Genomic DNA, 53343 nt, shown 5'->3' on the forward strand with positions numbered 1-53343 from the left:
CAAAATCAATTGGATCAAATAGTTAAGCATTTAGAATTACAAAAAGAGATGTTAGAACAATTAAAAAAGAGTATCCAATCTCATAAAATATCTTTTTCAGATGATGTGGATAAGAAGATTATAGAAGAATATAAAGCATATGAGCAAGGTTATCAATCTTTGGATAATGAAAAAGAGAATGAGATAAAGGTTATAGCTGAAAGTAAGATATCAAATGAACAAGATGAGATTTTACAAGGATTAATTGCTGAAAAAGAAAATATTGAACGAGAAATAATATCTATAAAAAAACAAATAACAAAAGAGAATATTTTAGAAGAACAAAAACAATTGTTAGATGATAAAGTAGATTCTTTAGAATCTCAAAAGAATGGTGTTAAAAAACGAATACAACAACGAATAGAGTCTTTAGAAAGTAATAGAAAAAAGGTTGATAGCACTAAAAAAGGAAAACAAGAACAAAAGCAAGATTCTTTAAAGCAATATAAAGAAAATACTATTACTTTAGTTAATCAAAGAATTCAACCTTTAGAGCAAGAGATATTTGTGAAGAAACAAGAGCTAGATGGATTACGTAGTCAAAGTGAAACAACAACTATAAGAGCAAATAAGGATGGAATTGTACAGTTCCCTACTATTATACAGCCAGGTGATCTAATTGATTCTGGTCAAGAAATAGTTTCAATTATTCCAAAAGAAGATGAAAAAAAGGTTAAGGTTTTTTTATCAGCTGAAGAAATAAAGGGAGTTAAAAAAGGAGATAAGGTACAATATTCGTTTAAGTTAAAGAAAACGGATAAACAAACAGGAGAGATACTATATGTATCTGCAAATCCTATATTTAATAAAGAATCTAAAAGTTACATGTATGAATTAGAAGCAACAATTAATACAAAGGAATTAAATGAATTACATACAGGAATGTTAGGTACGGCTTCTGCGGTAACAGGAGAAGAATCTATATGGAAGTTTATATCTAGAAAATTCATGTCATAAAATGGTTAGAAATTATAAGATGTAGAGGAGATTTTAGTCAGTTATGAAGAGATATACATTTGTTGTATTGTTTTTTATCTTATTAGGGATATTTAATCCTTTTAGTAATAATACTTATGCTGAGGTAAATAATTTAGTTTCAAATCAAGATAGTAAGGTTTTTAGCATTTTTAAGGATGGAGACAATGTTGAAGAAATTATTTCTAATATAAAAAGAAAGAAATTGGTAGAATGGAATAATAAAGATTTAAATGAACTGTTAGATACAGTAGATAATATTGGTTTAAATATAATGGATAGAGCAACTTTAAAAAGAGAAATCATTAGGGAATCTGGATTTTTAAATTTTGATTTTAAAGGTACTAAATCTGATGTTTTAGCTTTTAAGGATTTAAGAATAGAAATTATAGAAATTGATGAGCCTATTATGTTATATAGAAGAAGTAAAGCTGGTGAAGTTGAATCTAAATATGGTCTTGGATATTGGTGGGGAGATAAGAAGAGGAGTATTGAAGAGACAAGAAATGAATTAGCCGTATTAGAAGCATGGGGAAATCCACTTAATACGGTATATAAAATTCAAGTGCCAAAGGGTATTAAAATGCTTAAAGGATTAACAGCCCCCCAAACTCAATATCTTTATGGGACAGATATAGTGCAAGAAGATAGAAAAGGTGGAGCAATTCAATATTGGATTAATAACGTAAATAACAATTGGCTACAATGAAATATTTCTAGGAGGTCGGCATGGAAAAAGATTATGAATTTATAAAGTTGACTCTAGATTGTGAGCATATTATTCAGCAAAACATCCCTAGTAATCCTGACGAAGCTAAAAGGTATCATTTAATGTTAGAGGAACTAAAAGGCTTAAGAATGACTATGAAATTGAAACAATTAAATACTAGGCTGTATTATTTATCAATAACACAAATGCTTGAAAAAGATGATCCAGAAGAAATACTATTTGCTGTATTAAAGTTAAATGAATTTTATTGTACTTACTATCAAAATGTATAACAAAGCTTAATTATTAGAAGTAAAATGGTTTATGGTAAAGGCACTTGAAAAGGTGTCTTTTCTTTTTTGTCCATGATCGATATTACTTAACAAGTAAAATAATATTTGGATGGGAGTCCAATACATATTATTAAAATTAAAGTGGTTCAAGTCGGAGGAAGGCACCTTTGGGTGTCTTTTTTTTATGCATAAAAAGCCTCATCTTCCTATAGAAAGGATAAGACCTTTACAACAAACAACAATTGCAATTACATTAATTTTACATTACATTAAGATTAAATAGTATTATACTAATAAAGCGCTAAATAGTAGGTGTAGAAAATGGAATTTAATGATTTGGGTATTACCATTAAAGAACTTCGAATGAAAAAAAATATATCTCAATCCGAATTATGTCATGGAATATGTTCACAAAGCCAAATTAGTAAGATCGAAAAAGGTGTGATTTATCCATCTAGCATATTGTTATATCAATTATCAGAAAGACTTGGTGTTAATCCAAATAATATATTTGCACTAACTCAAAACAAAAAAATTAAATATATAGAAAATGTAAAACATGTAATAAAAGATTGCCTAAAACAAAAACAATATAAAGAACTTTATGAAATAGTAAAAAAAGAGAAATACTTAAATAATTTTCAAACAAAAGAAGAGAAACAATTTCTAATATGGCATGAAGCAATTGCTATATTTGAGGTGAATAGATCAACAAAAACTGCTTTAACTCTTTTAAATAATGGATTAAAACTAACTGTAACGAATGTTGATTGTTTATCAGAAAGAGAAATAGATATTATGCAGACAATGGCTATATTTTATGCAGAAAACAAAGAATATGAAAAAAGCATTAATATATTAAGAAAATGTTTAACTAATTTTAATAAGTTAGATTTTCCTAGAGATAAAGAAATTAAATTAAAAATCATTTTCAATTTAGCAAAAACTTTGGCCTCCACATATCAACATGAAGAGGCAATAAAATACATTGATAAGGGCATCAAATTAGCAATTAATCTAAATACTTTATACCTATTAGGTGAACTATTTTACTTAAAAGGTCAGTGTTTATTAAAGATTACACAACACAATGTAGAAGATGTTGTGTATAACTGGAAAAAAGCATTATTTATATTTGAACTAACAGAAAAAGAATATTATACAAAAATGATACCAGATGAACTTATTGAAATACAAAATAAAAAACAATCATAATTTCGTAAAAACTACTTACAAATCCCACAGGAAAAATCTCTATAATTTTTAAACTTAGAACTATATTATTAAAATTAAAGTGGTTCAAGTCGGAGGAAGGCACCTTAGGGTGCCTTTTCTTTATGAATTAAAAGCCCACCTATTTCCGTAGGTGGGCTACTTGTGATTTTACACTCTTGCATGATGAAATTATAACAAAATCCTCAAGCTTCCAGATGGTTAAATTTATATTAGTCTAAAGTACGAGCAGCTGCATAAAATGATCCAGAACCACCATTTCTGTGAGTAACTTTAAGCTTATATTCACCTTCTGAAAGATTATAGTACGTATTTGTAAAAGCCTTTCCTGCTTCTAACGATCCATTTTCAATAGTATTATCTTGTGAGTCTTTTAAAGACCAGTCAAGCTTGCCTTTAGTATTGTTTGTCATATGAACTCTCATATCCCCATCTTTTACATGCACAAATGATACTTCTCTTTCTCCATTTATCAGACTGAAATTATCTTTAAGTATTTGAGTACGCTGAATAATTGGTGCTGAATTTTTAGTATTATCTATACCTTCCGTACTTGCTGATGCAGCTCCAATTCCTCCAGTTAATGCAATACCAGTTGCTAATACTCCAACTACTAATTTCTTGAACATAATAAATCCCCCTTAAATATTTTTTATTACTTACACTTTAAATGTATCACTTTTGTTGTTTTTGTAAATATTTTCAATTTGTAGAAATATTTATTTAAATTTTATTAATATTGGTAATGCATTTTATCAAATGGAAAATAGAGGGATTTATGATGGTATGTAATAATGCATGTTCATTCAGAAAAAAATCGTGATAAAATCTAAGCACCTGTTCTTTTTTCAATTATATTGGAAACCTTACTTCTTATTTACCACAACAAAAGAAGGTACCCTAGGGTGCCTTATCTTTTTTCTCAATATAAGAGTTCTAAATACATGCTATAATTTAAATAGAAATTCCCTTTTGTGCAATAAGATAGTAATACCCAATAAAAAAGCCCACCTATTTCCGTAGGTGGGCCTTATCTTTATTACACAATACCAAAGTATACTCTCTATTTCTCATAAACTTTATGTAATTATACATATATATATAAATACCACTAAATAAATATTAAATGTAGTAAAATATAAATTGTGGACACGTTCTATAAAGCAGATTCTTTGGGAAGACGTAACATATCGACCATTATAAAAGATATACCGTCACTCTAATACTGATCTCAAATCTCTTGTACTTTGTGAACTAACAATCTGGTGTATATAGACGATTCTGTTTTATAGGATGTGTTTACACGTATAACAAAGGGATAATACGGATAAGTTTATACAAAATGAATGTGGTTCAAGTCAGAGGAAGACACCTTAGGGTGTCTTTTTTCATTAAATTAACATGTAACCTGTAGCAAATCCTTTTATTTTTTATCATGTAAAACTCCATCTACAATTAAATCAGAACAAAAATGACTACCTGTCCAAATTAGTATTCAGGTAATTTTTTACAATAATTACTATTATATCAAATTAAAAACCATTAAAATAGTCTATTAAATGTAAATGTTATATTTTACAATTTTAACAAATACTATTATTTTTAGGAGGTATTTACCAAATGAATAATAAACAAACTAAAAAAATTATTAGTGCAGTCTTAGCTGGTACATTTATGTTTGGCGTTGCAGCCCCATTAACCTTTAATGTACAAGAAGTGAAAGCCTCAGGATTTGAAACAGTTGATGAAAGATTAAGCCAAGAAGAAATTTTAGATTTATTAAAATTAGAAAAAGAATTGAAAGAAAATAATATTTCAATTGAAGATATTATGACAGGGATTGAACAAGAATTAGCTAAAGAAGTTCCTGGAGAAGCATTAACATTATCAATCAAAAATGTTGATGGTCCACAATACGGTCCTAAGTCTCAAGCGGCAAAGATAGCAGCAAAACAAATGTTAAAAAATCTAAATAGAATTGGGAGAGTTGCTTGGGATAGAAGTGTAAGACAATATGTTGATAAATTACCAATTTCATGGGACAGTAAAAAAGCATTAAAAGGATATTTGAGTTATACTGTAGTTGTTAAAACTCTTAATGTAGTCATTGGTTTTAGCGGAACTATTACAACAGCTATATCAAACCAGCTTAAAAAGATGGGCTGCCCTGCATGGTTAGCAGATATGACAGCAAGAGCAATTGTAACATTGTTATTATAAATTTGAATTTCCAAAGAAGGTGGATATTCTATGAAAAAACTATTGCAAATAGCTATTACCTTTTTCGCAATATACACAATTTTACACATTATAGTAGGTTTTGATTTTAATCCAATTATTAGCTTAGTAACTAGAATTATTCAAGCCTTATTGGCACTTTGTTTATTAATTTATGTTATCAAATTTACAAGAAAAACAAATCGTTAAACTGAATCATATTGTTCAATTACGTACATTGTAACACTCGTAATTAGACATAGATATGTCGCACAACAAAGATACCCAAAAGTGCTCAATTCATTCTTTAAAACATAAAGTAAGGTGAACCCGTTAAAATCCATAGAATGAACCCTAATTTTACCCTCAGATCTTAAGGAAGCACTATTGTTATGGGATATGGTGATAATCGCGACGAAGGCTGCAGTTTTGCCGGAGAATTTGCTTTATTAGTTGTATTGTTTATTCTATTAATCATTATCGGATGCAGTTGTTTCTGCAAAAAACTATTGGAAAAGGCACCTTAGGGTGTCTTTTCTTTATGACATAATACCAAATTATACTCTCATTTTTTCAAAGTTTTATGCAATTATACATAGTTGCATAAAATACACCAAATAAATATTACATGTAGTAAAATATAAAATGTGGATACATTCTATAAAGCAGATTCTTTTGAAAGGTGTAACATATCGATCATTACCGAAGGTGTGGCGTCACTCTAATACTGATCTCAAATCTCTTGTATTTTGTAAACTAACAATCTGATGTATATAGACGATTCTGTTTTATAGGATGTATTTACACGTATAACAAAGGGATAATACGGATAAATTTATACAAAATGAATGTGGTTCAAGTCGGAGAAAGGCACCTTAGGGTGTCTTTTTTTATTTATTTTCGACAGAATATGACAAAAAAGTTATAACTGGATTTGTTATGATTTGGTAGTAATCTTACCTAACACAAATGAATGATGATACAAAGTATAAAGAGGTTATGGAGAAAATAATTAGATAGTATTTAATTCGATGAAAGCTGGTGAAATTATTGACGGTTTCTTTCTTTTGTTATGAATGTGGTGAAATAATTGAAAAATATAATTTTGATACAGTGCAAGAAAAAATAGTTGATGGTGTTGAATGTACATTCTGTGGGGCTCAAAAGAGGCTAAAATATTGCTATTATCCCCATTTTTCAGTAAATGATTTCATAAAAACTATTCAAGAACTATACAATCAAAATAAGAATGATTTAACTAAAAAATTAACATCCACCTATAAAATTTTTAATGAAATTGAAGGTACTCATGAAAATTTATCTCTAGAAGATTACACCACAATCTATCACATATTAGATAGTTTACTTGAAGATGAAGTAGAATATAGTATTGATGTTAAATCAAGGGTGATTGATAATTTAGAAGACAAATTAGTACAATTTTATCCAACTGATTTAGCGATAAGTATAGTTTCTTCACTCCCTTTGATAAACACACCTTATAGAAAGCCTATAGTAATATTAATAGCCTCTACTATTGAATTACTATTTAATGTTTACTATAAAGATGCAATTAAAATCGGAAAAATAAAAGAACATAGCGATGAATTTTTATCGCTCCATAGGAAAATTAGATATTTAGATGCTAATAGAGCTAGAAGTCTAGAACAATATATAGGACAGTATGACAAAGATTTTTACGCTTTATGGGATGACTTACGAAAAATTAGGAATAAAGTTATTCATAGTAATTCATTATATATTTCGAACAAAATGATAGAAGATTATATGGTCCTATTAAAAACATCTGTTACCGTTTTTTTAAATTTAACATCCGAACTATATAGAGAACACTACACAAGTAATCACTCAAATGTAATTAAAAATTAAAACACTTTTTATAATGATTGAGAAATATAGATTTGAATCATATTTCTCAATGGCCAATATTCCTTAACATATTATTAAAATTAAGATAGTTCAGGTCGGAGGAAGACACCCTAGGGTGTCTTTTCTTTATGGTTTAGCGCCTACAATATCTAGTATTCCTGCCTATACCGTTTTAATGTGTTAAGATAAATTGTTAACACATTAAAACAATTATTACATAATTAATCTATAAAAATGTATTAGGTAAGGAAGCAATGGCATTCTAATCGGTGCTTTTATTATTTTAATAGAAGGAGCATATAGCATTTATGAATTCATACTTAGAAGTATTAAGTAAAAGCATCCAGTTCGGAGAAGAGACTCTAAAAAAAATAGAAAGAAAAAACGGTTTGGAAATAGAGAATAAAATAATTCTCTCTCTTTACAGAAAATTATTGGAGCAAGTTGACGGCATTTATATTTTGGCTGATCACAATCTTGAAGGACCAGGTAGAATTTTAATAAGATCTGCAATGGAAACAGTCTTAGCGCTAAAGTACATTCTTCAAGAAAAAAAATGGATTCAAGATAGGGCATTCTCTTATTATGTTTGTTTTTTAAAATCAGAATTACAGATTGCTAAAGATTCTCTAGAGTTAAATTTTAATGATGAACCTATAAATAAAAAAGAATTAGAAATTGATATTAAAGAATCTGAATCAATAATAAACCAGGGACGGTTTATTAAAGTGCTAAATGAATGGGAACGAACTAATAAAAAATCCAAATATGAACCTAAATGGCATTCCCTATTTAATGGACCAACATCAATAAAAAAGCTTGTTGATAAAGTAGCAGATGATGAAATTTCCCTTCTTTATGGCCTGTTATCAATGGAAGCTCACGGTTATCACTCATTGAGTGCATCTAACCATAAAGATTTAACGAAAGATGACTTTGCACTCAAACCTCTAAGAAACGGAATATCTGATGAAATGGTTAAATACACAAGAACACTACTAACGGGAATAACCATGAAAATGATTAAACTTATTGCCCCTGAGTGTAATCCTGATTTGATCATATTCGCAAAAGAAATAGGAATAATACCGAAGAATTATCCTTTTTCTATCCCTAAAATTTAAAATGACATAATATCATTCGAGTTAAATCTAGACACCTTAAGGTATCTTCTTTTATTCATAGTACTAAAAAAACACGTTAAATTAACTTTTAAACGTGTTTTTCCCTAAGACAATATTTAAGATAATCTATTCCTAGACTAACAAACGGAATAATTACCGCAAAACTTAATGCATAAACCATTGTATTTATACCTTTGTAATCTAAAAATTTATCCGCTATAAATAGGACTAAAACAAATAATATTGTTGATTTTATAAATATTTTAAGAAAATCGAATTTCATAGCAATTCCTCCCCCACATTCTATAAAAAGTGCAAAATTCTTTAAATGAATGTATAATATAAATTAGACAGAGATAAAATAGCAAAGAAACAGAGTGGTAGAGACACCCTGTTTCCTATGTAATGCTCACTTATCAGTGAGTAAACGGAACATAGCTAAAAGCCACTATTTTTAGTACCCTTAGCCACTCTACAGCTACGTCAATAGCTTGAGTGGTTTTTACATATGTAAAAATAGATAAACTCAAACTTACTTGTTCTATATACTCAACGAAAGGTTCAAGGATGTACCTTTCAACGAATAACAACAATAAAGTCACTATCAATTCTTTCACATGTATCACCTCCTTCCAATAAGAACTAAAAATCAACAAGCTCTATATGTTGCTTGATTTTAGTTAACTTACCAGAGGTAGGTTGACAATCACACTCATTTAACTAACATTACTGGTATAATATAGCACAATAACTAGAATTTGTACATTATAGAGTTATTAAATTGGGATACTCATCTTATTAAATAGACTCACATCTTTAATTATTTGATCCAATGTAGCTCTAATATCCATTGCCTCTCTTCTTGTGATATAAGGTAAATTATATGTATTACTATGAACTAAGTTTCGTAACTCTCTTATTCTATCCATGATAGCAAATTGACTCACAGTTATAATCCCTTTTTCTTTAGCCACTTTTAACATTTTAAAAAACGTATGATTATTTGTAGATGGCTGTAATAATCCATATAACATACCCTCAAAAACGCTACCACACATTAAAGCTAAAGAAAGCCATGATTCAGTTTCAAAGCTTTTATCAGCTTCCTCATAAAATAATCCAATACGATTACGTAAAGACTTATCCTGTATCCAAGGAAATAATAAACTATAATCTCTTATACCATGATAATTCAATACTACAATAACATCTTCATTTTCACTCAAAGACCTAGGATGCATTTCTGATTCCACTATTAAATAATGCCCATGTATTCGATCATTTCTAGTTGAAAAACTTACACTTATATTAGCTTGTATTGAAAAGTGTGTAATTGAAAAAGCGGGCAACAAGGGTATATAAATATGCCACTCATAAGGGTATTTACTACCAGGTTTAGTTGAAATATTTTTTATATGTTTTTTAGGTATTTCGAATAAAATAGATTTCAAAATTCAAGTCACATCCTTTTTTTCAGTGTACAATCAATAAAAAATTTCACGTACTATATCTGTTGTGTAAAACCAAATTCAGCAGTAAAGCCTATTCTACCATCCGTCCCCTTATCCTCTAACCAAGTAAGTAGAAATTCTCTTATATATTCCTCTATCTTAGTAAGTCATTCCCCCAGAACTTAAACAATCTCATGTTTTTTATCTTTTCTTCGCAATTACGCTTGACTGAAGGTTTTGAGGGTTTTTATCATGTGGGAATGATTAAGGAAAACGGCTGGTAGGCAGATTTATCCCCTACTTTGAAAGATTACAAAAAAAGTAATCGATCAAAATAGATGGATAAGCGTCTTGTTTTCGCCATGCGGTCACTTATAAGGTATCCGTATGTATAGACCCTGTTCACTCAGCGATCTTCATCGCATACATCCTTTTTCTATGGCTTGTCCTTGTAATATCGTCCCTACACGACAAGCTGAATGTACTCCCTAGCACCGTAATGCTAACGATAACCACCCGAACCTTTTAGGGAGTCGTCCCTGGGCAAGTTCTCGCCCTCCCTCACCAGAAGAACAGGATTCCAATGAGGGGTGCTGTTTTTGTAGGCGTATACTTTGTACCCCCTGCACGACCAACAGCTAGCCACGCCGTAACACGTTCCCTCTATATAGAAGCACGGAATCACGGCTTATCAGTTTTTATTTACGTGGTATCAGGCAATTCCACGCGAACAAAAAACAAAAAGGACATCTCCAATACCTAAACGACCTGTACATTCACAAGACTTCTAGGTTTAGAAATGCCCGTTATATATCTTTTGGACTATAAAATAATCAAAACTAGTATTTACTAGTTGATATTTATCCAAACAATAGATAAAATGGGTATATCAAAGAAGCCTCGTGAAAAGGCATAGTTGTTTAAGGTTAGTGTTGGTGCACTACTTAAACGTTAACACTGTGGTTGAATACAGTTCATTTCTAGACAAGTGGTGGTACACTTGCTAGAGCAAGTCATTCCCGCTAAAGGTTGGTAGCCGTTAGCATATGGGAGTGGCTTTTTGTTTTGTGTTCATATTCAATTGTTCTATCGATCTTCGTTTATGTAAAATATCAAATTATGTTTTGTTTTGTAGAATGTTGCTTGTTGTGTACTACGTTACAACAAGCATTAGCCTTTGTAAACAGCGAATTCGTGTACTTTTTTAACAATATCCCTATTTCCCTATTTCCCTATTTCTATTTATAGATATAGGGATATTTCCCCTTTTCCCTATATCTATATTTCCCTATTTTCTTTGTTTTTTCGTCTACTAACTTCTCTATGAAATTACATATTTATTTCTTAGCTCTCTCTATTTCAGACATCAAAAGAATCTTTTGATACCAACGTTTATTGTTATTAATTACTAACTCTATGATTCTATTGCATAACCCAAATATCATTGTTATAATTTCTTTAAAGATATAGAAATATCCCTATTTCTATAGTTAGAAATATCCCTATTTCCCTATTTCTATTTTTCCCTATTTCCATAAAGGGATATAGGGAAATTTCAAAAACTATAACTGGAGTGTTAAAAATGGCTATTACAATTACGGTAGGTAATTACAAAGGTGGAGTCGGTAAAACCACAAATGCTGTATTGAACTCTTATGAATTTGCTAAAAAGGGCAAGCGTACATTACTTGTTGACCTTGATCCACAAAGTAACGCAACAAAATCTCTGATGCTAACAAAATCCATTCTTAATCCTGATGAAATTGTTACTGTTGAAAAAACATTAATGAAAGGAATACAAGAGGGAAACCTAGACGGCTTAGAAGTGGAAATTATGGAGAATTTACATTTACTACCTTCTTATGTTGATTTTCAGGACTTCGCAAAATTCCTTTATAAAAATTGTTCTTCGGAAGCTGAAGAAGATCATTACTTTAAGGGATTACTTGAAAAGATAAAGCATAAATACGACTACATATTTATCGACGTACCTCCTATGTCGCTAGAAGTTACAAAAAATGCAGTTGTAGCTTCTGATTATGTTCTAATTGCTCTGCAAACACAAGAACGTTCTCTTACTGGTGCCGAGAATTATATTAATGAGCTTATCAAGTTAAAAGAACAATATGATCTTGATATTGAAGTAGTTGGCGTTCTTCCTGTCCTATTAAAAAATAACGGTAAAGTTGACGAATATATCATGGAAAATGCTCGTGAAATTTTCGGCGAAGAAAATCTATTCAAAAACATCGTCCCTCAAATGGAACGTATTAAACGATTTGATGTGAATGGTATTACTGAAAAAGATAGACATGATATGAATGTAATTGAACTATACGAAACGATTAGTGATGAATTGTTGTCTCGTATTGATATGTTCGAAAAAATGAAGGTTGGTGTGTAACATGGCGAGAACTCCTGGTTTGTTAGGTAGAAAGAAAAGTAACTTTGAACCTACTGAACCCTATGTACCAGAGCAAGGACAAACTGTAGTTGAAAATAACGAAGTACCAGCTACTCCTTCTCAACCTAAGACCGAAGAAAAACAAGTAACTCGAAAAGAAAAAAGAAACGAAAAAACTGAACCGAAAAAGAAATTTAAAAATCAGCAAGGTAGTATTAAAATTTCTAATCAATCAAAAGAAGAACTTGAAGTATTAATGAAGCTTACGAACACAAAATTCACGTATGAGATCATCGATCTACTTATAGATCGTTATGTAGAAAACGAGCTAACACCTGATCAGAAAAGGAAATTCAAGCTCTTAACAGAGTCTTAAAAATATAGAAATATCCCTATTTAGAAATAGGGATATTTCTATATTTCCACTTTTCTCTCTACATACGATACGCAAAGTAGTTTTTATAGTTTGAGATACAATACTAAATAGGAGTGGTCAATTTGGATAAAAAATACTTAGTGACTGTGACACCTGATTGTACAACTGCTAATACTCCCTTTTTTATTAAACCATTCATAACACTAGAATTAGTAAGTAAAAAATTATACCTTTTTTACTTACTAATTCTAGTGTTTGAGAGTTTAACCTCCAAAATCCCTACTGTAATTTTACATTTATAACCAAATGTAGTATTTAAATATGATATACTCTTGGTAACAATATTCCATAGGAGGATGATTATCATTAACATACTTTTAGGTATTATTGGAGCAATTGTTATACTCGTTTTTGTTGTCCATCCAGGTGTCCCAGACAAACGTGTCCCTCTAAAAAATAAATTTGCAGTACTCCTTCCATTAATCGTTATAGCCGGTTTAATTTCCTTATATATATAATTAAAACAAGTACTTATCAAGTAACATTAAGAAAGGTAGAAAAGTATACATTTCTACTTTTCTACCTATGCGTAGTTTATATAATACCTTACCAGAACCACCACTAGCTCATTTACATAATTATCGTTAGCGGAAGACATTTTAAAATTCTATGTGTCGATTTTTTCTTTGCCCTTGCAGATAAACCACCATATCAAAGCTACAAGCAGTATGAGGAGCGGTATTGCCTGAATAAAGAGAAATCCTCCCCAAAAATCAAGTTCAGTACTATATGGAGAGTCTGTTGCCATCACACCTATAAATAAAGCCACTGGAATTGTGCATAGATTTACCCCTAAACTGACCATTATGAACGTTAGATTTTTCTCCTTAGTTTTGGGTGAATCAGAATTGAAGAATGAGAATACTGCAATGCCGATTATAAAATACAGTATTACATAAAGTTGATTAAGATATTCCATAACATTCCTCCGTTGTACTAATTGTACCATTAGCAAGAAAAAAGCGGATCCCAACTCTCACAAGGAATCCACTTTCTATTTTTATACGTTCCTACCCTAGCTGGCGGTATCTCTTCTTACTCTTACCAGAACCTCCACCACGGCTTTTTCTTCTCTTTCGATGCAGCAACCTCGTCCCGAAATTCCTGCATCATTCTCTTCGTTTCCTGCATCTCACGCAGCGTCTTCATAAGCGTCTCATCCCGCGCTTCCAATCGTTTTTCCACTCGTTCATTATGCGCTTCTACGCTCGCTTTGATTTCTTCGTTGCTCTGCTTTGTCTGCTCACTCAATCGCTTCTCCATTGCCAACATACTCTGTTTCATCTTTTGCGCCATAACGCCATACTGCTGCTGGAGTTGTTCTTGAATGTGGAATGGTATTAAACTCTTATCTTCAGGTTCTTCTTTAATCAAATCCGGATTCACTTTTTCTATTTGCTGCGCAATCATCTTCGCTGCCTTCTCTAGCGTCATACCGTCATGCTTACTAAGCTCAATTAACTTCTCAATCACCATAATATCGCCTTCTGAATATTCCCGTCGGCCGCGCTTGTCCTTCTTTACAGTAAATCCCTCTCGTTGTAACACTTCCATATACTTTCTGAGCGTACTATCGGATATTCCTAGTCGTTTGTATACTTCACTAGCGGAATAAACAATCTCGTCCGTCATAGCGTCACAACACCTCCTAGTGAGAGTATTCCATGATGATTAGGAAATTCCTGCAAAGAAAAAAAAGCCCTAATCAGGGCTTTTACAAGACGATTGTCATGTAATTGTCAATTGAAGAAGGATGTAATTAGATTGATGCGTCTTTTTGGGATGTCTCCTTTGTGAAATCATACAAAGCGACTGCACCTAAAAGAACCAGTATACCTTGAGGAACATCTATCAAAATAGTTTTCCAAATTTCTGGAACTACCCATTTAATACCTGCTGCCGATTCAAGATAAGTTTGAAAATAACCGATTGTAAAATTAATTATACATAAAAATACAAATAACGTTAGGCCAATTCGAATTAATTTCTTATTTGTAAACATATAACACCTCTCAAAATTCATTAGATATTTCTGATTTCATTCCTTACATACAAAAATCTATATATTTAATTTTACCATAAAAAACCAAATAAATACAATATAGATATTTGCATATTGTATTGATGGTATTCCATGACATTTTATAAATCCCTGCACGACTTATTAGCGAGAATCCTCGTTCCTGGCTACCTACCATAATAAACAGCCCGCCGCATAACGCCATAACGAATATGATAGAACCAGCAGTTAAAAAAAGCCTGCAAAGAAAAAAACCGACTCATAAGAGTCAGTCTTTTAATTATTTTTACTTAGCGTTATCTCGTAGATCTTTGATAGACATTGGAATAGCTCTATATAGAAATACCGCTAATTGTTCACGCGTTACTGTACCATCTGGATTAAAGTTATTGTTACCTACACCACCAGTAATACCATTACTATATAAAATTTCTACGGCTTCATTGGCCCAGTGTCCTTGTGTATCGTTAAATTGATGATCAAACTTCTTGTTTAATCCAAAAGCGTTTTTGAAAGTTTGAGCAAGTTCTGCTCGGGTTACGATTCCTTTTGGGTTAAAACGACCATCAGACGCGGAAGAGAAAATTCCACTTTTATATCCTGCTGCAATCTCTTTTTTAAACATTGAATCATTTATATCATTGAAAGGAAGCGGTTGTGACATATCACGATCGGGAATTTTCACCGTTCTATATAAGAATGCCGCTAATTCTTCACGCGTTATTTTTTCTACAGCTCCAAAATAACCATTGTGGTATCCCAACATTATTTTGTGGTCAACCATGTAGTTAATTTCATCATATGCCCAATGCCAATCGGGTACATCTATAAATTTACTAGTTTGAGTGCTCGCTGCTTGTATTCCCTGATTTGTGGTATTCCCTGATGTCTCAGCCATAGAGTTATTTGCAAAAAAAGTTGTACCAAATACTGCTACACATACACCAGAAATTATTAATTTTTTCATTACTATTCTCTCCCCTTAATTTTAAACGTCAATAATACCATTCCAAGAATCATTATATAACTATTTTTAAATTAGAAAAAGAAGGAATTTATATTTTTTTACAATTATTCACAAATATAACCATATAGCTTTAGCAATTTCAAAAAGTAATCGCATATTGAATCACTATATAACCAATCCTTGCCCTTGATATAAGGGGAAATCCCCGTTCCTGGCTACCAATCATTATAAACAAACCACCGCATAGCGCCACAGCGGATGCAATTGGATAGGGCACTGATTTGATTAGAAAAATAACTGACTCAAAACCGACCATATTGATTCGATTTTATTTTTTTGAAAAAACCTCTTCATAAAAGAACATACATTCGTATATAATAAGAACTAACGTTCTGTTATTTAGGGGGAATAACGGTGTATGACTATTCAATATTGCCAAATCGAATTGTTTTATGTGTAGATCTTCGTAGCTTTTATGCTTCAGTCAGTTGTATCAAAATGGGCTTAGATCCACTGCACACAAAGTTAGCTGTAGTTGGTGATGTGAACAGGAGTGGTTCAATTGTATTGGCTGCAACTCCACCATTAAAAGCATTAGGCGTTAAGAAAATGGCAAGATTGTATGAAATACCACGTCGTAAAGATATCCTTGTGGTAAATCCAATTATGAGCACTTATATAAAATGCTCTAATTTCATTACTAAGTTGGCTCTACAATACGTGCCTGTCGAGGATTTCCACCAATATTCTATCGATGAGTTCTTTATGGACATTACGGATAGTATTCATTTGTTTGCTAACGATCCATATGAATTCGCATTGAAATTCAAGCGTGAAATATATGCAAAGACAAGAATTGAATGCACGATAGGGATTGGTCCTAATCCTTTAATGAGCAAGGTTGCCTTAGATGTGGAAGCAAAGAAAACAAAAGATTGCATAGCATACTGGAAGTACGAAGATGTACCCATAAAATTATGGCCAATTCAACCACTTAGTAAGTTTTGGGGGATTTCGGGTAAGACAGAAGCGAAGTTAAACCGAAAAGGAATTCATTCAATCGGAGACTTGGCACAATATCCACTCAAATATTTAAAACAGAGCTTTGGAGTCATTGGTGAAGAATTACACTTACATAGCAACGGCATTGATTTTAGCCGAATATCAAAAAAATACGTTCCAGCAACAACTTCTATTGGTAAAAGCCAAATACTTATGCGTGATTACACAATAGAGGAATTCCCAATCATTCTTCTGGAACATATCGAGGAAGTTTGTTATCGAATGCGAAGGCAAAACAAACTAGCTCAAACTATTCATTTTTCAATTGGTTACAGTAAAAATTACGCTGGTGGTTTCAGAAAAACTCACACTATGAACCGACCAACCAATTTAACAATGGATATTTATAAGATTTGTACATACTTTTTACATGAGTTTTATACTGGGGAACCCATTAGAACCATCAATGTTTCTTTAACTAACTTAATCAATGAAGGCGAAGAACAAATCTCACTATTCGATAATGTAATACAACGAGAAAAAGAAATGAAACTAACTAAAGTAATGGACGAAATACGCACTAAATTCGGAAAGAACAGTATATTAAGAGGGATTTCGTATACAAATAGTGCAACAGCAAGATACAGAAACACATTGTTAGGGGGACATAAAGCATGAGCAACGCTAATATGCCAAAAGGAAGAGGAATGGTCAAATGGACTCCATTCGCAGCGATGCCAGAGCAATTCGCTGGTATCCGTGAAATTGTTAAAGAAAAGACGAAAGTAGAACGGCCTACATTAACTCAAGATGAACAAGAACTGATTGAGAACATGCTATTATGTTCATTACTTTCTGAAGAAGAGATATTAATTACATATTACGAAGGCGGTTTTTTACTTACTAACTATATGACTGTCGTGGATATTGATCCGCTGAATAAATCTATAATTTGTACGGATGCATTTTATAATAATATGACGTTGAAATTTATCGATATTATTGATGCAAAATAAAAAGATAACCTAATAGGGCGGATTTTCTTTATTTCACATAAATATTATTATACTAATCTAAAGTTTCCGTATTTACATTTTTTTCTTTTTATCTCATAATTTTAATTGGGGAAAGGGAGGAAAAAAATGGTTCAAATCAAAGTGACACCTGAAATGCTAGAAGAAGTTGCTAAACGTGCAAATAATACCAGGATCGCATTAGAATCTATACATAATAATTTATGTAATGAAATAGATTATTTGTGTTCCCAATGGATTGGTGCATCTAATCAACAATTCGTTCAAATGTTCAATGATGCGAGACCAAAAGCTTTTACATCTATCAATTCAATTATACAAGTGGAAGAAGATTTGAAACGAATTGCCGAAAAATTCCGTAATGCGGATGATCAAGATGTTACAATGGAAGAAGGGGCAATGTGTGGTAAACTATCAACAGAGGAAAAAGATAAGTTTGACGGAGTAAAGTTTGCAAAAGATACAGTTGGTGAATTATCAGGTGTGTATGATATAGAAAGAGCGGTAGATGGTATTGATCCATCTACCGGAGAAGAACTTTCTACTACACAACGTTTTATTGCTGCAGGAACATTTATTCTTGGCTTAACACCTGTAGGGAAAATTGGAAAAGCAGCCAAAGTAGCTAAAATGGCTGATAAAGCACACGATGTATCTAAAGAAGTAAAAATGGCTGAAGATGCAAAATTACTTCAATCCGGAGGAAGAGATTATCTAACTCAATATGATGATGGTGTTCATCATGTAGAAAAAATGTATGATGAAATTAGGGCTTCAAGTAATGATGTTGCAGCAATCACTAAAAACACTGGTTGGAAAGAAGAAAGAATCAATCGTATTAAAGAACATGTTTTTATGAAAGAACATACGCTTAGTCGAGGAATAGATAGATTCGACCCTGATTATGGTATTGCAAGAGCTTGGCAGCGTTTAGAAAAAGGAATTCATCATGAAAATGATATAAAATTACTTAAACATGAATACTTTGAATCTCGATTTGAAGGAATTTTTAAAACCGATTATGTAACAGCACATCGTAAGACAGTTGATTCAGGACGACCATGGGATCCACCTGAAACTGAGCCAATGATACCTTTTGATGAGCATTTAAAAGTTCCTCTTGATAAAGTTTTTGATTAAGGAGTGTTGAGAACAATGGGGAGATATCCACTAATAGCAATTCAAAAAGAAAATGAGGATAAAGAAAATGTGATTTACAGTTTTGGTCCAGATACTGAATCTTGTATGTTAAATCCAGAGCTTTATAGTAGATGGAATTTTAAAGTTGCAAAGAATGCAACTAACCGTGTGGAAGCATTTATTTTACTAGATGATATGCCTGAGAAACATATTTCCTTGTTATATAAATGCATTCACAAAATATATGCTCACATAGAAGAAAATGGCGGTATAGAAAATATGAATAACATTGATTTCCCGGAATATTTCGAGTTTATTGTTTAATAGATATCCGCATTAAACATTAACATAATAATTATAAGAAACCGATTCTTTTGTAGGAATCGGTTTCTTTGTCATGCTGTTACTAAATTAATAGACGTTTACATAGGTCTCATTAACTGCTACATAGTATATATTTTACTTAACTTCATACCACCAACCTTTACGGTCAAGGTATTCTTTCATTGCTTTTAATTGGGTATCTGACGTTGGATCTGCTACTACGAAAGTTAATCCATCTTCTTGAAGAAGAAACGTACCTGTCATCTTCAAGGAAGAAAGTGCTCCTGCTACGTCTGGCACCTCATAAGGTGAGAACGCTCCTGTTTGGATGATATTCTGTTTATTTGGCTGAGTAGGTGCAACACTTGAGCTTGTTCCTCCACATTCTTGTCCAAAGTAAGCAAAGATTACCGCTGAAGTAATTGCGTCCACGTTCCACTTGGCCATATCTGTATCATTATCTATGAATCCAGCTTCTACAAGGAAGAATGGGCAGTTACTTGAACGAATTACTCCGATGTCTGGACGGATTTTAGCTCCACGGTCTTTCCATCCAGTACGCTTAGCGATTTCTGCTGAAATACGAGCTGCCATAGGTGCTTCTTTTGCAGAGTAGCAAAGCACTTCTACTCCGTGACCTTCTCCGTTAGATGCATTAAGATGCCAAGCGAATCCTACATCATTAGGTCTATCATTGATATTCCTAACTTGGTTACCTACGATAACATTAGCTGTGCGACCCACATCATCAGTATCATCCTCTACAGAATGACCTAGGGCGCGCAACTTGTTAATGAAATCCTTATTACACTCACGATCCATTAGATGTTCTTTACGGTCACCCCAGTTAGCTCCTGGTACAATAGCATTGTGTCCTCCATGGCTTGATACTCTCATTATTCAACCTCTCCTTTTTTCTCTACTTGTTTTTGTTTACCGCCTAGAATTTCAACTGCATTCGTTAATGCTGAAGGTAAAGGGATTCCCATACGCCCTGCATTTTCTAAAAGAGATAACAATTCATTACCAATAAAGAAAAAGATTGTAGCTTCACGAATAGCGCTATTGCTTCCGAACGCTGAATCTAACTGTGCTGCAACTCCAACCAAAAGAAAAAGCACCACCTTTTTGGCGATGCCTTTGAATCCTACTTTACTTTTTAACTCTCCGTTATATCCCGCTGCGAATACTCCTGTGATATAGTCGATAGCTGCCATGATAACTAGAACTTTCAATGTTGTATCCCATCCTCCCAAAAAGTACCCGCAAAAAGCTCCGAAGGTAGCTATAAATGTTTTCATTAATACATCAATACGATCCATCTTTTCACTCCTTTTCTAAAAATAAAAAAGCTTGCAATACGCATGCTTCGTTTTGTTATACAAGCCGTATTTTGTTCAAAATAAAAAGACCAGTTAATTAAACCTGCTCTTTGTTCTCTAAATCAGCTATTCGACTATGCAAATCAACAATTTGCTCTCCTAAATTCGGAATGACTTGCTTTATTTTATTAATTTCGTGTTCATAATCTGGTGTATCTTGTGTAGGTGCTGCAAATGCTATTGGAACTTCTGTTTCATCAAGGATTGGTGGTTTCTGATTTTTGATATCCTCGAGTTCTTTCTGAATATCAGCTAATTGCTGTTTGATTTTTTCTAACTCTGAAGGTTCTTCAGGCTTGGGTTCTTCGGGTTTCGGTTCAGTCGTTTTAACCCATTTACCATCTTTAAATAATGGGTAGTAAATCCCATCAGGACAAACCTCTAAAGTACAATTTTCAGGAATGTCAGGCCCATAACCTATAACAACATCTTCCTCGTATGGCACTTTAATAGTTTCAGACTCTACATGTTCCATTACACAATTAGGGCAGTCGTATTTACTAATTGATTCCCCATCTTCTTGAGATGGTATATAAGTACCATCCTGAATGGATTGATGTAGCTGACAAAGTTTCTCTTCAGTGACAATCTCTCTCGTTTCTTCTCGGTATAAGATTTGTTTCTCATAAATCGGTTTCTCTTCCAAGGGAATCATTTCGATGAATCGCCCTTCAGAGTTATAGCAGTATCCATAGTATTGAGTCATTTAACTTCCTCCTCTTTACGGAGTCACAAAAGTCTGAAGTATTCTGTAACGTTTTCCTTTAGTATCCAAATGGATTTCTCCGTTGAATCTAATTAATAATCTCGACATAGTTCCATCTGGTGATGCTATATCTGTAGTGAGTGAACCTATAGGACGTACTCCTTCAGGAAGTGTTGTCACTATAGGATTCGTTGAGTCGGCATTTCGAGTTACGTCCAACATTAAAGTGACAATGTTTCCTCTTCTAACGATATTCTGAACTGTCCCACTTGTAGGAGTGAAATCACTCGTGATAACTAAGTCAATTGTGGCGTCTTTGGGGGTTGAGACACTTCCGTCAGGTTTTATTCTGAATGCTTTATTCCACTCCCAATCAGCTCCACCTACTGTAGCACTAGGCACGAAAGATAACTCCCCATTACCTGACTGGTATATTCTCCAGCGAATAGCTGTAGAGCCTCCCCCTTGAATTAGCCCTGAACCGTTTGTCTCTACAAAGTTAATCCCTGAAAACTTAAGAGGGCCATCCATAGTATCCCCTGTTTTCTGAACAGTTTTATCCTTATCAGCTAACTCTTTCCATACAGACCAGTTACCAGTGTTAACCTTTGTACGGTAATACTGTTGAGGGGCACTCCATCTAGTGGCATGTTGTACCCAACTAGAAGCGTTAGCCACTTGGAAGGTCTCTATTAAGTAGTACGCTGTAGTCCCGTCTGGTGAGTTTTTCAGTTCGTTGCCAAAGTATTTACCTACAGTAGTTAAGTCGTTACAGTCTAATTTGTGACAAGGGTGAGCTTGCCCGTCATCGTTTGTTAGTTTTACATTCTGAGTAATAGAGTCATCAGAGTGTTTTACCCATCCAATCCAATTTCCATTATCAATATAATTAGTGAAGAAACCACCTTTAAAGTCTTTAGCGAGAACAAGCCCGTATCCATCTGCATTTAAAAATGAAATACCTCTCCATGAAGCCTTTGAAGGAACTGAATTGAGTACTGAACCATGGCAGTAGATAGTGTTCATCCCTGCGCCTGCATTTTTAATAATCAACAAGATGTCAGATGCTGGATCAGACGTACTTATCGTCTGAGTACCATTATCCTTGGTAATTTTCTTCATCTGAGCTGTATCTGATAATGCTACAGGGATATCGCTATAAGAAAGAGTCCCATCATCTTTTAGTTGTACATATTTCCCAGTAGTCATATTACCTAAATACGCATCTGAAGCACCGACTCCAACGACTGCTTGCTTAAGAGAATTTCCTGCATACAGTCTAGGAACTGTCAGGTTCCCAGTCATGGTATCTCCTGTTCTTTTTACTGCTCCATCCGCTTTTGCACCAGCTGCAATAATCCCATCAATATCGACACCTTCAAACTTCTTTCCTGCTTCAATTGCTTTTTGGATTACTGGAAATTCATTTGTAGATTTCATCGCCTCATCGGACATTATTGATTCATCTACTGTAAATGCGAATTTACAAGTTTCAATTACTTTGTTATTCGGAAAAGTAAATCTCAATTGTGCAATGACATTACCATAGGCAATCAGAGTTTGTGTACTTAAAACAACATAGTACTTACCTTGCATTTGATTCACATTCTGTACATCTTGAAATACTCGCTTACAATCAGGCTTTAAAAATGCAATTTGCACGCTTGTCGCTGATGAAAAATCTGTTACTACCTTATCATGAGTAACATTGATTAATAGTTTGGCAGAGTTTAAATCATTCTGGTAAAACCGGATGAGCTTTAGTTCCTCTTCTTTTACATTGAAATCCTTGTGCTGCATAGTATCAATTGTTATTTCTCTTATTTTAAGTATTTCTGCCAATTGATTTCACCTCTTTTATTATTGCGATACTTGCGTTGCTTGTTGCTGTAAATTAGTTAAACAATCAGAGCACACATTTAATGTGCCTAACTTATGCAAATGAGCATTCTTTTTGCACAACTCACAAAATGTATCTGTTTTACGCAAATAAACCTGGTCATGATCTGAGAAAACCTCAACTACATCACCAGGTTTAACACCAATATCGGCTAATTTATCTAACGGTACTTTTACTGTACCGTCTTCAGAAATCGTTACTGTTACTCCTAAATATTGATATGTCATAAATACCTCCTATAATGAAATGTTAATAAATGCCCATCCTTGTGAACCTATGTGAAGATAAGCACCCCATCCTTTACTTCCGTTCATATATTTGATAGTCCCTAAAGCGTCCGGACCATTACCAGCAATATTTACTCCTTGTGTACTTACTTGAGAATTAAATTCCACGAAGCTACTAGTATTGAATGTTATTCCGTTTGTTCCCCTTATAAATAAACGATTTCCGGATAAAATGTCCGCACTACCAGAAGCTTCTAAACGGATAAGACTTGCAAAAGTACTTACCTGTCGGAATGAACGAAAATCTATTCCCATTTCACCCGTAATTGTTGTCTTATTGTCTCCAAATAGATGAGTATTTCCATTTGAATTGAGGTAAAGCGTACTTGGATAATACGTATCGCCGGGAGCTGTTTCCCCTTTTGCAATTCCTATACTTCCCGTATAATAACTTCCAAGATTTTGTTGTGAGATTGTTAATGTTCCATCAGAAAATCTACTAGTATCAATATTCTCATGAAGTAAAATTGTAGGTTGCATTCTTCCATTTTTATTCCAGTAATAACCAAAATACATTCGTGTTAAATTTGATTCCATTAAGCGTATAAATTGTTTTTCGATTTGAACGTAGTTAGATCCACTATCAGTACGCAGTGTAGAACCTTTAATTTCTCCTGCTAAAATCCGTTCTGCAACAATACCTCTGCCTGTAATCGCGTTCCTAAAGGTCATTCCTCCATCAGTGCTTACACCTAATCCAGCACTATTCAAAACTACAACATAATTGGGATTGTTCTTATCCTTCGCAATTAACCCTTGTGGCGTGATATCCAATTCACTTGTTACGCCTAAAATCATACTCGTGATATTTGCAACCTCTTCTGCCATCGCATTGATTGGGAGCTTTTCTCGCCCCTCTATCAAATCATTAATTGTTTTAGCGGCATGATCTAAATTAGACTGATACCTTTTGGTAATGTCTTGATTCCCAAAGGTTAATTGAATATCCAGTATATTACCACGCCAATCACGTAATACACTCCGATTTACAACACGTACTTCTGCATCCAACCCAATTCTTTCATCAATAAGAAATACCCGATCACCAAGTCCACTCTGAGCAATCGGGTATTTCTGTTTCGTTAAATCGTGTATATCAGCAGTTACGCTAATTTTTAAACTTTCATTCACAATCTTTTTTAAACTGCTTTCCATTGTTGCATTTAATTTTATACGACCGTCTTTTAAAGGTGGAGCGTGACGCACTCCGATTCCAGGGATACTTGCAAGTGGTGATATATACTCACGAATCAATTTAGCACCTTGCCATCCATCTTCTTCTGTAAAATCACCATAACCTTTAGCGTATGTCCAAAACCCTGATGCATCAACTTCTTGAACTATATTAGAAGCATTCAATCTATGGCGGTACATGACGTTTAAGTCAAATCCTATTTGAGGTTCAATTGTTACAACCTTTCCGAGCACCTTAAATTCTGCCCCATAACGATTCAATGCATCTTTAAACATTTCAAGTCGGGTAGACCCACCACCAAATCCTTCCCATTGTAATGAGTTGTAACTTCCATTCAATTGATAAACATAGCCAATTCCACTAAAAATAGTTGCAAAACAAGCATTCGCAGTAAAAGATTGATTATATTCTTCATACACACGGCCACTGTCGAAGTCATCATAAAATTTCGGTACCGCTTTAATCTCAGCAGTTAACGTTTGCCCTTCACCCTGCTTCTTTAGGTAAACAACTTTGTATTCCGTTTCATTATCATCGACTAAAGTCCACATTTCTGAGAGTCTATTAAGAAATGTTAAATTCACTTTATTGGGTGGTATCTTTGCAGAAAACACACAATTCCCATTTAATTCTTCTTCAATTAAATAAGTTGTTTGTGTGATATACTCTATATTTTCTAGATCACGTACGTACATATCAAATCACCTCACTTGTAGTAAAACCTAAAATCAAATTCTATTGTTGCTGAGGTGCAATTAAACACTTCTAAGGCATTCCACCCTGGTACAAGCTCAATGAAATCTTTTTTTGTATTCCTTAAAAAAGATAACCCGTTTCTACCTATATTCGGGCCTGAGTAAATAATGGTGTCTGTAATATATAAAGCTGACGTTATTGTTGCTGTGCTAAAATTTGTATGATTCTTAAGCATAAATCCCGCTGTACTACCTGCTACGTCACTAATTGTTATTTTTAATTCTTGTTCAAAAGGATGAACTGGAATGTTACCAGGATTGAAAATTTGAAATCGCTGCCCTGATATGGCTTTATGTTTATATATCCTTGACGCAGGATTACTGATAATGCCCATACCTGCTCCCCATAATCCACTCCCTGGGCTAATTCCATCTCGTTGAATATCTGATGACTTACCAATCGATTCAGCAAATGGCAAGTCTGCTGTTTCAAATTCCAATTCACCAAATCCATATTTGAGTTGCTGATCTATATCGAATGTAGAGGAGATATTTACTTTATATCGTTTGCCACTAACAATTAGATTATCTCCATTTTGATACTCTAATCGTCGTAATTCGCGAATATAGAAAGGTTCTGTACTGAGTATCATTTCAAATAGTTTATCTCGCGTTATTGCTACATCTAGTAAATCCTGCGCTTTAAAATAAAAGGGTACGGTTATAGTCCTTACCCCATAAGTAGATCCTGTGCTAATTCTTCCGTTCGCTCCCTCTACATCTATATAGGTAGGACGCATTTCAATCGATCCCACACGGAAGTCCTGCGCCTGAACGTTTATGTCAGATAGTTTCATAGTTTGTCCATTTATTCTTGTGATTTGTACGTCCATTAGAAATACCTCCTTACTGTGTTTTCGACTGCATTCCCTTCATTTACATGAGGCCGTACAATACGCCCTACTGTTTCACCTTCCATAACAACTTGTAGATTATCTAATTTGTCACCTAGATTTTTAACTGCAGATGCCACTAATCTAGTATCATTTTGACTTGCGACATTAGCTGATTGGGAGTTAATCATTGCTTGTTGCCCGAAATCTGACGATGAACTAACACCAGTTACATACGACGGGGCATTGTAACTTCCTGAAATTGAAGGAATCACAGGAGCTACTACATTACCAGGAAGAATATCACCCATCTGAATTGAATTTGTCAAACTTGAAAATCCATCTTTAACAGCAGATGCCATATCTAACGCAGTACGTACTAGAGGGTTTATCATACTATCCATTCCCTGATCTAAACCTTGACCTACGTATACCCCTATATCTCTCATCACACGTGAAGGAGAGTGGATACGGAAGAATCCGGTAATAGTATCTTTTATGGAACGACCAATATTAAAAACCTGGTCTATAAGTTTATTAGCATAACTGTAAATACCATTAATAAGACCAGAAATCATTTGTTGGCCAATCGTGAAAAAGTAACTTACAAAACGCTGGACTGTATTTACTGCTTGCCCTAGTACCCACCCAATAGCCGAAACCACGTTATTCATTTTATTTTGTATTCCGCCTATAATAGCGTCCCAAATTCCAACAAAGAAATTTTTGAACATACCGCCCCAACTTTGCGCTAGACGGGTTATAGTTTCTAATTTTGAACCGAAGAATACATATAAATCTGCAAGGGCATCATTCCAAATTTTCTTTATATCTCCCCAAAATTTACCGAATAACCGACCTATGTCATTTCCAAATTTACCAAGCCACTTTAGGACTCTCCCAGCACCCCATAATTGCAGGTAACCCCAAATCGCTTCTAGTGCTCCGAACCAAATTTCCTTAACCCCTTCCCACACTCCAGCCCAATCGCCGGTAAAAAGGGATGAAAAAACTTTCACAATTCCAAGTATAACTTTTAGAATTCCTTGTATAAAATCACGTATCGCTTCTAGCGTTCCAATCACAATCTCTTTAATAATCGGCCACGCAAATTGGAAAACTGCGACTATAATCGGCATTACCGATTTTATTATTTCACTCGCTACAGACCAACAATCGGAAAAGGCTTGTTTTATCTGACTTCCGTTTTCTAGCCAAAACTGGGCTATTTGGGTTCCAATTGCAGTCATGAAGGACCAGATTTCGCTTATTGCCTGCTTGATAGACGATACAGTATTAACAACCGTTGTAATTGTTTCCTGATTCATCCCTAACGATTTTAATAATGCTGTTCCGTTTTCTTCATCACCTGCGAACAACGTAAAAATGCCTTGCATGAATACTGCAAAGCCTGAAAAAACTTGTTTAATTGTTTCAATTACCCCTCGAACTGTTTCACCAAATGATATGATCGCTCTAGTATTCTCTGGTGACATTCCTAGTGAAGTGAGCATACTAGCTGCACCATCACTATTTCCTTGTAAAACTTGCCAAAACGCTTTAAAAACGGTTATCACGTTATTTACTGCGTTCCTAAATGGTTCTATATTTTTATAAGCATAAGTAAACCCTAAAGCTAAGCCTGTTATCGCAGCTGCTAGCGCCCATGCTACAGGACTCGCCATGGCTAACACCATTACTGCCGGTTTAATAATCATCCATAAAGCAGCAAACGCTGCTCTATACCCTTTTAATAATCCCATTCCTGCACCTAATGGCAGCAATAGGAGTGTTAAGGCTGGAACTAGCATCATTGTCCCTTGGATGAATTTCGCTAAAGTAGGATGCGCTTCATTAAATGCGATGACCATTTTCGCCATTGTATTAACAAAATTATAAATAGGTATCATTAAAGCAGCAAACGCATCCCTCATTGGCTGTAACGCTTCAGTAAGTGACTCCATCATGTCTTTATATGCTTTTGCGTATTTAGGGTTCATCTCCATATTAGCTTTATGCAATTTGCCATAAAACATAACTGCTCCAGCACCAACGACTAAAAACGCTTGTCCCATTCCCATAACAGATTGGTTAATAATACGAATTTGATCATTTAACTGCTTCATATTCGCAGTAGGTCCAAGAAATTCTAAAGCTAACTGAGCAGCACTACTTCTATTCGCCAATCGTTCCATTGCATTCGTTGCTGCTAAAGCACCTCTAGAAACGTTGTATAATGGATTACCCATACGTTGTAAGTTACCTTGTAGTTTACTTGATGTTGTAGACATATTGTTCAACATACCGATGGTTTGCAAAATACTAGCTTGTTTCATTCTGTCTAGTTTCATAATTTCATCATTCGCGGCTTTTTCTGCTTTACCAATTCTGTTAACTTGAGCAATTAAATCCTGGGCACTACCAGAGTATGTTGCCATGCTCATAGCAGCATCTAAATAAGCGAGTTTAGTTCGTTTTAACTCTTCAATATGAGGCTGCATAGCTTCTCGTTGTTCGTATTTCATTTGCCTTAATCGACGACTATATTCACTGTTAGCATTACCCATATTTTCAATACTACGTCGATATTCTCTAGAGCTTCGACTGGTTGATGTGACAAAATCATTCATTTCACGACGCATCTGTTGAATCTCGCGACGCATTTGATTAGTTTCAGCCCTAAACTGAACAACTAATTCTTCTTGTGTGGCCAAATTTCTCCCTCCTTTCTAATTGAAGTTGAGAGTTTGTAAGAACTGCATATGCTCTTGCGCTTTCTTCATTTTTTCTTCTATCGTTAAATCTTGATTATTTTCTCCATTCAACTTATTTCGGTCAAATAGATCAGATGGTTTTAATTTCTTTTTAGGGTCATGATGATAGGCTACACGCATCATAAGTGCAAACACGCTATTTGTTTGCAACTCATCAAGGTGTTGCTCATTCCGACCTATCATCAAATTTTCGAATTCACGAGGAGTAAGCTCCATAACCTCGCTAGGCAATAATTTTAAATATCTAAACCCATCTTGTTGAACTTTGTCTAGGTCCTCGCGAGTAAATTCTCTTATTCTTCGACCTTCCCGAACATTTCCTCTACCATTTCCATCATCTCTGGGTTCTCCGCTGCTTCTGGATTCTTGGCTAGATACTGCTTCTTCATTTGTTGTCTCAACTTTTTTGTTGTCTTTTGGTAGAAAGTACTTTCTGCTACCACCTCATTTAAAAGTGCTTCAATGAATTCTTGAGAGATTTTCCCCTCTTCAAATTGTTTTTCGATGTTCTCCATGACTTTATCGCGTGTAAATCCTTCTTTTGTATGCATTAATCCAAAGTAGATAGCATCGACAAACAACTCTAAATCTCCTTGCATACAAGCCATTACAACTTCATTTGAACCGCCCTCATATTTTTTATTTAATTCATAGATGTTCCCAAAAGTAAGTTTTAATTCGTATTCCTTTTTATCGATTTCAAAACGCATTTATATCAATCTCCTTTTAATTGGATGTTGTTTTCAAATTTAAAGAGGACGGTAAAAACCGCCCTTTACTGACCTGCACCTTTAGGAATTTCTGTGAGTGTTTCTGTTCTTACAGATCCGGATAATTTTACTTCCACTGAATAAGAAACAAATTCACCGTTAGATGAAGAACGTTCAAAAGAAGTAATCATATAGTTACCAGCTTCTGCTTCTTTCGTTCTCATATTAATTTCATAAATCTCCATATATTCACCATTTCTAATGGCAGCCTTAACAGCAGGATAATACGGGTCGCCTTCCGCTAACGTACAAGAGAACGAACGAGTTTCTTTTCTTTTTCCATAATCGGAATATGATCTATCTTTAGACTCTGCTTCAATTTCATCAGCTTCAATATTATGAGAGTCTTCAGTTTGGTCAAATGGCCTTACTAATACAGATTGATTAGTCTGATCCTTTATTTTGGCAGCGATAATAAACTCATCACCACGGTACATTTTGTTCTTAACTGTTCCAGGTGTTTCAGCCATATATTTCACACTCCTTCATTTACATAGGCTTGTTGATATTCAAAAATCATTGTTAGTTGCGCAGAGCCAACTCCACTTGGAGCAGTTGTTACTCTCCGAAAATATATCGTTTCAATCGATTCACTACCATCTTCATTTCGCAGATGTACTGTGTAACCGTTACTTCTGATTTTATTAGCAACCTTTTCTGCTTCTAGCATTGCCTTATCTATCGCTGCATTAAAAAACCTTACTACCATTGTGTATAGTAAGGTGTAATGATCTTTTGAAGTTTTATCATCATTTATAGATAAAATCGGATAATATACCGATGGAATAACTAGTTCTTCTGGAACTTGATCATGATAAGCGAATGTATTGGCAGGTAAACTGTCGTATACAAAAGCTTTCATGGAGCCATGTATTTGCTCATACATAATTATCTCGCTCCATTCTGTACCCATTGCTTAAATTGGCGGTCAAATGAACGTTGAAACATGCGTTCATAAATAGCAACTGCATTATCCCAGTAGGGACGGCCTTCTATGAATTTAGCAGTTAGCATCATTCCTGTTGGTGCATGTGGGTCATATTCAAAATTATGTCCTTCCCATCTACCAGGAACGAACCTTCTCACCTGCTGCCACCCATCATTTTGGAGCCTTGCGTAGCTCAAATTACTGCCAATCTCTAATGTTAATCCACCATCGGAGGAACGCCATACATTTCCGTCTGCACCTTTATCAAAGCTATTTAATAGACGGCGAGTATCGACTACTGCTAATGAAATGATTTGATTTTGAACCTCTTCTAGAAATTGAAATCCGCTAGCTTCAAGCCATAAAGCAACGTTCCGATCTAATCCGCTTGCCATACGATTCAACTTTGCACTGAACTCACGAAATCCCCTAGTTGTTATTTGGCTAGCCATGGCTCACTCTTCCTCTCCGCAGTGGCCTTTATATGTGAAACCTCACCAGTAAGTGGATGTACTACTGGAAATGGATTGCGTATATAGTAAACGACACTAGTATTCTTCTTGATTACCTTGTCATTATGTTTTATATCTGTACCAGGCATAAATAACACTCGTGTATGCTGTTCATTTAACTGGTTCGGCGCAGATTGTATTGCAGTAGGTCTAGCAACTGCCATATTCTCTGCAAAGTAGCAGCTTTGTTCTGCTATATCAGGAGTATCATGATATAAATAAACCTCTTCTCCTGGTTGCCCATACTTCCCGGGCTTTGTTTCCTTCTGTAAATGGTAAATAGCACATTCATGGACCATCATCCCTTGCAGTGACATTATATAGCCCTCATTTTGAATGTGATTTTATTTTTACCTTTATGATCCATAAATTTTTGCAAAAGGTATAATACAAAAGGTTTTGTGATACTGGAACTATCCTTTGTATAGGAGTAATCACCGCTACCAATACTTTCAGACTTAATACCTTTCATCGCAGTTGTATCGGCGTTTGTATAAGCATAATACTGAGCTAATTTCTTGCATGCTAACTTCACTTCTGCCGGAACTTCAGGATATTTCGTTTTATCACTAAAATCTATTTTAGAGAGATTATAAATCTCTGTATCTGCTTCAAGTATGTCCTGCTCCAATAGAGGAACAGGACGTTTCTTGACTTCAGGTAGTACAGTATAATCTATTAATTCTTGAGCAGTAATAAGTGCCATACTTATCACTCCTCTCCTTTAGATTTACTACTGTCTTTTCGAACTTCAAATTGTTCATTACCATTTAGATAATCATAGGTTTTCTTTGTAACCTTCTCTTCTTGGTCCAATAAAAAAAGACGTTCATGGACGTCATATGTTTTACCAACAATTAATTTAACGTAATAATTCAAAAGTCATCACTCCTTAACTTTGATAACTTTTGCAACTGCATCTTCCTCTTCAAACTTCACATCAACCTTCGCAGTTAAAACAATAATGAATTTACGAGCGCGGATATCCTTATCTACCTCAATTCGAATATTACGGCTCATACCTGTCACAATATTTTTAGGCGGCGTTAATAAAATATCAGATACAGTATTTTCTCCCTCATTATATGGTTGTAACATAGCAATTCCCTCTACTGGAACCCCATAAGCAGAAGCTAAACCACCTTGAAGTGAAACATCCCCTAAGTTAGTTTGTCGCATCGCTACTTGGTCTTTCCATTCAATTTCTAAACCATGCGATGTGTAAAACTTCCAGTCTTTAGGGTTACGTAAGTACTTAGCAGGAACAGCTTTATAGGCTTTCTTAAATACATCTTTAGTAAATGCACCTGCAGCACAATCTACAACATGCGAAGTTGCTTGTTTGCGAAGCCCATCTAATAAAGCTAAATATGAATCTGTCGACGCTATATCACCATTCAAAATTAGCTCTTCGATATCTAATGCAGCACGATCTGCTATCATCTGCATGATAGTATTTTGAAGATTACCGCCCTCAATATTGTTTTCCAATGTATCATAGGTAATATGCACTTCCGCAATTACTTCTTTAGCATTTAACGTAATTGTGCTAGTTGATGGAGCAGAGCGATCAGAGTCTTTTAAAGGTACACCTTCAATACCAGGGCGGAGAATACGGGAACCAAATCCGATTTTTTCAATTTTAAGTGTGTCTGAGGCCATTTGAACAAAACGCGAGTCCTTTAGAATAGTAGGAGAATTTTGCACCATACGTAAGAATGTATCAGCTTGTTCAGGATTCATTAAACCACCACTAGCTAATGTGGCAAGAGTAACGTCCGCTTTTTCAATAATTGTTTTGTTATTAAGTGTCATATATATTTTCCTCCTTCAGGCTTACAGTAAGCCATTCCATACAGACTTTTTTACTTCTGCTTTCTCGACAACATCAGTATCTTGCTGATTACTAATACCTTGAGATTTCTTTAATGCTTCAATCTCTTCACGTAAAGGAGCGGTAGCGGCTTCAACAGCTTTTTCCACCTTAATATCTTCTTCTGTTTTTTCCTCGTCGAGATTAAGGTGTTTCTTAACAGTAGCTAACTCTTCCTTGATTGGGCCAACAGCCTTTTCTACTGCTGAAGTTAATGTTTTTTCTAATTGTTCTTGGTTAAACTCCATATTGTTTCCCTCACTCTCTGCGCCTTCCGTTGAAGGTGTGACGCGTGTTTTTAGATTTGTTAATGACTCAATAGCAGCGTCGATATCTCCCATGTTTGGAACACTGATTTTCTTACCTGCTTTCTCTACTTCTTCAGCAAGAGATACAACAGGTTTTTCCTCCCATACCTTTACAACTGCTTCTGTGTCCTTCAATTCATTGATAATCTCAACAAATTCAAGTGCGGCTGCTTCAATACGATCTAAGTCGATAGCATCAGCAGTAGGAGCATTCCATAACGATTGATAGAAAGTATCTTCTAGTGCAGAGAAAGAGGCGTTAACATCACGGCGATGTTTATTCTGGTTAAATTTATCTCTAACCTCGCCTTTTTCAACTTTCTCTCCACTAAAAAAGCCCTTCATCAATTGGAAGAAGGACTTAAATTGCTTCTCTTCAGTTTTAGTTACTTCTTCTTCAACCACTTCTGTTTCTGCGACTCCTGCAAGGGAATATCCTTTATAGTCTCCCTTTTGGATAGATTCCCACACTTCCTCAGTTGCCTTAGTAACAAGCACCCATGTTCCTTTTGTTATTACCTCACCGTTCACTTCCATATCAGCAGGAGCGATATATGATTCAACTACTTCACCAACTCCTGCTTGGAAATCATGGTCCTTATCAATCTGTCGATATTTGAGCATGAACTCATGAGCAGCTTTCTCGATAGTCACTTCGTCAGCGAAATCGTTATGACTATCAAGAACACCCGGTTCATAAACAATTCCATATACTAAGCGTTTTTCTTCATCATTTGATTTAATAATACGCACTTCTTTTTCAAAGTTCGGTTCTTTATCTGATTTAGTCAAAAAGAATTCTCGTTTATTTGCACCTGCATTTACATAAGAAACGTGTGAGACTTGTAGATTCTTCAATTTCCGCTTTGTCATCTGTTCTATTCACCTCCTTTCAAATATGAATCAGCATAGTTTTAGACATCTTCATTTCCTACTCAACTCCTTCAAAGTTTCTTCCCTAATCTTCTGCTTCTCTTCTTCAGATAGCCCTAATATGTTGTTATCTACTGAAGGAGACATAACACATTTGCAGTTAACTCTTTCTTTAGCAGATAGAGAACTATCTCGAGGAAACATACATCTCTCACCAGATCCAGGCAGTTCAAATTCTTCCTCTACCGGAACCGTTGTACCGTCATACGCCACATGATTGTCACGCGATTGGTTATTCTTTGCACCGCTATGGCGCCACTTCTTACCCGTAACCGCAGGGGATTGGCAATATGATTCAAATTGAGAAGCGGAACATGCTGCAAGGACTTCGGTCTGCGCTGTCCTCTTCGCTCTTTTACGGTCGAATTCCGGAAGCTTTGCAAGCTCTCTTGCTATTTCACTAATACCTTTCCCATTCTCTAATCCTTCGTTTAAAATCCGCTCTACTGCTTTGTGGGAGTTAACCTTCATAATCTTTCCTAATTCATCCGCCCAACTGTCAATCCACTTTGTAGTACGTTTTGAGAAGATATTAAATTGAATATCTGGGTCAATCGCATCCATAAAAGCTGTTGTCATGTCCTTCATTGTATAATCAAGAAACTTCCTTGCTGCTTTGCTCAGGCTTTTAGCAAAGGTATCCGCCCCAAATAGGCTACTAGTGACAAAGTCAATAATGTCCTTTATCTTGATCCCCTTCTCCACAGCATCTTTTTTCGTATAGTTCTTAATTCCATCGACAAGGTACTTCTTCTGTTTCCAAAGCAGTTTAGCAATTTCTTTTTCAAATTCCTCAACGTATCCTGGTAACATGTCAAATACTGCTAGATCAGTAGGCAATGAAGCTACGAAATCATCCGTATCAGCCTTTGCAATCCATTCATTAAGAGAAACTAATAGCTTATCAATCTTCTGCATTTTGCATCGACTCCAGTAAGTCACGTAGATCTTTCATTACATTGACTAGTTCCTCATTTGAATTGCTATCAGCTGACTTCTGTAGAGTTTCTCCTAATCCTTTTTGCCAACCACTTACTTTACGATGTCTTTCTAAAACTAAAGCAACTGGTTGATCTGCTTCAGGAATATCATAATCAGAGAACTCTTTGTTTAGCATATTACCAGCGATATTACGTATATCTCGGAATGTTAAACCGCCCTTATCAGCCAGTACCTCAACGGTTTTAACCATATCTTCCGTGTTACTAATTTCTGACTTACGTAGGTTCACATATACGTGTTTTAATCCATATGGAAGCAAAAGAACGTTATTAATGATGAACTCTAAGCTGTTACGCTCAGGTTCAAACACCTGCTCTTCTGTAATCTCACGCACAGATTCAGCAGTTGCTCTGTTAAAGTCTCTAATGTAACCAACATATACATCTGGCAAACGGAATGCTGATTGTACCTTTTGGCGTGATTTCTCATCGTATTCAAGGAATAAGGCATCATTTTGCAATACATCCGCTAGTGATTTCAACTCTATATCAATGTTTGGCTGTGTATCACCAACTACACCTTCATCTGCATTTTCAACTTGCAATAAGAGATATTTATGTTGATTATCTTCACCTTCGACATTTGAAACATAATCGGTAAGAGCAGCTTCGCTTTCTTCTGATAAAATGCCATTCTTCAGCAATATAGCCATTGGAATATGCCTACCTTGTTTGAAATAGCGAAGGTTTAATTCTTCTGCCTTTCTAGCCCCTACCATGTGTACAACATGCGATACCCAACGCGGAATGCCATATGGTCCATTACCAATCTTCAAATGAATGACTTCGGTAGCGTTTTTCTCTCCTAACGAAACATCGGAAAACTCACCAGTCTTTTTATTTAAGAAACGCGGATCGCCAAACTCTTTGAAATAAGTATCTACTGATCCTACTCGTTGTACATAGCGACGGAACCTTTTCTTTCTTTTGACTTCTTTTCCGTTAATTAAGTATGTAACTTCTTGGGGGTTATCATCTTTACGAGTCACTCGCATGTACTGCGGTAACATATTTATTAATTCAGCAGGCTTTCCTTCTAAATTACGAATCGCTTCAATATAACCATTGCCAGTCGTCTCTTTATCATCAATGCCCGTTTCAAGAATCTCCTTGAATGGCTTTTCGAAGCTAAATAACGGAATAATTTCAGTATCAACTAACGTCCACTCCGCCCTCATTTCAGGAGTTTCTTTGTTATCATCTTGCTTATACTTCATTTCATGACCAAACCCAGCTATATTACGCTTGTACGCATCAATACATTGCCCAAGAATCGTACTATTTTCTCTAATCTGCTGTAGGTCTTCTATTCTATAAGGTGGTTCAATGATTTCATTTACAGCATACTTCTCATTTTCACTCTCTTGCTGGCGGGATAGTACCTGAGCACTTGTTCCCGCCGCCTTAATTACTTTGGCACTAACTTTCCTTTTATTCATCATTAAGCTGCTTCACCTCTTTTCTTTTTCTTCTTTTTACGCAGTCCGTAAATAATTGTATTAACAAAGTATCTTGTTTCGTCCATATGGTGATCATTCTCTTTCAGTGGCTTATCTTCACCACGTTCAACTGATTTCTCATCCCATATATAAGAAGCGAATTCTTTAAATGTTTCGTTACAGCAATCGTTAAAATAAATAATGCCCGTGTTAAGCGCAACACCGACATTACCAATACCCTCTTTAACATTATTTCGGGCCTTATATACTTTTTGTTTGTTCCTAACTAGCAAAGCTATAAATGAAGCAGCGGACGGGTCAACTACTGTACCACGGATTGGCAAATCCCCTACAAATCCCTCAAAGTCTTCGTAGTATTCCTGATCTGTTTTCTGCTTTTCTGTTTCTCTACCGCTATAACGGTACTCTTTCACCTTGTACCATACTTCTTCACCTTTTTCGATGCACTTACCCCACAATCCATATACCATGGCGTTCTGCGTACCATAGTCACAAGAGACAAAGTATTCAACGTACTCCCTTTGAATCGTAGGAACTTTATGCTTATTTTCATCAAACATATCGAATATAAGTCCAGAAGCAGCTGCCCATTCACCTTTGATATATCTACGATAGAATACGCCACTATACATGCGATGATATCTTCTTTTCGTCTTCTCATCTAATGACAAATTATCATCCATGGAGAATTTAAGGTGCAGTAGATTCTTTTCTTTCTTTTGATCCAACCACTTCTCTTTAAACCAGTGATACGGGCCTGCCGGATTACAGTTGAACCACATTTTTGAACCAGTTACAGACAAACGGCCTGTTGCTTGGTTAACGAAACTTTGTACCATAAGTGCCACTTCATCAAAAAACATGCCAGCGGCAGTGATTCCTTGGATCAAATCCTGGGAACTTTCATCTTTACCACCAAAAATATAAAAGAAGTTTGTTACGCTATCTTTAGTAATGGTAAGCATATTCTCACTTCTATGATCTTTAACCCTATACCCGCGTGACTTCAGCATCTTTTTAAGTGGCGTTATAACGTTACGACGGTGTGATCCAATCGTTTTACCACACATACCAAAGTTCTCGCCTTCAAATGATTCCATTGCCCACATAACATAGGAAAGAGCCATTGATACAGTTTTACCTGCACGGATAGAACCATCACAAATAATCCCGTCATAATTTTTAACGGGACTGTTAGGTTTCCACCAGGTCAATACCTTCAGTTGCTTCTTGGAGAATGGTTTAAATTTGAATGGAGCAGGTTTCTTTTTACGCTTCGGAATCGTCGTCATGGTCATCCCACACTTCCTCTACCTTGCCTTCTAGCGCCTCTTTGAAACCATCATCTTCGTATTCTTCACCATCTTCGCCTTTAATACGAGCGGTATCAGCTTTTGTTTTCTCTATGTCAGCTTTCAGTTTATCTAACTCTAATCTTCTCTTATCATCAACACTCGCTAACCTATCGAATCTTTCTATCAGCTGCGATAATGTAGTCATTGCCCGCGATTGTGCATTTAAGAAGGTAGCATGTTTATCCCAAGCGAATTGAATTTCCCATTCTTCTTCGAATCCACTTTCAGTAACCTTATTCTTTCGTAGTTCTTTCGTTGTATCTTCTTGATATTTAACAAACATCAATCTTTGCGCTCTAATAATAGCCGTATACTGAATCGTTATGTTTTCCCATAACATATCAATCGGATTCTTCTCCATGATCTCAGCAGCTAAGTCAGCCACATCTTCTGGAAAGTGTTTTCGAAAGAATCCATGCGTCATAGCGTTATGGTTCCCTTTTGGCGGACCATGACCTACTGCATTCTTGTTCCCATACTTAGGGTTCCTGTTACCCAAATTACCCACTGCATTCTTATTCCCAATGGGTGCACCTGTTTTCTTCGTTTGGGTGCATCCTTTTTCATCTTTTGGGTGCACCCCTTTTCGATTCCAACCATGCCTTTTTCTCCAGGACTTAATTGTATTAATACTGACTTCGTATTTCTCAGCAAGTTCCTTATACTTCATACCTTGCATGTAATCTTCTTGAGCTAACTCGTGTTTTTGTTTCACTTCATATCACCCACCACCTTCTATATTAATAGGAAGAAACTCGTTATAACTCCTCCTCATGGTAATCCCTAATTTAGTCTTGAAATTCTCTAAAACACGATGTATTATATTTTTGTGTTTTTCTCAGTTCCCAAGCCGAGAATACATCATCACTTATGAAAGGACCCGAACTCCAGCGGGTTCTTTCTTTTATTCCTCCCCTTGTAAATCTATTTATTTAAATGTAAAATTATAAATAAGTTCTAAAAATTCGAATCGAGGTGAAAATCATGAGAAGTTTTGGCTCATTAATGATTTCTACTGTCTGCTCAGTACTTCTTGTAATTTGGAATGCCTATGAATTCTATAACGGATTCACAACAGGGCGCACATACTACTGGATTAATGGCATCGGAGCTGTTATCTTCCTTCTATTCTTTATCCTCAACATGCGAGATTTCAAAAAGAAAAACTACAGAACCTCATAACAATAGGAGTTGATACATATGTGGAAAAAAATTAATAATTATAAGTTTCATCTAAAAGATTTGAAATTTATGACTTGGCTATTTCCAATTGTCGGTTTGTTATATGCCTATGAATTCTTCTCTGGGCTAATGTACCACCAAGAGGTTCGTTGGCTTAAGTTAATATGCATGGCAATAATAATTATAGGATTTATGGATATTAGAAAAAAGCTTAAAAACAAAGATTATAGAGTGGCTTAAATCACCAAACACTCTTGAACTCATTTTCGAATCATTGTATTATATTTTCGGGTCTTACTTCATAAATCATTATCAAGAGAATCTGCAGGTTTGCAGGTTCTTTTTGCAAAATAAAAAGCATCCACTACGTGAAAACTTCATGTTATTATGATTCAGTTGTTTAAAATCAGATTGATATGTAGGTGAAACGAATGGAAAATAAAGAACCAGAACAAAAATACGATTTAAGCAAAATATACACATACGAAGAACATCCTGATAAAATCAGCGGTCGCTGTGATAATTGCGGCAATTCCGCATTCAAAAGTTCCATTAAAAATTTCATCTTCTTAAGAGAATGCCGTCATTGTGGTATGAAGAAAATCATCTAGCCCCTAGGTAGGGAGTTTTCCTTTATAAAATAAAAAGCAGCTATTAGGCTACTTAAGGTTTGTCTTATCACCAAATAAAATGATATATATATTCTCCCGTTATACTTTCATCAACTCCTGCAACTCTAGCAAATCTCATCAAGTCAGCCCCCTGAAGGAAATACATTGTTAGCATAATTGGCACCCGTGACCACATAAACCGATAAAGCTCATCCACCCTTTGCTTAGTCGTAACGATTAAATCATTCGCAGGTCCATTAATCCATGCAGTTGTCCTAACTGAAGTAAACGGAAGATCTTTCCCATTAACCACTATCCTCGCCATAATATGTGTTATATCCACATCGATCCCTCATTCCAAGAACCAAATCTGTTTTCCATATTTACATAAGTATTCAACGCTATAAGAAATGTTTAAAATGCTTCTTTATAAAATAATAAAGCAGCGGATTCGCTACTTTATTATTTACATAACTCCCTTTTCTTTCGCTCTTTCATAAAGAACCGTGCGACTTACACCAGTAACTTCACATATCTTTTTTACTGTAAACTTATTCGTCTCTCGGTTCGCAAGCAAATCTAAAGCATGTTCCATATTAGGATTATCATCGTCATATTTCTTAGGGCGCCCTTTATAAACACCACGTTCTTTGGCTAGTTCAATACCCTCTCTTTGTCGCATTCGAATTAAGTCACGCTCTAACTGATTAACACCAGCCATGACAGTAAGTAGGAAAGTGCTGTATGGATTTTCACTTGTTGTATCTAACCAAGTATCTTTTATCGATTTAATCGATGCACCTTTTCCTTTAATTGTTTCTATAAGCTTGAATAAATCTTGAGTACTCCTACTAATTCGAGTTAAATCAGTAACAACGACTACATCACTTTCACGTAAATTATCCAACATGCGTAGTAATTCTGGTCTATCAGTTGTTGCCCCACTTGTTTTCTCCTCAAATACATAATCACACCCATAATCATTTAACTGTTTGAGTTGTCTTGCTAAGTTTTGTTCCTGTGTAGATACACGAGCATACCCAAGAATCATCTAATGTCTCCCCTTCGTCCGTATAAGTGTCCGGAAATTAACTATAAGCCAATAATACCATTACTTTTCCGTACATGTAAACAGGACAATAAAGCACTTGTAAAACAAGGATTTAAATTATGTCTAAAATGTGAACAAAACAAATCCTAAAAGAGTAGACCTAATTAGGACATCATTTTATTCCTTGTGTTCGTTTGTTTTGTTAGATGTTCAATCAAATTGAAACGGTATCCTTCGAGTTAATAAGTACTAATAAAAACATAATAAAAAAGAGTGCGATTAAGATATGCACTCTTTCAAAAGATTTTACCAATCTCGATGTTCACCATGATCATGATCACGATCGCGGTCATGATCACGTCTACGACGACACTCATCACAATCGCAATCGCGTCTACAATGACAGTCATTAAAATCGTTTCTTCTGCGTCTACGACCGCATCCGCAAAATACTAAATCATCCCAAAATCTATTACAATCTCGAGAATGTCCAAAATTATTATTCCATCCCATAGATATGATTCCCTCCTCTAAAAATAGAATTCATCATATTCTATGAATAAAAGGTGAAAACAGCTTGTTTACTAGTCTATGTTTTAGAGTAATTATATTTCAATTTGAAAGTCTATCTCATCTCTCAATTTCCAACCGTTATGTTCATTTGTTTTTTTAAATAGGCTAATCTATCAATTATATTAAATCCGTTAATCAAACTATTACATATTAACGATTCACACATATACTATAGTAGATTACTAGAAAGGAGGCGTAACCATGGATAGTTGCGTTGTGTTTGTAAATGGACAACCTTTTTTAGTTCTCTCAGTAGCTGGTATTGAAATTGCTAGATTAGAGATTTCTCTTCAAGTAGCATTGGCTCTAAGAGTGCTTGGAATACCAATCTGCGATTAATTACCACATCAAAAAAAGAGGGCATTAGCTCTCTTTTTTATTTTCCTCTTATCTTTTCTTAACAACGAAGAAGACACCACCAGATCACGGCAGCGCCTACGATAATTGCTATTGGTTTAATCATCCATAATTCCATCCAATTCATGGTTACTATTCTAAATAGACCAACGATATATTATAATCCTTTATATACCCAAGGAGGTTTATCATGCTCGGCTTTCATAAAAAACTACCCATCTTAGGATTCTTTTTGTTTTTATACGGTTTCATCGGTATTATCTTTTTATTACTATTCCTTAATGTGTAGGAACAAAACGTATAAATATATGTTTAATATGTAATTTTTATATAACAAAGAAAAAAGCATCCATAATGGATGCTTAATGTATACTAATATTAATATTGAATAGCTTCATTGATAGACTTTCTAGAACAATAAATATACTAGCTGAAACTGATCTATATCCGATATTCTTTCCTGTAACATTAATAGTAATCTCCGTTAAATGGGTTGGCACATCATCTTTTTCAAAAATTTTATCTTCAACCTTTTCAACTATTGCTACATTATCCACTTCTTTAAAAGTTTTTAGCAATTTTGTTTCTAATAAAGTAAAATCAAAATTTTCATCTTTAACCACAGCAAATTTAATCTTCATTTTTCTTTCCCCATTTTTAACTAATTAATATTAAAACATCAATATAATTATATATACTTTTATTAAATAATACAAAAAATATTTTATCAATTTGCCCCTAGTTAACCAATCTAATAGAGAGAAATAAAAACAAAAGGATGAAGTTCCTCTTCCAAGGTCAAGATCACTCTCAACCTTCTCCAAACCACCGCATCATATAATTTTCTAGCCCTTATTAGCTACGCACTTTATGTTCGGTGGTTAGGAGAAGACCAAGAATCTTCTCGTTTATACTCCGTAGAGCTGGCTTAATACTTCGGCTAATTAATATCATTTTCGCCTTCGCTGACCAATATCGAATTATAACGGATTTATATCAAGACGTATGTGTTTCTTCCGACGCCTTGTTTGAACCGATACACTAGAGGGACGGAAGGGAAATGTTTCCGTTGTATTGGCTCAAACAAAGAGTGGAACTCTTTGCTCCCGTTTTGGTCATTAATAAGAATCGTGAGTAATGACTAATGTACGAGGTCACGTATACTTTTTAGCTTTTTAGAATGCAAGCGTCACTCAATCATGAGCAACCACCCCCATTCCATTTTCAAGAACCGACATACTAGAGAGAAATAGACTTATATTTATTATCAACCCAGAGGACGCATCTGAGCTGAATGATAAATATAATAAACAGCATGACGAATGCGAGTCATCTCCCACCCGCCACACTGGAATATGTCATTGATATACATTCATTGGTCTTTTCGTCTTAACGCGGGTTCGTACCGCCTTGCCCGCCCTACTATGCGGTATACGTTACCGTGACATTCTCGCATAAGAACGTTTCACTTATAGGTGTACTAATCCTCTTCAATATGCGGTTGTCAAAGGGCTTGTACATATAATTTATAATTTTTAACATTTTATTTAGTCCCCCAAAAAGTTCGCGTTTTGTTCGCTGTTTTTAGATGATTCCAAGTGCTGTAGCAATCAATTTAACCGCACTCTGCTTCTTCTCGTAAAAATATGTCTTCTTGAGCAGTAGATCGTGATATACATCTGAATCTTTTACTCTCTCGTTCGTCAGGAACTTACGCTCAACGATTTTACGCTCATCCTCATCTAATAAATTGTTCAGTGCCTTCTCTACCTGCTGCACCTTCCATTTACTCGTATTCCTTGAATCACGCAACTCAGGGAATAAACTAATTCCTTCCTGCTCCACATCATTGCTAAAACGCATCTTGAGTGCTCTGTACTCCTTTAATACACTTACTACTTCTTTTTGTACTTTCTTATCATCGATAGCTGGTAATAATGTTAATTGTCTCTCCATGAAGGAATCCCCCTATTTCTGAATTTTGGTTTTTACATTCACATCAGGTACGTGAAATTTTATTATCTCTTTGTTGAATAAGTGAACCATTCATAGCAAGTAGCCCCACCACCCACTCTGCATGGTTCCGTTATTCATTAAGCCTTTAATAATTTATGTTTCTTGTTGATCATCTTCTCTTTCGCTGCTTCAATGTTATTTGCTACTTTCTTATGGTCCTGATCAAATTGAATCATGCCATCAAACATAACTGGAGCTGCTGCTTCATCAACGTACTGCAAGTAATCAATCGGCGCTTGTTCTGTCTGTTCTACTAAGTACCCATAAATATCAAAGTCTGCTCTTGGTATAGACTTCTTGCCCTTCGGTTGATGAGACATCCTTACGTAAGATTGAATGACTGATAGTGGTACTACAAATATTGACTTATCCTTACTGAACTCTATAAGGAAGAAACAAATTGCTCCCATCTTCTCTGCCTTCTCCAGGTAATCTAACTGGTGCTGCGCAATGTTCTTTAAATCAAATCTTGTAGCATTCTCTGTAGATTTTGCTTCAAATGCGATAGCTCGTCCCTTATACACGCCGTCATAGTCTACTGTACTTTTAGCTTCATAGAATCCATTTAGCACACGGCCACCTTTACTTTTTAACACCTTCACAGGAGTCGGACGCTTGTTTATAAGCGCCACTCCACCTCTTTGATACATTTCATTCGATAGATTGATAAGCTTTTCAAAATGCATACCTCTGTTTCCTAGTCCCATTGTTATTCCTCACTTTCTATTAAAAGGATTATTTTGTTCAGTTTCTTATAAAGTGTTAATATTCTTCATAAAGGAGGTCTACTAATGAAAAATTCCTGGAAGAAAATTTCTTTAATTGCTTTCATAGTAATTGTCCTTTTAATCATTTTATATTTTGGTGGCATGTCATTTTTTTGGAACCAACCTTGAATAAAACTCAATATTCCGTCAATAATGTATATGACATTAGATTTTCTCCTTGTTCCCCCTTGGAGATGAGCAGTTAGTTTTGGCTAACTGCTCCTTTATTTATAACAATGATAAAATTATTTAAAATGATTCTTCTTTATTTCTCAATATAAGGAGCCTTGGATTTCCATTAACATTCCTGTAGTATATAAACAAAGAGTAAGGTAAGAGTTACTCTTTGCCATTTTAGAAGAGGTTCTGTTGGAGACAACAGGGCCTTTTTTCATATAGAGATTGTTTTGTTTAATTTTTCACCATTATCCACAAAAATATCTTATAATCGTTATATACTAAATTAAAATAAAGGATTAGGAGTAGATTAAATGCCAGTTACACTTGAACTTATTCTTTTCATTCTTATAGCAATTAGTGCTGTCGGCTATTTAGTGAAAGAATTTCAAAAAACTAGGAAAAGAACACTTGGAATTTCACTAGAATTCTTGGTTCTTTTCTGGTCAATATGGAGAATATCGACTATCATAATCTAATTTGTAAAATATAATCTCCCTTGGAGATGGGCAGTTAGCTTTTGCTGGCCGCTCTTTTGTATTTCTCTTATCCACTCTTTAATGGGAATCATCTATTCCTGTTTATTCAATTTCATCACCCCTTACCACAAAAGGATGATTTTATTGAATCTTAATATGAAATATTACATATTCTGTACCTTCAATCTTTATACATGCAATAATTTTTTTATAAAAATACAACATATTAGTAAGGATGATTTACATGAAAAAGCTCCGTAAGAAGATGATTACATCTTTACAAACATTCTGGGGATGCTTAGCATTCGGTATGTTAATGTTTGCTATCTTCTTAATTATGGATTTAACAGATACATCTTTTAATACATTAGGCTGGAGAGACTGGATAGGTTCTGCAGTAGGTGCAGCCATTTTATCTATTGGGATGTTTACTTTAAGTAAATTGGATTTAAAATAAATATTCTGTCAATACTGTTGATAGGCTGTATGCCAAAATCCATTTAATTTTCTCTGTATCTCCTTGTATTGAGCAGTTAGCTTTTGCTAGCTGCTCTTTGTTTGTAAAAAGCACTCAATTAACTGATCGCGCATATAATATTCTGCGTTCCTTTCTTTGTAAAATAGTCGTTACAAAATGGATCTCGTCACGAGAGCACTTAATAAAGTGCTCTTTTTTGATTTTAAACTAAAACAAAATGAAATTTTCACCATGAAGATAATTATTAAATATTTTTCGCTTATACATTATAATGAAATAGTTATTGTATATTGGCATTAAGAGGAGCGACCTAATTAAGGGCTTCTCTTTTTTATAAAATAGCATTGTTACTGTAATCTTCCTTTATATATCTTCTTGATCTGCGCTTCAGTGAATCCCTCGTACACCGCAAATACTTCAGGGAACTGACTTAAACACATATCAATAATCGTATCGTCTGTCGTCCTTATATAGAAGTACTTAACCTCACCCATGTAATCGTTATGTAGGTAATAACTCTTAATCTCGTGATGGTAGTTATTAGCTTCCAATACTCCATACAGCTTAATTTTCGTTTCATCCATATCAAACATAGATAACTGTCCCATCCACTTAACAACTCCTTACGTATTAAATAACATTTTATTTTCATCCTTATACTCGATCTCCACAAATTCAGCTAAATCCATTTCTTTCATTATCACTTCTTCTAGAAAGTAAAATGCTTCTTGTTCTCCTTCATTTTCTCTTACATTTTGAAATTGTAATTTTTGTACTTCATCCAATTTAAACTTCACTTTTGCTTCTATAACCATCATTCATCCCCCTCAGCTATGAAAATAGCGTTTTTGTATAAGATAATAGCTCTAGACCAATTGGACACATTTACCGATTTATTCACCATTAAATCCATGTTAAAATCTCTTGTGAGTACGACATAACTCAATCTTATGAAGCCCTGTAACATTTTCTGCGGGGCTTCTTTTTTTCAACAAGCCGTTAGTTAACTGTGCTGACTACCTTGATTTACAAAATTACTTTTTTAATACATTTATGAAACATTCATGTGTTATCTTCATTACTTTCTTTATACTATATATACTTAATATATAAATATATTTTATAATCTCTTTACGAAACATCACGTGTTTCAAATACAACATTTTTTTGATGACCTCTTATCTTTCCGTAAGAGGTCTTTTTTTTTCGAATAACTATTTTATTAAATCCCTCATATACAATCGCTTGTCCATTTCATTTAGCTCTACTACGCCAATCATGTATAGATAACTATATATTAAGGTGTTAAAATATTATTATGATTCTTATATAGAGTCATATACGACCTTTTCTTTGTTCATGGGGCTCTTGCATAGTAGTAAGGGCCATTTTTTATATAAATAAATAGTTTATTTATATATTAATCTGAATATATAGTTGTAAAAATTATTAGTTAAGTGTTAAAATTCCCTATATACTCCTTAGGGAGTTCTTATGTAATTAACAAGAGTTTAATATTCTCGATTCTTAGCCCCTTGGAGCGCCCTCCAAGGGGCTGCAACAATTAAAATAACGTTTTTGTTCACTTTTTTGATACATTTATGAAACATTCATGTGTTATCTTCAATACGTTCTATTCTATTTATTATGTCGTGTGAGATATACCAAGTCTTGAAACCCTAGACCCCCTAACCCTAGGGCGATTTTATTTAATTACTAGTTTTCATCAACCCGATAACTTAGTAATTACATCCACAGGCTCAACTCTCTCCCTTTTGAGAATTGAGCCTTTTTTATTTAATCCCCGTTGATCCGAAGCCACAGCTTCCTCTTTTGCTCTCAGACAGCTCGTCCACCTCAACGAAATTAGCTGTTTCCACTGGCGCTATGACACCTTGAGCAATACGAGTACCCTTTTCAATTACACTAGCTTGCATGTTTGCTGCTTTAGGTATTTCGATGTTATCAACTAGTACTCCAACTTCTCCACGGTATCCACTATCCACCGTTCCAAGTACCACTCGTAACTTTGTCTTACGCGTCATACCGCTACGCGGTCTCACCTGAAGCTCATATCCTGGTGGAATCTCAAAAGCCAATCCAGTTTGTACAACCTTTGTTTCTCCCGGCCAGATAATCGTGTCCTCTGCTGCTACAAGATCAAAACCACTATCCCCTGGCCTTGCGTATTTCGGTAATTCCACATCTTTCAATCTTTTAATTTTCACTCTTAAATTCATTTTCTCGGCTCCTTATAAATAACCTTTCAATTCCTCTTTCCGATTCTTCAGCTCTTCCAAAGAACGCTTTGTTTTCTGCTTCTCGCTATCCAATCCAACCAAGTGATATTCCATCTTACGAATCTCACTTTCGATTACTTCGAGTTCACTTTGCACCTGCACCGCGGTTTCTTTTTTCATCACTTACCTCCCTTTGATTCGCTAATTAACTTAGTGATTTCGAATACACCATTCTCCATTGGTTGCATTACTTATCATCTCCTTTCAATAACTGCCTTAGTTCCTCGCATGACCCTTCATATAAATCACGGCCATCAGGTAATTTAAATACATGCCTATCAATCAACCGTTCTATTAACCTGTCTTGATCGCTCATGTTGCCTCCTAGCTGATTTGTTTCTTTTATACTTACGTGGTGGCTTTGTCGCTGCATCGTATGGCGTCATGCCGTTACGTTTTCGTCTGTAAAAGGTGGATTCGCTAATGCCATTTTTCTCAGCTAATCTCAGTAACTTTTTATTCTTTTCATTTCCTTCCCAGCTCGTACCGACTGGTGTCGTTATAGCGCGTTCTAAACTCCAATCCAGCTCTTTCATTCGTTGGTCTACATACTTCTTATTAACACCAATTTCAGCAGCCTTTGCATAATCCTTTAATGTTGGCTTCTCCATTTGCTCCCTCCTAATCCAATGACATAATTTCATCTCGTGTACGATTAGAAATAGTTATCCTAATCTTCTGAATACCCTTGCCATGTTCTTTCACCGCCATGCTCCATGCTTCGTCTTCTGTCTCAACATCGAACCAGTCTATTTTTTGTCGCTCGTCCTGGTCATAAAAGTGAACTTCATACGTTATGACGTTATGCTGTAAGAACCTATCAGCCGTACTTGTTGCCGTATAATCAAAACTGCCTACAACATCCTCCAGTGTTAGTTGTTTCATGCCCCTAATCCCATTGGGCGAGATTTGATTTTGTTCTTATCTGCCTGATCCATAATCAATGCTGCGATTTCTAATTGATGTCTTCCTAACTCTTTTGCGATTTCAAGGATTCCTTTGTTTTCCTTCCACATTTCTTGTAATCGAATTACTTCGCTTTCATCAAACACCAGGTCCAATTCTTCTAGAGCAATATATAAGTTACGACGCGATTTCTTCATGTACTTTCCCTGCTGCAATGCCATTGTGTAATTTTCCTTCTCCAAACCCGTTCCAAATCGTGGCATCCCATTTTCCCTCCAGTTGTAATTGATGAATTTCTCTTAGTTCCGCCATAACAGCATGACGCTTTCTATCCACTTCTTCAGGTGTTTGATTTGCTGCTTTGCAAACGCATGGCCCAAACTGATACATACCCATTCCAATGTCGTTCTGAATTACTCCTGTTCCGCTACATGCACACATCTTAACTCCCCCTTTTAAAATGGCAATGCCTTTCTTCTGTAATCCTTTGTTTCTTTGAACACTAACGCCCTGAATTTATTGAAGATACGTGATACAATCCGCTCATCATATGCACCCTCTAAACGCTCTCCTGTAAGGTTCGTTGTGAAGATAGTAGATTTACCTTGCCTTCCATCGAAAACATCGAATAACACCCTATTAATGAAGTTTGTTGCTTTTGTATTGGCATCTAATGCACCTAACTCTGCTCCTAAATCATCGACTATTAATACTTCTGCTCTTACTAAGCTCCGTATAATCGCATCCTCAGTTAAGGAAGAATCTTTATTGAACGTGCTTTTAATCTTTCGTAGCAATTCGCCCACTGTGACAAAGACAACTGACTTCCCTGCTCCTGCGAGTCGATCCGCTATAGCGTAAGCAAGATGTGTTTTCCCTGCTCCACAATTTCCGGCCATAATCGTGTTAAACACTTTTCCGTTGAGATAATCCATTGCGATGACTTTTGCAAGTTCAAGGTTCTTTGCTCCTTCATCGCTAGTAGGTTGGTAGTTATCAAAGTTCGCTTTCTTAATATTGCTATCGGCAATCATGCTTTGCTGGTGGAACATGAATTTCTTCTCGTTTGCTTTATCCGCATCATATTTTGCTTGCTCTTGCTGTTGAAGCTTCTTACTTTCGTTTTCAAGGAAGCATCGAGGGCAAACTACTTGTCCACCGAACTTCATCTTATTCATTCCATGTGTGCCACACACATCAGAATCCATAGTCATATTCACCTTTTTGGCTATATCGGTTGGTATTGCTGCCGCTGCTCTCTGCATTGTTTTTCGCTCCTTTTTTAGGTTGTTGGTTTAAATATTCCTCAAATTTAGTTCCGAATAATGTTGATGGTCTTAAATATTGGTTATACTCTTCATCTGTTAACCAGTGAGAAGCCTTAATTTCTATTACTTTTTTAAAGTCATCTACATTAAAACCTTGATTAAATCTTGCTTTAATTAGGTCTTTTGTTTTTTTAGTAGATGAGCGATAGGATGTAGAGCATGTGTCGTTGAGATAGGTAACTATCTCGACAATATATTTATTAATATCTTTATCTCTTTCTAGTTCTAATTCTTTTTCTTCTTCTTTGTCCGTTTCATTTGCGTTACCACCTTCGTTACCTGTAACGTTACATCCGTTACCTTCGTTTAGAAGATTAAGCTTTTTTCGTTCACGATACGCCGCTACTCGTTTTTTAGTGTCTTCACGAATCTTATCCAATCCATTTAAACTCTGATGTTTTCCCCAATTCGAGACGCTAATAAACTGATTACTATCAACTTCAATCATTCCAAACTGTTTAAAAGTTTGTAGGGCAAGGCGAACAACTGCTATTGGTCTATTAAAGATTGTCGCCAACATATCTTCGGTGTATGGAATATTTTCATTTAAAAAAATGTAACCATTGGCATTAGTTTTCCCAGCTTGAGCAAGCAATTTAATCCAGATAATTAGCAATGTATCTGCTTCTGGCATACTTTCAATCAATCGAATCTTTTCATCTTCAAACATATTAGTAGTTAACTTAATCCATTTAACATCTGCCATTTAGTTCACCTTCTTCATCCAGCATTCGTAACTGACATGATCATCCATGCCTGTAAATCTTATTTTGTCTTTCCCTTTAAATTTGCCATCGTGATAGAATATTTTCTCAGCTCTATATACCTTTTTAATAGGAGTGATATAGTCATAGCCCCGTTTTTCTAAATCACGAACTGCCTTCAACATTTCTGTCATTGTTCCGCGTCTTACTGGTATCTTAAACATTACACGTCCCGCCTTTCGCATAACGCTATGTCGCCTTGAATTTGAATTATTTTATATCCCGGATAGCGATTGGGAGTAATGTACTCGATTGCCTTTTCTTTCGCCTCTTTTTCATTTCGTACGCCCTTCCTCACCCACGCCGGAAGGACGACTTTCGATTGATTTTTATCTAACATAGGTTCTTCACTCCTTAGTTTGTTTGCTCTACCGCTTCAACCTTTTCTTTTTCGGCTTGTTTAACCCACTTTGTTAATTGTTTAAGTACATCTTCAGCTTGCTTTAACGTTAATTCAGCTACTTCTTTGATGCTTAGATGTCCTTTAATCGTGTCTTCGTCTACTTTCCGAAGATTAGCTAGTTTTTTAATGTTTAATTTGATCACACCGACTTGTTGAGCGGTTATCATTTCTTCTTGTACTTCCGGTAGGTCTTCGCCCGCATAGATGTATAATCCTAACCCGTGAAGTGCAATTGCTTTCACTAAGCAACGCTGAATACTTGTGTTAATATCAAAGCTATTTGGCTCAGCAATTGGTTTATTTTGATTGTTAAGTATTGGGTGAATCTGGCTTAGTGGTAATCCTTGTACAGTTACTTCAACCTCTACAAAATAACCACAATCTGTTTTAAGATAAGGCGCCCCATCGAATCGCTTTACTTCCCATGTTGCTGTTGAATCTACTTCACGAAGTTTTTTAACTGCCCAAGCCCATGATAAGTAATTAAAGCGGCCTTTCTTTTCGACATGTTCCGAACAATCTATTTGAGCCAATTTAGAAAAGTAATTTTCAGTTGTCATATGAATCTCCCTCTCTTTTAAAATGGTGCTACTTCTGTTTGTTTACTGGCTTCATACACTTCAGTAAGTACCTGTAACCCGTATTCATAAGCCACAACCATTGATACAGCGTTAGGTTCTTTACTTTTCTTATATCGTTCAACTAAACTCTTCATAATTTGAATTTCAGCTTCAATTTTGTTTTGTAGGCCCATATCATTCACCCGCTACTTTCTTCATTGAATGTTCCTCAACATATTGCTTAATACACTCTAATTCTGTATGAATTGGATCACCACTGAAATCAAGGTATCCTTCTCCGTAAAAGATTTCTCCGCCACATCCGTGACAGTAATCCATGAAGTCTCTTGCTGATGAATCATGATAATTTCCTATTAACATTGGATTTTCAATCATTTCCGCATTCCTCCTTTAAATAACCGAATATTCCGACAAGTTAGCACTTGCCCATGTTCATAAATTCGTAAAATCTTTATATAAAAATTTAATGAAATGTGTGTTAAACTTATTACATTCCAAGAAGTCCTTTACTTTTAGAATCGACAATTCTTCAATACCCTTAGTCTTGCCCTGCAACCCCTGCAGGGCTTTTATCATTTAGCTAGAGTTATAAACTCCTTATGCATTTCCTCAACCTTATCTGCGCTGTTATGTATCCCTTTAGCTCTTAAATCTTTTATAATCCACAAGAGTTTCTTTTGTTCGTATTCATCTCGCTGTTGTTTATCCATCACTTTTCACCCTTCATAAACCTTTTATCTATACGTTCCATCACATAAGCGAATCCGCCTAACGCTGCGAAAAATACAGCAACCATACATAAAGAAAACATGCTTTCTTCTTGCATCTACACCGCCTCCTGTTCTTTCTTCAGTCGATCTATGATGTAGGCTTGTCCTTTTGGTGTTACGTATGTTGTTGTCCATATGAATGGTTCTCCGCTTGGCTTCTGTTTAACACCTTGTGCGATTTCAAAATATCCTTTTTCAACTGCTGATTGAGTTGGTTCAGTAGAACGTTTGAACATTAAATTCCATTCTCTAAGTTTTGCGAATAACTGACGTTGCCCGATTTTGATATTGTGTTTAGCTGCCAACTTAGCAACTTCACTTACTTTCAGAGATTCATTTGATTGCATACACGCTTCAGCGAATGTTACGA

At 35.0% G+C, this 53343-nt stretch carries 75 protein-coding genes and 1 pseudogene (1 of these 76 only partly in view); 21 read left to right on the top strand and 55 right to left on the bottom strand.

The features are described 5' to 3' along the window. The 4 genes from ACYVEC_RS23835 to ACYVEC_RS23850 form a co-directional block, all read left to right on the top strand. The coding region (locus ACYVEC_RS23835; protein WP_460508625.1) for an HlyD family efflux transporter periplasmic adaptor subunit at positions 1 to 996 on the top strand (996 nt) is incomplete at its 5' end. 43 nt (positions 997 to 1039) lie between these two features. Continuing rightward, positions 1040 to 1723 (top strand): autotransporter, encoded by a 684-nt coding sequence (locus ACYVEC_RS23840; RefSeq protein WP_431114009.1) that lies wholly within the window; start codon positions 1040 to 1042, stop codon positions 1721 to 1723. A 20-nt stretch (positions 1724 to 1743) separates the two neighbouring features. Continuing rightward, a complete protein-coding gene (locus ACYVEC_RS23845; RefSeq protein ID WP_431114008.1) occupies positions 1744 to 2016 on the top strand; it encodes a hypothetical protein in 273 nt (90 codons plus the stop codon). Between the two features lie 321 nt (positions 2017 to 2337). Continuing rightward, positions 2338 to 3231 (top strand): helix-turn-helix domain-containing protein, encoded by an 894-nt coding sequence (locus ACYVEC_RS23850; protein WP_431114007.1) that lies wholly within the window; start codon positions 2338 to 2340, stop codon positions 3229 to 3231. A gap of 230 nt (positions 3232 to 3461) precedes the next feature. On the opposite strand, the gene ACYVEC_RS23855 is transcribed toward ACYVEC_RS23850, so the two are convergent. Continuing rightward, positions 3462 to 3878, bottom strand: a complete 417-nt coding sequence (locus ACYVEC_RS23855) for a hypothetical protein (protein ID WP_063222605.1) — start codon at positions 3876 to 3878, stop codon at positions 3462 to 3464. Between the two features lie 991 nt (positions 3879 to 4869). Here ACYVEC_RS23855 and ACYVEC_RS23860 point away from each other — a divergent pair. The 5 genes from ACYVEC_RS23860 to ACYVEC_RS23880 all read left to right on the top strand — a co-directional run bounded on the left by ACYVEC_RS23860 (position 4870) and on the right by ACYVEC_RS23880 (position 8480). After that, entirely contained in the window at positions 4870 to 5469 is a 600-nt protein-coding gene (locus ACYVEC_RS23860; RefSeq protein ID WP_063222606.1) for a hypothetical protein, read from the top strand. Positions 5470 to 5499: 30 nt separating this feature from the next. After that, positions 5500 to 5676: a hypothetical protein gene (locus ACYVEC_RS23865; RefSeq protein WP_002115188.1), complete on the top strand. Its 177-nt coding sequence runs from the start codon at positions 5500 to 5502 to the stop codon at positions 5674 to 5676. A 182-nt stretch (positions 5677 to 5858) separates the two neighbouring features. Then, positions 5859 to 5993: a YjcZ family sporulation protein gene (locus ACYVEC_RS23870; protein WP_460508633.1), complete on the top strand. Its 135-nt coding sequence runs from the start codon at positions 5859 to 5861 to the stop codon at positions 5991 to 5993. Between the two features lie 514 nt (positions 5994 to 6507). Continuing rightward, a complete protein-coding gene (locus ACYVEC_RS23875) occupies positions 6508 to 7356 on the top strand; it encodes a hypothetical protein (protein WP_460508636.1) in 849 nt (282 codons plus the stop codon). Between the two features lie 308 nt (positions 7357 to 7664). Then, positions 7665 to 8480, top strand: coding sequence for a DUF5677 domain-containing protein (locus ACYVEC_RS23880; RefSeq protein WP_460508639.1), 816 nt, complete (start codon positions 7665 to 7667; stop codon positions 8478 to 8480). An 88-nt stretch (positions 8481 to 8568) separates the two neighbouring features. Here ACYVEC_RS23880 and ACYVEC_RS23885 read toward each other — a convergent pair whose 3' ends face one another. The 3 genes from ACYVEC_RS23885 to ACYVEC_RS23895 form a co-directional block, all read right to left on the bottom strand. Continuing rightward, the gene (locus ACYVEC_RS23885) at positions 8569 to 8763 is read right to left on the bottom strand and encodes an ABC transporter permease (RefSeq protein WP_460508642.1); all 195 of its coding nucleotides are present in this window, start codon (positions 8761 to 8763) and stop codon (positions 8569 to 8571) included. Positions 8764 to 8896: 133 nt separating this feature from the next. Further along, complete coding sequence (locus ACYVEC_RS23890; protein ID WP_460508645.1) at positions 8897 to 9097, bottom strand: hypothetical protein; 201 nt, start codon at positions 9095 to 9097, stop codon at positions 8897 to 8899. A gap of 159 nt (positions 9098 to 9256) precedes the next feature. Further along, on the bottom strand, positions 9257 to 9931 hold the full coding sequence (locus tag ACYVEC_RS23895; RefSeq protein WP_460508648.1) for a DUF4145 domain-containing protein: 675 nt from the start codon (positions 9929 to 9931) through the stop codon (positions 9257 to 9259). Between the two features lie 1582 nt (positions 9932 to 11513). Here ACYVEC_RS23895 and ACYVEC_RS23900 point away from each other — a divergent pair. From ACYVEC_RS23900 to ACYVEC_RS23910, 3 genes are all read left to right on the top strand, one after another. Continuing rightward, a complete protein-coding gene (locus tag ACYVEC_RS23900) occupies positions 11514 to 12335 on the top strand; it encodes a ParA family protein (RefSeq protein ID WP_001018640.1) in 822 nt (273 codons plus the stop codon). 1 nt (position 12336) lies between these two features. Continuing rightward, positions 12337 to 12711, top strand: a complete 375-nt coding sequence (locus ACYVEC_RS23905; protein WP_063222613.1) for a hypothetical protein — start codon at positions 12337 to 12339, stop codon at positions 12709 to 12711. Positions 12712 to 13067: 356 nt separating this feature from the next. After that, the gene (locus ACYVEC_RS23910; RefSeq protein WP_162840207.1) at positions 13068 to 13229 is read left to right on the top strand and encodes a hypothetical protein; all 162 of its coding nucleotides are present in this window, start codon (positions 13068 to 13070) and stop codon (positions 13227 to 13229) included. A gap of 149 nt (positions 13230 to 13378) precedes the next feature. On the opposite strand, the gene ACYVEC_RS23915 is transcribed toward ACYVEC_RS23910, so the two are convergent. The 5 genes and pseudogenes from ACYVEC_RS23915 to ACYVEC_RS23935 all read right to left on the bottom strand — a co-directional run. Continuing rightward, positions 13379 to 13690 carry a hypothetical protein gene (locus ACYVEC_RS23915; RefSeq protein WP_063222614.1) on the bottom strand — a complete coding sequence of 104 codons (312 nt, stop codon included), beginning with the start codon at positions 13688 to 13690 and terminating at the stop codon, positions 13379 to 13381. Between the two features lie 122 nt (positions 13691 to 13812). Next, positions 13813 to 14403: a DUF3967 domain-containing protein gene (locus tag ACYVEC_RS23920; protein WP_063222615.1), complete on the bottom strand. Its 591-nt coding sequence runs from the start codon at positions 14401 to 14403 to the stop codon at positions 13813 to 13815. Positions 14404 to 14530: 127 nt separating this feature from the next. Then, a complete protein-coding gene (locus tag ACYVEC_RS23925) occupies positions 14531 to 14794 on the bottom strand; it encodes a DUF3937 family protein (protein ID WP_460508654.1) in 264 nt (87 codons plus the stop codon). 283 nt (positions 14795 to 15077) lie between these two features. After that, positions 15078 to 15758: an S-layer homology domain-containing protein gene (locus ACYVEC_RS23930; protein WP_063222617.1), complete on the bottom strand. Its 681-nt coding sequence runs from the start codon at positions 15756 to 15758 to the stop codon at positions 15078 to 15080. Between the two features lie 108 nt (positions 15759 to 15866). Beyond that, a pseudogene (locus tag ACYVEC_RS23935) lies at positions 15867 to 16065 on the bottom strand (hypothetical protein); the annotation flags it as partial. 107 nt (positions 16066 to 16172) lie between these two features. On the opposite strand from ACYVEC_RS23935, the gene ACYVEC_RS23940 reads away from it, so the two are divergent. The 4 genes from ACYVEC_RS23940 (at position 16173) to ACYVEC_RS23955 (ending at position 19258) form a co-directional block, all read left to right on the top strand. Continuing rightward, entirely contained in the window at positions 16173 to 17438 is a 1266-nt protein-coding gene (locus ACYVEC_RS23940) for a Y-family DNA polymerase (protein WP_460508658.1), read from the top strand. Next, a complete protein-coding gene (locus ACYVEC_RS23945; RefSeq protein ID WP_063222632.1) occupies positions 17435 to 17776 on the top strand; it encodes a YolD-like family protein in 342 nt (113 codons plus the stop codon). Before ACYVEC_RS23940 ends, ACYVEC_RS23945 begins: the two co-directional genes overlap by 4 nt. Positions 17777 to 17902: 126 nt before the next feature. Next, positions 17903 to 18934 carry a WXG100 family type VII secretion target gene (locus ACYVEC_RS23950; protein ID WP_275719384.1) on the top strand — a complete coding sequence of 344 codons (1032 nt, stop codon included), beginning with the start codon at positions 17903 to 17905 and terminating at the stop codon, positions 18932 to 18934. Between the two features lie 15 nt (positions 18935 to 18949). Then, positions 18950 to 19258 (top strand): hypothetical protein, encoded by a 309-nt coding sequence (locus ACYVEC_RS23955; protein ID WP_063222550.1) that lies wholly within the window; start codon positions 18950 to 18952, stop codon positions 19256 to 19258. 135 nt (positions 19259 to 19393) lie between these two features. On the opposite strand, the gene ACYVEC_RS23960 is transcribed toward ACYVEC_RS23955, so the two are convergent. The 22 genes from ACYVEC_RS23960 to terS all read right to left on the bottom strand — a co-directional run bounded on the left by ACYVEC_RS23960 (position 19394) and on the right by terS (position 38945). Continuing rightward, complete coding sequence (locus ACYVEC_RS23960; RefSeq protein WP_063222551.1) at positions 19394 to 20155, bottom strand: N-acetylmuramoyl-L-alanine amidase C-terminal domain-containing protein; 762 nt, start codon at positions 20153 to 20155, stop codon at positions 19394 to 19396. After that, complete coding sequence (locus tag ACYVEC_RS23965) at positions 20155 to 20580, bottom strand: phage holin family protein (protein ID WP_000373907.1); 426 nt, start codon at positions 20578 to 20580, stop codon at positions 20155 to 20157. Before ACYVEC_RS23965 ends, ACYVEC_RS23960 begins: the two co-directional genes overlap by 1 nt. 97 nt (positions 20581 to 20677) lie before the next feature. Then, the gene (locus ACYVEC_RS23970; RefSeq protein ID WP_098555562.1) at positions 20678 to 21346 is read right to left on the bottom strand and encodes a hypothetical protein; all 669 of its coding nucleotides are present in this window, start codon (positions 21344 to 21346) and stop codon (positions 20678 to 20680) included. 15 nt (positions 21347 to 21361) lie between these two features. Beyond that, positions 21362 to 23188 carry a BppU family phage baseplate upper protein gene (locus tag ACYVEC_RS23975; protein ID WP_460508665.1) on the bottom strand — a complete coding sequence of 609 codons (1827 nt, stop codon included), beginning with the start codon at positions 23186 to 23188 and terminating at the stop codon, positions 21362 to 21364. Positions 23189 to 23206: 18 nt separating this feature from the next. After that, complete coding sequence (locus ACYVEC_RS23980) at positions 23207 to 23473, bottom strand: AbrB/MazE/SpoVT family DNA-binding domain-containing protein (RefSeq protein ID WP_098555561.1); 267 nt, start codon at positions 23471 to 23473, stop codon at positions 23207 to 23209. Between the two features lie 9 nt (positions 23474 to 23482). After that, a complete protein-coding gene (locus ACYVEC_RS23985; RefSeq protein ID WP_460508669.1) occupies positions 23483 to 25423 on the bottom strand; it encodes a phage tail protein in 1941 nt (646 codons plus the stop codon). A gap of 11 nt (positions 25424 to 25434) precedes the next feature. Next, entirely contained in the window at positions 25435 to 26316 is an 882-nt protein-coding gene (locus ACYVEC_RS23990; RefSeq protein WP_336448413.1) for a phage tail domain-containing protein, read from the bottom strand. Next, positions 26316 to 29030: a phage tail protein gene (locus ACYVEC_RS23995; RefSeq protein WP_460508673.1), complete on the bottom strand. Its 2715-nt coding sequence runs from the start codon at positions 29028 to 29030 to the stop codon at positions 26316 to 26318. Before ACYVEC_RS23995 ends, ACYVEC_RS23990 begins: the two co-directional genes overlap by 1 nt. 15 nt (positions 29031 to 29045) lie before the next feature. Continuing rightward, the gene (locus tag ACYVEC_RS24000) at positions 29046 to 29306 is read right to left on the bottom strand and encodes a hypothetical protein (RefSeq protein ID WP_460508676.1); all 261 of its coding nucleotides are present in this window, start codon (positions 29304 to 29306) and stop codon (positions 29046 to 29048) included. A gap of 77 nt (positions 29307 to 29383) precedes the next feature. Then, positions 29384 to 29800: a tail assembly chaperone gene (locus tag ACYVEC_RS24005; RefSeq protein ID WP_063222559.1), complete on the bottom strand. Its 417-nt coding sequence runs from the start codon at positions 29798 to 29800 to the stop codon at positions 29384 to 29386. A 65-nt stretch (positions 29801 to 29865) separates the two neighbouring features. After that, on the bottom strand, positions 29866 to 30330 hold the full coding sequence (locus ACYVEC_RS24010) for a phage major tail protein, TP901-1 family (RefSeq protein WP_063222560.1): 465 nt from the start codon (positions 30328 to 30330) through the stop codon (positions 29866 to 29868). Positions 30331 to 30335: 5 nt separating this feature from the next. Further along, positions 30336 to 30746, bottom strand: coding sequence for a hypothetical protein (locus ACYVEC_RS24015; RefSeq protein WP_460508681.1), 411 nt, complete (start codon positions 30744 to 30746; stop codon positions 30336 to 30338). Positions 30747 to 30748: 2 nt separating this feature from the next. After that, positions 30749 to 31240: an HK97 gp10 family phage protein gene (locus ACYVEC_RS24020; RefSeq protein WP_098555553.1), complete on the bottom strand. Its 492-nt coding sequence runs from the start codon at positions 31238 to 31240 to the stop codon at positions 30749 to 30751. Further along, positions 31225 to 31617, bottom strand: coding sequence for a DUF3599 family protein (locus ACYVEC_RS24025; RefSeq protein WP_460508684.1), 393 nt, complete (start codon positions 31615 to 31617; stop codon positions 31225 to 31227). The genes ACYVEC_RS24020 and ACYVEC_RS24025 overlap by 16 nt, the downstream gene beginning before the upstream one ends. Next, positions 31617 to 32006, bottom strand: a complete 390-nt coding sequence (gene yqbG, locus ACYVEC_RS24030; protein WP_460508687.1) for a protein YqbG — start codon at positions 32004 to 32006, stop codon at positions 31617 to 31619. Before yqbG ends, ACYVEC_RS24025 begins: the two co-directional genes overlap by 1 nt. 5 nt (positions 32007 to 32011) lie before the next feature. Beyond that, complete coding sequence (locus ACYVEC_RS24035; RefSeq protein ID WP_080468447.1) at positions 32012 to 32179, bottom strand: YqbF domain-containing protein; 168 nt, start codon at positions 32177 to 32179, stop codon at positions 32012 to 32014. A gap of 6 nt (positions 32180 to 32185) precedes the next feature. Then, positions 32186 to 33115 carry a phage major capsid protein gene (locus ACYVEC_RS24040; protein ID WP_431114052.1) on the bottom strand — a complete coding sequence of 310 codons (930 nt, stop codon included), beginning with the start codon at positions 33113 to 33115 and terminating at the stop codon, positions 32186 to 32188. Positions 33116 to 33136: 21 nt separating this feature from the next. Further along, positions 33137 to 34354 carry an XkdF-like putative serine protease domain-containing protein gene (locus ACYVEC_RS24045; RefSeq protein WP_431114051.1) on the bottom strand — a complete coding sequence of 406 codons (1218 nt, stop codon included), beginning with the start codon at positions 34352 to 34354 and terminating at the stop codon, positions 33137 to 33139. A gap of 51 nt (positions 34355 to 34405) precedes the next feature. Further along, entirely contained in the window at positions 34406 to 35332 is a 927-nt protein-coding gene (locus ACYVEC_RS24050; RefSeq protein ID WP_460508692.1) for a phage minor head protein, read from the bottom strand. Beyond that, entirely contained in the window at positions 35319 to 36857 is a 1539-nt protein-coding gene (locus ACYVEC_RS24055) for a phage portal protein (RefSeq protein ID WP_460508694.1), read from the bottom strand. Before ACYVEC_RS24055 ends, ACYVEC_RS24050 begins: the two co-directional genes overlap by 14 nt. Further along, entirely contained in the window at positions 36857 to 38173 is a 1317-nt protein-coding gene (locus ACYVEC_RS24060) for a PBSX family phage terminase large subunit (protein WP_460508697.1), read from the bottom strand. The genes ACYVEC_RS24055 and ACYVEC_RS24060 overlap by 1 nt, the downstream gene beginning before the upstream one ends. After that, positions 38145 to 38945 carry a phage terminase small subunit gene (gene terS / locus ACYVEC_RS24065; protein ID WP_199678057.1) on the bottom strand — a complete coding sequence of 267 codons (801 nt, stop codon included), beginning with the start codon at positions 38943 to 38945 and terminating at the stop codon, positions 38145 to 38147. The genes ACYVEC_RS24060 and terS overlap by 29 nt, the downstream gene beginning before the upstream one ends. A gap of 269 nt (positions 38946 to 39214) precedes the next feature. Between terS and ACYVEC_RS24070 the strand changes: the two genes are divergently transcribed. The 3 genes from ACYVEC_RS24070 to ACYVEC_RS24080 all read left to right on the top strand — a co-directional run bounded on the left by ACYVEC_RS24070 (position 39215) and on the right by ACYVEC_RS24080 (position 40023). Beyond that, positions 39215 to 39412 carry a hypothetical protein gene (locus tag ACYVEC_RS24070; protein WP_025967175.1) on the top strand — a complete coding sequence of 66 codons (198 nt, stop codon included), beginning with the start codon at positions 39215 to 39217 and terminating at the stop codon, positions 39410 to 39412. A gap of 18 nt (positions 39413 to 39430) precedes the next feature. After that, positions 39431 to 39652, top strand: a complete 222-nt coding sequence (locus ACYVEC_RS24075; protein WP_460508702.1) for a hypothetical protein — start codon at positions 39431 to 39433, stop codon at positions 39650 to 39652. A gap of 191 nt (positions 39653 to 39843) precedes the next feature. Beyond that, positions 39844 to 40023 carry a hypothetical protein gene (locus ACYVEC_RS24080; protein WP_080468448.1) on the top strand — a complete coding sequence of 60 codons (180 nt, stop codon included), beginning with the start codon at positions 39844 to 39846 and terminating at the stop codon, positions 40021 to 40023. 67 nt (positions 40024 to 40090) lie between these two features. Here the strand turns inward: ACYVEC_RS24080 and ACYVEC_RS24085 are convergent, their stop codons facing one another. From ACYVEC_RS24085 to ACYVEC_RS24095, 3 genes are all read right to left on the bottom strand, one after another. Beyond that, positions 40091 to 40348 (bottom strand): hypothetical protein, encoded by a 258-nt coding sequence (locus ACYVEC_RS24085; protein ID WP_206772742.1) that lies wholly within the window; start codon positions 40346 to 40348, stop codon positions 40091 to 40093. Positions 40349 to 40489: 141 nt separating this feature from the next. Then, positions 40490 to 41074 carry a recombinase family protein gene (locus ACYVEC_RS24090; protein WP_097851695.1) on the bottom strand — a complete coding sequence of 195 codons (585 nt, stop codon included), beginning with the start codon at positions 41072 to 41074 and terminating at the stop codon, positions 40490 to 40492. A gap of 306 nt (positions 41075 to 41380) precedes the next feature. Next, positions 41381 to 41587 (bottom strand): hypothetical protein, encoded by a 207-nt coding sequence (locus ACYVEC_RS24095; RefSeq protein ID WP_063222574.1) that lies wholly within the window; start codon positions 41585 to 41587, stop codon positions 41381 to 41383. Between the two features lie 261 nt (positions 41588 to 41848). On the opposite strand from ACYVEC_RS24095, the gene ACYVEC_RS24100 reads away from it, so the two are divergent. Then, entirely contained in the window at positions 41849 to 41986 is a 138-nt protein-coding gene (locus ACYVEC_RS24100; RefSeq protein ID WP_000376554.1) for a DUF3956 domain-containing protein, read from the top strand. A 380-nt stretch (positions 41987 to 42366) separates the two neighbouring features. On the opposite strand, the gene ACYVEC_RS24105 is transcribed toward ACYVEC_RS24100, so the two are convergent. The 3 genes from ACYVEC_RS24105 to recU form a co-directional block, all read right to left on the bottom strand. Further along, complete coding sequence (locus tag ACYVEC_RS24105; RefSeq protein ID WP_063222575.1) at positions 42367 to 42645, bottom strand: hypothetical protein; 279 nt, start codon at positions 42643 to 42645, stop codon at positions 42367 to 42369. A gap of 943 nt (positions 42646 to 43588) precedes the next feature. Further along, entirely contained in the window at positions 43589 to 43960 is a 372-nt protein-coding gene (locus ACYVEC_RS24110; protein ID WP_000441079.1) for an ArpU family phage packaging/lysis transcriptional regulator, read from the bottom strand. Between the two features lie 137 nt (positions 43961 to 44097). Next, positions 44098 to 44727: a Holliday junction resolvase RecU gene (gene recU, locus ACYVEC_RS24115; RefSeq protein ID WP_275719398.1), complete on the bottom strand. Its 630-nt coding sequence runs from the start codon at positions 44725 to 44727 to the stop codon at positions 44098 to 44100. A 960-nt stretch (positions 44728 to 45687) separates the two neighbouring features. Here recU and ACYVEC_RS24120 point away from each other — a divergent pair. Then, entirely contained in the window at positions 45688 to 45900 is a 213-nt protein-coding gene (locus ACYVEC_RS24120; protein WP_063222577.1) for a hypothetical protein, read from the top strand. 368 nt (positions 45901 to 46268) lie between these two features. Here the strand turns inward: ACYVEC_RS24120 and ACYVEC_RS24125 are convergent, their stop codons facing one another. The 18 genes from ACYVEC_RS24125 to ACYVEC_RS24210 form a co-directional block, all read right to left on the bottom strand. Further along, positions 46269 to 46529: a hypothetical protein gene (locus ACYVEC_RS24125; RefSeq protein ID WP_063222578.1), complete on the bottom strand. Its 261-nt coding sequence runs from the start codon at positions 46527 to 46529 to the stop codon at positions 46269 to 46271. A gap of 15 nt (positions 46530 to 46544) precedes the next feature. Next, positions 46545 to 46736 (bottom strand): hypothetical protein, encoded by a 192-nt coding sequence (locus ACYVEC_RS24130; RefSeq protein WP_063222579.1) that lies wholly within the window; start codon positions 46734 to 46736, stop codon positions 46545 to 46547. A 978-nt stretch (positions 46737 to 47714) separates the two neighbouring features. Further along, complete coding sequence (gene dut, locus ACYVEC_RS24135; protein ID WP_063222580.1) at positions 47715 to 48161, bottom strand: dUTP diphosphatase; 447 nt, start codon at positions 48159 to 48161, stop codon at positions 47715 to 47717. 12 nt (positions 48162 to 48173) lie between these two features. Next, the gene (locus ACYVEC_RS24140) at positions 48174 to 48341 is read right to left on the bottom strand and encodes a hypothetical protein (protein ID WP_162840202.1); all 168 of its coding nucleotides are present in this window, start codon (positions 48339 to 48341) and stop codon (positions 48174 to 48176) included. Positions 48342 to 48408: 67 nt separating this feature from the next. After that, positions 48409 to 48537, bottom strand: coding sequence for a Fur-regulated basic protein FbpA (locus ACYVEC_RS24145; RefSeq protein WP_080468450.1), 129 nt, complete (start codon positions 48535 to 48537; stop codon positions 48409 to 48411). Then, positions 48500 to 48832, bottom strand: a complete 333-nt coding sequence (locus ACYVEC_RS24150; RefSeq protein ID WP_098555624.1) for a hypothetical protein — start codon at positions 48830 to 48832, stop codon at positions 48500 to 48502. Before ACYVEC_RS24150 ends, ACYVEC_RS24145 begins: the two co-directional genes overlap by 38 nt. A 10-nt stretch (positions 48833 to 48842) precedes the next feature. Then, positions 48843 to 49106, bottom strand: coding sequence for a hypothetical protein (locus ACYVEC_RS24155; RefSeq protein WP_098555622.1), 264 nt, complete (start codon positions 49104 to 49106; stop codon positions 48843 to 48845). Further along, positions 49103 to 49348: a helix-turn-helix domain containing protein gene (locus ACYVEC_RS24160; RefSeq protein WP_140421125.1), complete on the bottom strand. Its 246-nt coding sequence runs from the start codon at positions 49346 to 49348 to the stop codon at positions 49103 to 49105. The genes ACYVEC_RS24155 and ACYVEC_RS24160 overlap by 4 nt, the downstream gene beginning before the upstream one ends. Next, complete coding sequence (locus ACYVEC_RS24165; protein WP_098555619.1) at positions 49305 to 49568, bottom strand: hypothetical protein; 264 nt, start codon at positions 49566 to 49568, stop codon at positions 49305 to 49307. Before ACYVEC_RS24165 ends, ACYVEC_RS24160 begins: the two co-directional genes overlap by 44 nt. Positions 49569 to 49582: 14 nt before the next feature. After that, complete coding sequence (locus tag ACYVEC_RS24170; RefSeq protein ID WP_098555618.1) at positions 49583 to 50341, bottom strand: ATP-binding protein; 759 nt, start codon at positions 50339 to 50341, stop codon at positions 49583 to 49585. Beyond that, positions 50325 to 51161 carry a phage replisome organizer N-terminal domain-containing protein gene (locus ACYVEC_RS24175; protein ID WP_071737009.1) on the bottom strand — a complete coding sequence of 279 codons (837 nt, stop codon included), beginning with the start codon at positions 51159 to 51161 and terminating at the stop codon, positions 50325 to 50327. The genes ACYVEC_RS24170 and ACYVEC_RS24175 overlap by 17 nt, the downstream gene beginning before the upstream one ends. After that, entirely contained in the window at positions 51162 to 51383 is a 222-nt protein-coding gene (locus tag ACYVEC_RS24180; protein ID WP_275719402.1) for a hypothetical protein, read from the bottom strand. Next, positions 51383 to 51559 (bottom strand): hypothetical protein, encoded by a 177-nt coding sequence (locus ACYVEC_RS24185; protein ID WP_180230800.1) that lies wholly within the window; start codon positions 51557 to 51559, stop codon positions 51383 to 51385. The genes ACYVEC_RS24180 and ACYVEC_RS24185 overlap by 1 nt, the downstream gene beginning before the upstream one ends. Positions 51560 to 51573: 14 nt before the next feature. Then, complete coding sequence (locus ACYVEC_RS24190) at positions 51574 to 52182, bottom strand: Sak single strand annealing protein (RefSeq protein WP_098555615.1); 609 nt, start codon at positions 52180 to 52182, stop codon at positions 51574 to 51576. 17 nt (positions 52183 to 52199) lie between these two features. Then, on the bottom strand, positions 52200 to 52376 hold the full coding sequence (locus tag ACYVEC_RS24195) for a hypothetical protein (protein WP_162840204.1): 177 nt from the start codon (positions 52374 to 52376) through the stop codon (positions 52200 to 52202). Between the two features lies 1 nt (position 52377). After that, the gene (locus ACYVEC_RS24200; protein ID WP_063222588.1) at positions 52378 to 52578 is read right to left on the bottom strand and encodes a hypothetical protein; all 201 of its coding nucleotides are present in this window, start codon (positions 52576 to 52578) and stop codon (positions 52378 to 52380) included. Positions 52579 to 52775: 197 nt separating this feature from the next. Continuing rightward, positions 52776 to 52913: a hypothetical protein gene (locus ACYVEC_RS24205; RefSeq protein ID WP_001985777.1), complete on the bottom strand. Its 138-nt coding sequence runs from the start codon at positions 52911 to 52913 to the stop codon at positions 52776 to 52778. Positions 52914 to 53029: 116 nt separating this feature from the next. After that, a protein-coding gene (locus ACYVEC_RS24210; protein WP_098555613.1) for a BRO family protein crosses the window boundary here: on the bottom strand, positions 53030 to 53343 show its end. It continues 442 nt past the right edge of the window; the window shows 314 of its 756 coding nt (coding positions 443–756); the start codon falls outside the window, past its right edge — the gene reads right to left on this strand; it ends in the stop codon at positions 53030 to 53032.

It is taken from the genome of Bacillus sp. MN7755 (assembly GCF_054771475.1).

Excerpts from the sequence above, each read along its gene's own strand:
- ACYVEC_RS23840 (WP_431114009.1), top strand. The coding sequence starts at position 1,040 with ATGAAGAGATATACATTTGTTGTATTGTTTTTTATCTTATTAGGGATA.
- ACYVEC_RS23845 (WP_431114008.1), top strand. The coding sequence starts at position 1,744 with ATGGAAAAAGATTATGAATTTATAAAGTTGACTCTAGATTGTGAGCAT.
- ACYVEC_RS23850 (WP_431114007.1), top strand. The coding sequence starts at position 2,338 with ATGGAATTTAATGATTTGGGTATTACCATTAAAGAACTTCGAATGAAA.
- ACYVEC_RS23855 (WP_063222605.1), bottom strand. The coding sequence starts at position 3,878 with ATGTTCAAGAAATTAGTAGTTGGAGTATTAGCAACTGGTATTGCATTA.
- ACYVEC_RS23860 (WP_063222606.1), top strand. The coding sequence starts at position 4,870 with ATGAATAATAAACAAACTAAAAAAATTATTAGTGCAGTCTTAGCTGGT.
- ACYVEC_RS23865 (WP_002115188.1), top strand. The coding sequence starts at position 5,500 with ATGAAAAAACTATTGCAAATAGCTATTACCTTTTTCGCAATATACACA.
- ACYVEC_RS23870 (WP_460508633.1), top strand. The coding sequence starts at position 5,859 with ATGGGATATGGTGATAATCGCGACGAAGGCTGCAGTTTTGCCGGAGAA.
- ACYVEC_RS23880 (WP_460508639.1), top strand. The coding sequence starts at position 7,665 with ATGAATTCATACTTAGAAGTATTAAGTAAAAGCATCCAGTTCGGAGAA.
- ACYVEC_RS23885 (WP_460508642.1), bottom strand. The coding sequence starts at position 8,763 with ATGAAATTCGATTTTCTTAAAATATTTATAAAATCAACAATATTATTT.
- ACYVEC_RS23900 (WP_001018640.1), top strand. The coding sequence starts at position 11,514 with ATGGCTATTACAATTACGGTAGGTAATTACAAAGGTGGAGTCGGTAAA.
- ACYVEC_RS23905 (WP_063222613.1), top strand. The coding sequence starts at position 12,337 with ATGGCGAGAACTCCTGGTTTGTTAGGTAGAAAGAAAAGTAACTTTGAA.
- ACYVEC_RS23910 (WP_162840207.1), top strand. The coding sequence starts at position 13,068 with ATGATTATCATTAACATACTTTTAGGTATTATTGGAGCAATTGTTATA.
- ACYVEC_RS23915 (WP_063222614.1), bottom strand. The coding sequence starts at position 13,690 with ATGGAATATCTTAATCAACTTTATGTAATACTGTATTTTATAATCGGC.
- ACYVEC_RS23920 (WP_063222615.1), bottom strand. The coding sequence starts at position 14,403 with ATGACGGACGAGATTGTTTATTCCGCTAGTGAAGTATACAAACGACTA.
- ACYVEC_RS23925 (WP_460508654.1), bottom strand. The coding sequence starts at position 14,794 with ATGAATTTTGAGAGGTGTTATATGTTTACAAATAAGAAATTAATTCGA.
- ACYVEC_RS23930 (WP_063222617.1), bottom strand. The coding sequence starts at position 15,758 with ATGAAAAAATTAATAATTTCTGGTGTATGTGTAGCAGTATTTGGTACA.
- ACYVEC_RS23945 (WP_063222632.1), top strand. The coding sequence starts at position 17,435 with ATGAGCAACGCTAATATGCCAAAAGGAAGAGGAATGGTCAAATGGACT.
- ACYVEC_RS23950 (WP_275719384.1), top strand. The coding sequence starts at position 17,903 with ATGGTTCAAATCAAAGTGACACCTGAAATGCTAGAAGAAGTTGCTAAA.
- ACYVEC_RS23955 (WP_063222550.1), top strand. The coding sequence starts at position 18,950 with ATGGGGAGATATCCACTAATAGCAATTCAAAAAGAAAATGAGGATAAA.
- ACYVEC_RS23960 (WP_063222551.1), bottom strand. The coding sequence starts at position 20,155 with ATGAGAGTATCAAGCCATGGAGGACACAATGCTATTGTACCAGGAGCT.
- ACYVEC_RS23965 (WP_000373907.1), bottom strand. The coding sequence starts at position 20,580 with ATGGATCGTATTGATGTATTAATGAAAACATTTATAGCTACCTTCGGA.
- ACYVEC_RS23970 (WP_098555562.1), bottom strand. The coding sequence starts at position 21,346 with ATGACTCAATACTATGGATACTGCTATAACTCTGAAGGGCGATTCATC.
- ACYVEC_RS23980 (WP_098555561.1), bottom strand. The coding sequence starts at position 23,473 with ATGACATATCAATATTTAGGAGTAACAGTAACGATTTCTGAAGACGGT.
- ACYVEC_RS23985 (WP_460508669.1), bottom strand. The coding sequence starts at position 25,423 with ATGTACGTACGTGATCTAGAAAATATAGAGTATATCACACAAACAACT.
- ACYVEC_RS23990 (WP_336448413.1), bottom strand. The coding sequence starts at position 26,316 with ATGGACGTACAAATCACAAGAATAAATGGACAAACTATGAAACTATCT.
- ACYVEC_RS24000 (WP_460508676.1), bottom strand. The coding sequence starts at position 29,306 with ATGGAGCTTACTCCTCGTGAATTCGAAAATTTGATGATAGGTCGGAAT.
- ACYVEC_RS24005 (WP_063222559.1), bottom strand. The coding sequence starts at position 29,800 with ATGCGTTTTGAAATCGATAAAAAGGAATACGAATTAAAACTTACTTTT.
- ACYVEC_RS24010 (WP_063222560.1), bottom strand. The coding sequence starts at position 30,330 with ATGGCTGAAACACCTGGAACAGTTAAGAACAAAATGTACCGTGGTGAT.
- ACYVEC_RS24015 (WP_460508681.1), bottom strand. The coding sequence starts at position 30,746 with ATGTATGAGCAAATACATGGCTCCATGAAAGCTTTTGTATACGACAGT.
- ACYVEC_RS24020 (WP_098555553.1), bottom strand. The coding sequence starts at position 31,240 with ATGGCTAGCCAAATAACAACTAGGGGATTTCGTGAGTTCAGTGCAAAG.
- ACYVEC_RS24025 (WP_460508684.1), bottom strand. The coding sequence starts at position 31,617 with ATGTCACTGCAAGGGATGATGGTCCATGAATGTGCTATTTACCATTTA.
- yqbG (WP_460508687.1), bottom strand. The coding sequence starts at position 32,006 with ATGGCACTTATTACTGCTCAAGAATTAATAGATTATACTGTACTACCT.
- ACYVEC_RS24040 (WP_431114052.1), bottom strand. The coding sequence starts at position 33,115 with ATGACACTTAATAACAAAACAATTATTGAAAAAGCGGACGTTACTCTT.
- ACYVEC_RS24045 (WP_431114051.1), bottom strand. The coding sequence starts at position 34,354 with ATGACAAAGCGGAAATTGAAGAATCTACAAGTCTCACACGTTTCTTAT.
- ACYVEC_RS24050 (WP_460508692.1), bottom strand. The coding sequence starts at position 35,332 with ATGCAGAAGATTGATAAGCTATTAGTTTCTCTTAATGAATGGATTGCA.
- ACYVEC_RS24055 (WP_460508694.1), bottom strand. The coding sequence starts at position 36,857 with ATGATGAATAAAAGGAAAGTTAGTGCCAAAGTAATTAAGGCGGCGGGA.
- ACYVEC_RS24060 (WP_460508697.1), bottom strand. The coding sequence starts at position 38,173 with ATGACCATGACGACGATTCCGAAGCGTAAAAAGAAACCTGCTCCATTC.
- ACYVEC_RS24070 (WP_025967175.1), top strand. The coding sequence starts at position 39,215 with ATGAGAAGTTTTGGCTCATTAATGATTTCTACTGTCTGCTCAGTACTT.
- ACYVEC_RS24075 (WP_460508702.1), top strand. The coding sequence starts at position 39,431 with ATGTGGAAAAAAATTAATAATTATAAGTTTCATCTAAAAGATTTGAAA.
- ACYVEC_RS24080 (WP_080468448.1), top strand. The coding sequence starts at position 39,844 with ATGGAAAATAAAGAACCAGAACAAAAATACGATTTAAGCAAAATATAC.
- ACYVEC_RS24085 (WP_206772742.1), bottom strand. The coding sequence starts at position 40,348 with ATGGCGAGGATAGTGGTTAATGGGAAAGATCTTCCGTTTACTTCAGTT.
- ACYVEC_RS24090 (WP_097851695.1), bottom strand. The coding sequence starts at position 41,074 with ATGATTCTTGGGTATGCTCGTGTATCTACACAGGAACAAAACTTAGCA.
- ACYVEC_RS24095 (WP_063222574.1), bottom strand. The coding sequence starts at position 41,587 with ATGGGATGGAATAATAATTTTGGACATTCTCGAGATTGTAATAGATTT.
- ACYVEC_RS24100 (WP_000376554.1), top strand. The coding sequence starts at position 41,849 with ATGGATAGTTGCGTTGTGTTTGTAAATGGACAACCTTTTTTAGTTCTC.
- ACYVEC_RS24105 (WP_063222575.1), bottom strand. The coding sequence starts at position 42,645 with ATGAAGATTAAATTTGCTGTGGTTAAAGATGAAAATTTTGATTTTACT.
- ACYVEC_RS24110 (WP_000441079.1), bottom strand. The coding sequence starts at position 43,960 with ATGGAGAGACAATTAACATTATTACCAGCTATCGATGATAAGAAAGTA.
- recU (WP_275719398.1), bottom strand. The coding sequence starts at position 44,727 with ATGGGACTAGGAAACAGAGGTATGCATTTTGAAAAGCTTATCAATCTA.
- ACYVEC_RS24120 (WP_063222577.1), top strand. The coding sequence starts at position 45,688 with ATGAAAAAGCTCCGTAAGAAGATGATTACATCTTTACAAACATTCTGG.
- ACYVEC_RS24125 (WP_063222578.1), bottom strand. The coding sequence starts at position 46,529 with ATGGGACAGTTATCTATGTTTGATATGGATGAAACGAAAATTAAGCTG.
- ACYVEC_RS24130 (WP_063222579.1), bottom strand. The coding sequence starts at position 46,736 with ATGGTTATAGAAGCAAAAGTGAAGTTTAAATTGGATGAAGTACAAAAA.
- dut (WP_063222580.1), bottom strand. The coding sequence starts at position 48,161 with ATGAATTTAAGAGTGAAAATTAAAAGATTGAAAGATGTGGAATTACCG.
- ACYVEC_RS24140 (WP_162840202.1), bottom strand. The coding sequence starts at position 48,341 with ATGAAAAAAGAAACCGCGGTGCAGGTGCAAAGTGAACTCGAAGTAATC.
- ACYVEC_RS24145 (WP_080468450.1), bottom strand. The coding sequence starts at position 48,537 with ATGAGCGATCAAGACAGGTTAATAGAACGGTTGATTGATAGGCATGTA.
- ACYVEC_RS24150 (WP_098555624.1), bottom strand. The coding sequence starts at position 48,832 with ATGGAGAAGCCAACATTAAAGGATTATGCAAAGGCTGCTGAAATTGGT.
- ACYVEC_RS24155 (WP_098555622.1), bottom strand. The coding sequence starts at position 49,106 with ATGAAACAACTAACACTGGAGGATGTTGTAGGCAGTTTTGATTATACG.
- ACYVEC_RS24160 (WP_140421125.1), bottom strand. The coding sequence starts at position 49,348 with ATGGCATTGCAGCAGGGAAAGTACATGAAGAAATCGCGTCGTAACTTA.
- ACYVEC_RS24165 (WP_098555619.1), bottom strand. The coding sequence starts at position 49,568 with ATGTGTGCATGTAGCGGAACAGGAGTAATTCAGAACGACATTGGAATG.
- ACYVEC_RS24170 (WP_098555618.1), bottom strand. The coding sequence starts at position 50,341 with ATGACTATGGATTCTGATGTGTGTGGCACACATGGAATGAATAAGATG.
- ACYVEC_RS24175 (WP_071737009.1), bottom strand. The coding sequence starts at position 51,161 with ATGGCAGATGTTAAATGGATTAAGTTAACTACTAATATGTTTGAAGAT.
- ACYVEC_RS24180 (WP_275719402.1), bottom strand. The coding sequence starts at position 51,383 with ATGTTTAAGATACCAGTAAGACGCGGAACAATGACAGAAATGTTGAAG.
- ACYVEC_RS24185 (WP_180230800.1), bottom strand. The coding sequence starts at position 51,559 with ATGTTAGATAAAAATCAATCGAAAGTCGTCCTTCCGGCGTGGGTGAGG.
- ACYVEC_RS24190 (WP_098555615.1), bottom strand. The coding sequence starts at position 52,182 with ATGACAACTGAAAATTACTTTTCTAAATTGGCTCAAATAGATTGTTCG.
- ACYVEC_RS24195 (WP_162840204.1), bottom strand. The coding sequence starts at position 52,376 with ATGGGCCTACAAAACAAAATTGAAGCTGAAATTCAAATTATGAAGAGT.
- ACYVEC_RS24200 (WP_063222588.1), bottom strand. The coding sequence starts at position 52,578 with ATGATTGAAAATCCAATGTTAATAGGAAATTATCATGATTCATCAGCA.
- ACYVEC_RS24205 (WP_001985777.1), bottom strand. The coding sequence starts at position 52,913 with ATGGATAAACAACAGCGAGATGAATACGAACAAAAGAAACTCTTGTGG.